This is a genomic window from Caballeronia eucalypticola, assembly GCF_047608185.1.
Classification (GTDB): domain Bacteria; phylum Pseudomonadota; class Gammaproteobacteria; order Burkholderiales; family Burkholderiaceae; genus Caballeronia.
The window spans coordinates 173,015-230,685 of sequence record NZ_JBLKRU010000009.1; the positions used below are offsets into that span (position 1 = coordinate 173,015).

Genomic DNA, 57,671 nt, shown 5'->3' on the forward strand with positions numbered 1-57,671 from the left:
CACTGTTGCAGATGCCATTGTTCCTCATATTCGAAATTCCTAATTTGCTTCCAGTTAGCGCGACAGCTTTTTCGTGCCAGTGCCCGTACGCATCAACAGTTCCAGAGTCGCCTCAAGACGAATTACGCGCTCGGTCAGCCCCTCGATCTTTAGCTGTTGCTCCTTCACCGTTCCGGCCAGCGACACCACCTTGTCATTCATTTTGATTACGGTCGTGAGCGCATCCCACACCTTGTCGGTCACACCCATTACCCCTTACCTCCCATCATTGCAGCGATGCGCTTGTTCGACTCCGCGACAAATGACAACGCATCATCGAGTGCGTCATTCGCTTCCTGCGAGGACGCGTTCACGCGCCAGATCAGCGCGTTGATATCCTCCTCATCGTCTGACGGAGTGAAGCCCTGCGCCGCTTGGCGCATCAACTCACTCACGTTGAGCCCGAGACGCTTGGCGGTGCTCGCAATCGCACGTTTCTGAACCGGCGTCACTTGGACGACAATGCGTTCCGTTGCAGCAGCCATTCTTATTCCCTATGTACATGACCATGATATGTACATCATAGACTGATTCTGCAGTTGGTCAAGCTCTTTGCACCTCGCATCAACCGAGCTGCTCGATGCCAGTAACGTTCGAAACAAAGTCCTTCGCCATAGACACCAACGCAAACGGCCCGCTTCCGCGGGCCGCCCTCACACTTTTACACTTTCAAACGCTAACCCTCAATCCATCGCCTTAATCCGCCGCCCTCAGTTTCGCTACCTCAGCATCCGAAGGCTGGACACTCGCGCCATCGATGTACCTATAGTTCGTCATGATGCCCTTGCCGTCCTTCAACGCCGTCGTGCCGACATACGCGCCCATCGTCGACTGGTTGTCCTGCGCGCGATACATGATAGGACCAAACGGCGTCTCAACCTTCAGGCCCTTGAACGCCGCCGCAAGTTTGTCGGGATCGGTCGACTTCGCCTTCTTCAAACCATCGGCGATCGACATCAAGGCCGAATAACCCACCACCGATCCCACCCGCGGATAGTCGTGATACTTGGTCTCATAGGCCGCGACGAACTTGCGGTTAGCCGGGGTATCGATCGAGTACCACGGATACCCCGTCACGATCCAGCCGACCGGCGCTTCGGACCCGAGCGGATCGAGGTATTCAGGCTCGCCTGTCAGCAACGACACCACCGGCCGGTCCTTGAACAAGCCACGCGTATTGCCCTCACGCACAAATTTTCCAAGGTCTGCCGCGAACTCAACATTAAAGATTGCATCGGGTTTTGCGTCCGCGAGCGCTTGCGTGACCGCGCCGGCATCCAGCTTGCCAAGCGGTGCCGCCTGATCCGCAACGAACTCGACGTCAGGCTGCGCCGCCTTCAGCAAACGCTTGAACGTCGCCACGGCCGACTGACCGTATTCGTAGTTCGGATAGACGACCGCCCAGCGTTTCTTGTGCAGCTTGGCGGCTTCGGGTACGAGCATCGCGACCTGCATATAGGTCGACGGACGCAGCCGATATGTGTACTTGTTGCCGTCCTCCCAGACGATCTTGTCCGTCAGCGGTTCAGCCGCGAGGAAGAAAACCTTGCGTTGCTTCGCATAGTCGGCGAGCGCCAATCCGGTGTTCGACAGGAAGCCCCCGAACAACAACGAGACCTGTTCGCCCGTGACCAGTTCCTGAGCCACGCGAACCGTATCGCCCGGATTGCCGTTGTCGTCGCGCGAGATGACTTCGAGCTTCTTGCCGTCGATACCACCCGCCGCGTTGACCTCGTCGAGCGCCATGTTCCAGCCATTCTTATACGGTCCAAGGAACGCAGGCTGCGCTTTATAACTGTTGATCTCGCCAATCTTGATGGTCTGGGCGGCAGCGCCGGCCGACACCAAAGCGGTGGCCAAGGGCGCAACCATGAAGGCGGTTAAGCGCAGCAACGATCCGACACGCGTGGTCATAGTTTTTCTCTCCGGATAAAGCGGCTAAGTTAAATGCTAAGTGACATGGCTAAGGCTGATTGAAGAATACCCTTGGTCGATCTTTACTTTTCCTGTTCGCGCTTAGACACTTAGATACGCTCGCCGCACCGCTTCGTCGCGGGCGAGTTCATCTATCGTGCCGCTAAACCGTATCTGCCCTTTTTCAAGCACGTAGGCGCGGTCGCTGACGAGTTCAGCGAAATGCATGTTCTGCTCGGACAACAGGATGGACAACCCTTCGCGCTTTAACTCAAGAATCATGTTCGCCATCTGCTCAACGATGATCGGCGCCACGCCTTCCGACGGCTCATCGAGCAGGACCAGCGTGGGGTTCCCCATCAGCGTACGCGACACGGTCAGCATTTGCTGCTCGCCGCCGCTCATCTGGCTGCCCGGACGATTCGGCATCTCGCCAAGATTCGGGAACAGGCGGAACAGCTTTTCTGGCGTCCAGCGGGGTGCATCGTCGCGCGGCGGCTGGCGGCCGGTATCGAGATTTTCCATGACGGTCAGATCGCCGAACACGCGCCGGTCTTCTGGCACGAAGCCCATGCCGAGCCGCGCAATACGATACGGCGGCAACTTCGCTATGTCGTGCCCGCAAAAATTGATCGCTCCTTGCCGCGATGGCAACATGCCCATCAGCGCTTTCATCGTGGTCGATTTGCCCGCGCCGTTGCGGCCCATCAGCGCAACGACTTCGCCGCGGCCCACTTCGAGTTCAACGTCGTACAGGATCTGCGCGCGGCCATAGAACGCGTTCAGACCGGAGACTTTAAGCATGCTCTTGTCTTGAGTCGATGTGTTCATCAGGCGACTCCGTCTGCCGAAAGTGGCGAAAGCGATGCGCGCGGCGTGAATGATTTCCCCGTGCCGAAATACACTTCGCGCACACGCGGATCGTTGCGGACGGTTTCCGCATCGCCCTCGCCAATCAGCTTGCCGCGAGCGAGCACGATCAGTTTGTCGGCGTAGGCAAACACTACATCCATGCTGTGCTCGGTGAACAGCACGCCGAGCTTGTGATCAACCACCAGTTGCTTGGTCAGCGCCATCAAGTCGTTGCGTTCCTTCGGCGCCATGCCCGCGGTCGGTTCATCCATCAGCAACAGCTTCGGCTTATTGGCGAGCGCAATGGCCAGCTCGACGCGCTTTACATCGCCATAAGCCAGCACGCCGCACGCGCGTTTTGCATGCGCCGCCATGCCGACTTGTTCGAGCAACGCGATGGCTTCATCGGCGTGAATAGACGACGCTGGCTTCCATAAGTTGAATAGCTGGTGGTCCCGCGAAACGAGCGCCATCTGCACGTTTTCGATCACGGTCATCGAGTTGAACGTGGCGGCAATCTGGAAGGTGCGGCCAACGCCGAGTCGCCAGATATCGCGCGGACGCTTGCCCGCAATCTCGTGGCCGTCGAACAGGATGGAGCCGGAACTCGGCCTCAATTGCCCGTTGAGCATGTTGAAGCAGGTCGACTTGCCCGCGCCGTTCGGACCAATCAACGCGAGCAACTGGCCCGCGTTCAGGTCGAAGGAAACATCGTCAACCGCTTTGACGCCGCCGAACGATTTCGCAAGATGGGAGACGCGTAGAAGGGTCACAGGGCCTCCTTGGCAGATTGCGAAGCGGGCTGTGAGGCAGACTGTGAAGCGGGCGGAGAAGCCACGCCGCCATCGGAATTTTTATGCGATCCAAACTTGTCCCGTACGAACCCCACAATCCCCTGCGGGAACGCGATCACCAGCACGAGGATGGCCGCACCGAGCAGCGCCTCCCAGTAGTCCGTCTGACGCGCGACCGTATCCTGAAGCCACGTGAAAACGGCCGCGCCGACGATCGGGCCGGTGAGCGTCTGCAAGCCGCCCAGGAGCACCATCACGAGGCCGTCGACCGAGCGCCCGACGCTGATCACTTCCGGCGAGATCGATCCCTTGGAGAACGCAAACAACGATCCCGCGAGGCCGCAGAACAATGACGCGATGATGAACGCCACCCACTGCACACGCTTTACGTCGATACCAATTGCTTCGGCACGCAGCGTTGAATCACGCGAGGCGCGCATGGCATAACCGAGCGGCGAGAACAACATGCGTCTCAAGAGCCAGACGCCCAGGACCGCGAATACCAGGGTCACGTAGTAATACGCCACCGTCGAGCTAAGCCAGGTTGATGGCCACAAGTTGAGAATGCCGTTGCTGCCGCCGGTCACCGCGTCCCACTGGAACACGATCGACCAGACGATCTGCGCAAAGGCCAACGTCAACATCGCGAGATAGACGCCCGACAGACGCACGCAAAACCATCCGAACACGATCGCCCCGACACCCGCAAGCAAAGGGCCGAGCACGAGCGCCGCTTCCATGGGCAAGTTCAGGACTTTCAGGAATAACGCCGCGCCATAAGCACCCAAACCGAAATACGCGGCATGGCCGAACGAATGCATGCCGCCCGGACCCATGATGAAATGCAGGCTCGTTGCAAACAGGACCGCGATCAGGATCTCGACAAGCAACACGGGCATGTAGGGAAACACGCCCGAAAGTAGCGGCGCGAGCACAAGCACGGCGAGTACGACGCCGGCGAATATCTTCAGGCGGGTATCGGCGAGACGCAGCGGTGTTTCCGCGACCGCCATGGTTCGAACCGCCGCTTGCGCGCGACCGAGCAAGCCCCACGGCCGCACGACCAGCACAATCGCCATCACCACGAACTCGGCCACCAGCGTGAACTTGCTCAGCGAAAACACCACGCCGCCAATGGTTACATCGCCCAGGCCAATGCATAGCGCCTTTATCTCCGCGATCAACAATGCTGCGACGAACGCGCCGGGAATCGAGCCCATTCCGCCGACCACCACGACGACGAACGCATTGCCGATCGTATCGATATCAAGCGACAGGTTCGCCGACATGCGCGGCACCTGCAGCGCGCCACCAAGACCCGCGAGAAATGCGCCGATAAAAAACACGCCCGTAAATAACCAGGCCTGATTGATACCGAGCGCGCCGAGCATTTCGCGGTCACCGGTCGCCGCACGCACGAGCGTGCCCCAGCGTGTTTTAGTCAGACCGAACCAGAGGATGGCAAGCACTACGGGACCGATCACGATCAACGCAATGTCATAGGTAGGCAGCGCGTGGCCGAGCAAATTCACTGCGCCGCCGAGCAGCGGAGCGCGCGGTCCGAACAGGTCTTCCGGGCCCCAGATATATAAGGCGGCGTCGCGAAAAATCAGCACTAGCGCAAAGGTCGCCAGCAGATGGAATAACTCGGGCGCCTGATAAATGCGCCGGAGCACAATGACCTCAACCAGTGCACCGAGCACGGCAACAATGAGCGCTGCTGCCAGCATCGAAAGCCAGAAACCCGCGACGGTCGAACCAAAGCGGCTAGCGATGCTATAGGCCACATACACGCCAAGCATATAGAACGAGCCGTGCGCGAAGTTGACGATTCGCGTCACGCCGAAGATCAACGACAAACCGGACGCGACCAGAAACATGGCGCAGGCGTCCGCTAGTCCGTTGATGAGTTGCACAGCCAGATTCGAAAGCATCGACGCCTCTATAGCTCGGGATTCATCAAGGTGTTCACGCCGGCAAGGCTGCTTTTTTCAAGCGCCGTCTCTGCCCGGCGATACAAATGTACACACTCTAATTCTAGTCTTCTATGCAATCACCATGCCCACTTTATAGCTAGAGACTTGTACTAGGTACGACTGCGTTTGACCCTTGTTTTATCAGGTCTTTATAGCTGACGCCAAGCTGACAGTCGGGCAGGGACGCTCATTGTGTTGCACCTTATAAAATCAGCGTACACGCCATAATCTCTTTTCCGGTGCGACGGTCCCGCTATTGGTGCAATGCGAAGAAGCAGCGAATAGAGTGCACCAGACGAAGCGACTAATTAATAAGCGTAGCCGTCGAATACGAATCGCGCTTAATCGGCATCGGGCGCGCTAAGCTTGCGCAGCAAATACAGCACGGCCACGCGCTCCGCTTCGTTGAGCTCACTCATGGTCAGCTCGCTGATATGCAAGGCGGTGGGCGTGATCTGTTCGACCAGACTTTCACCCGCCCGCGTCAGTTGCACCTTCACCTTCCTGCGGTCGTCCGGATTGGTTTGCAGCTCAATGAGTTCACGTACCCTCAGACGCTCAATTATGCCGCGTACCGTGGCCGCATCTATTGCGGTGGCCTTGCCCAGGTCGCTCATTGAAGACGGCCCGAGCCTTCGGCTGGCGCTCAATACCGCAAACTGCACGGCGGTCAGTTGAGGGTCGTCGATGGTCTGGCTGAAGATGGCGAGATGACGCTGATAAGCCTTGCGCAGAAGATGCCCGATCTGCTCCGACACCTCATAGCGGGACACGGCGTCCTGCGCAGCTTGCGATGAACCGGAAAGAAGCTTCGAAGGCGCCATGATAGTTCGAATATCGGTAAGGGTGGAATGGTGGCGGGCGCTCGCACGCAGCGGGTGGCGCCATTGCCAAATGGTGCCGGCGCCACATTTTGCTGGCCGCTAATGCACGTGCTTTCGAATCCGCGCCGACGCCTGAGCCAGGTCCTTCCACGCCGCTTCATTCGGTGCGAACGTCGCGCGGATATAGGACACGAGATCGGCTATCTGACGGTCATCGAACGAATCCTTGAAACCCGGCATGTAACCAAGCGCGTCGGTTGCGGGGGCATCGATGCCATTTTGGATCACGTTCAGCAGGTTATCGGGTGTGGCTTCGCTCACGCTGGTGTTCAGCGAGAGCAGCGGACGCACCCCGAAGTTGCCAACACCGCCGGTCGCGGCATGACAGACGGCGCAAGCGCCCTCAAAGATCCGCCGCCCGCTATCGAGTCCTTGCAAGGTCACGGCATCCGCTGCGGCGGCATGCGCGGGTTTCGATAACGTCGTTTCGACCGGTTGCGGTTGCAGTTGCGGTTGCGGCGACAGCGACGCCACGTAGTGCGCCATCGCGCGCACGTCCTCTTCCGGCAACGTCGACAAGCTCGCGACAACCGGCGCCATTGGGCCGGCTGCAACGCCATGCTCATGCGAAAAACCGGTCTTGAGATAGTCATACAGCGCCTGCTCGGTCCACTGCACCGGCGCTTTCGAATTGGCGACAAGCGACGGCGCCACCCAGCCTTCCGCGCTGCCGCCCGTCAGATATAAACGGCCGCCCTTTTCAGCGCCGAATGCATTGCGCGGCGAATGGCACGCGCTGCAATGCCCGGCGCCATCGACGAGATAAGCGCCGCGATTCCATATCGCCGAACGCGTCGGGTCGGGCTTGAACTCGCCCTGCTTCAGATAGAGCGCATTCCATCCCGCGACCAGCGCGCGCTGATTCAACGGAAACGGCAAGCGTGTGACCGGCGGCGCATTGTCGACCGCCGGCTGCGACATCAGGTATGCGTAAAGCGCAGTCATGTCCGCCTCGCTCATCTTCGTGAACGCGGTGTACGGGAACGCGGGATAGAGATGATGCCCGTCGCGTGAAATGCCCTGGCGCATGGCCCGGTCGAATGCGGCGAACGACCAGTTGCCGATGCCCGTCTTCGGATCGGGCGTCAGGTTGGTCGTGTAGACCATGCCAAAAGGTGTCTCGAGACCGAGGCCGCCGGCGTTCACCGCGCCGCCGGGTGCGGTATGGCAGACCGCACAATCCCCGAACTCGGCAATCTGCCGACCGCGAGCGATGGTGGCGTCCGACCATGTCGATGCAGCGGGTCGCGCGATAGGGTCAATCGACGCTCGCAGGGGCCACAGCGTGCAAGCCAGCCCGATGAGGCTGCCAACACCGCCGGCAGCGAGCGCGGTCCACAGCGAGCGTTTTGCGCGTCGTGGCGGGTTGCTGATCGTGCCAACTGTACCGGTGGAATCCTTCCCAAGCGCCGCAAGCACACGCTCCGGCGTGAACGGCGGCGCTCGGAAACGCACGCCAGTTGCGTCGTAAAGTGCATTGGCAATAGCCGCTGCAGCCGGGGAGACATCTATTTCCAGGCGATCGCCGGCAGTGGCCTGCGCAGCGAGTTCGCCAGACGCCGCCGATGCCGATGCCGGTGCAAGTTCGTGCGATACAGCCTGCGTGCCCGGCGTCTCGTCGTGTGACGGCCGTGCCGTAAGTTGTAGACCGAGAGCACGGGAGGCCGCAGCAGCGATCTGCCGGGCTGGAACGCCATTCAACCTGCCGATGCGGCGCCGTCCGCTTGCCCGCCCCGCTACCACCCGTTTGAGCGCGACGTCGCCGGTCAGGCGGTTTACATCGAGATCGACGATCCACGCCGAGTAGTCGGGCGTCCGGTTGGGGTTATCGATGGATGACGGGTTGTGTTCGTCGAACGCGAAACCGCGGCCGTGAGCGACTGCGTTGCCAGCGCGGCGCGTCTTGCGATTCTGATGATCGGCGTTCCACGCTGCCCGCTGCGCCACCGTGTCGATCAACTCCCGCGCGCCGCCATGCTCAACCGGGTCGAGATGATCGAGACGAAACGAAACCGGATCGCGATGATTGTCGCGTGCGATTTCATCGACGAACGACTCGCGTGCAAAGGTATGCGCCGAGCGAGGAATCAGCGTGGCGGGATCGTCGACAAGCGACGTCGCACGCGGTAAAGCATAAGGACCCGGATGTTGTGCGACTGCTTCGCCGCCCGTTAAGCCCGGCGTTCGCGCCATATAGCGCCAGTCGAGCAGCGCGCCCTCGCCGTCCAGCGACGCAGCGACAGAAACCGCTGCCTCCTTGACGTGAGACACCGCCACGTAACCGCCGACGCACATCGACCGGCCGGTTTCCGCCATCAAGACAACCGCAGCGAGCGCGGCATGCGTGGCGATTAGCGGATCGGTGTGGTCATCGTTTGCATCGTTCGCATTGAGGGAGTGCAACGCAAAGCGCTCGGGCGGCAGGCCCGTGACAGCAGCTAGATTCGCCCGAAGATCGACAATGTCGGGGGCATTGGTCCAGACTGCGATGCTACCGGCGTCGTCACACGCAATGGCCTCGCACGCCACCAATCTGTGCGCCGGAATCGGCCATGTGTAATGCGCTTCCTGCTGCAAGCCCGAATGTTGCACGGGCAGAGAGCCAGAATCAGCGGCATGCTGCGAACGAGCCGATAACACCAGTTGGCAAGCAGCATCGCGCGCTTGCTCGAAACGCTCAGCCACGAACGCGGCCACATTTCCCGCGACCACCCAGCGCACGCCCGCTTCAACGCTCAACTGTTGCGCAGACGCGAGCAACGCAGCGTCGGCTTCTGCCAGCACGCACGCGTGAAGCATCGACTCGGGCATCAGCACGGGTCCGCCAGAACTGCCTTCGTGCACGGCGTCCATTACGTCGGGTCCATTACAGGGCGTCCATTACATGAGTCCAATGAGTCAACGTTTTTGTTCGCGTTTCAAATACTCGGCCGCGCGATGCACCGCCTGCATGATCTCAATGTGCGTGCCGCAACGGCACAAGTTGAAGCGCAGCGCGTCGCGGATATGGTCGTCATCGGGTTCGGGATTGCGATCGAGCAGCGCCTTCGTGCTCATGATCATGCCGTTGAGGCAATAGCCGCATTGCGCCGCTTGTTCATCGATAAAAGCCCGCTGGATCGGATGCAGCGCATCCAGCGTTCCAAGCCCTTCCAGCGTGAGCGTCTCACGTCCAATAGCTGCCGCAACCGGCACGACGCATGAGCGCGCCGGACCACCATCCAGCAACACCGTGCACGCACCGCACTGGCCGAGACCGCAACCGTACTTCGGACCGTTCAGTTCGAAGTCGTTGCGCAGCACGTACAGCAAGGGGGTGTCGCGGGTCACGTCGACCGTGCGAGTGCTGCCGTTGACGGTCAGCGTCAACGGTCCGGAAACGGATGCGGCGGAAGCAGAGACGCTCATCTTCTAGTCATCGAATCAAGACCGCCTGCGGCAATGCGTTCGGGCATTGCCGCGGCAGCCGGGTCGAAATATCAAGCGGCAGCAGGTGTTGCCTGCTTGGCCGACGGCGACTTCAGGGGCTCGTTGAACACGTCGTAAGCGAACACCCATGCCGGATCTTCGTTCGTGCGCAGCCACGTGTTGTTATGCGAGACCAGTTGCACCTTCGACGCACGCTCCGCCCGATTCGCTTCGTACAGCGCAAACGCGCCGGCGTAATCGGTCGTCCCTACTTCGTCCAGGCAGCGCGTCAGCATGGCTGCATCTTCAATCGCCATGGCCGCGCCCTGCGCCATGTGCGGTTTCATCGGATGGCATGCGTCGCCGAGCAGCACCAGGCGGCCGCGGCTCCACAACGGCAGCGGATCGCGTTCCAGCAGCGGCCACTTCGTGACTTCAGGCGTGGCGTCGATCAGCTTCTGCACCGACGGATGATAGCCCGCGAACGCCTCGCGCATTTCGTCGCGGCTGCTGGGCGCAACAGACTGCCCTGCCGGCCACTCAGCCTGCGGAACGCCAGTCACGTAATAGATTTCATCGCGCTTGGACGTCACGTAATACACCATCATGTGACGATCTTCCGACCACCACTTTACACACAGATCGAAAGGATCGGAGCCCAGCAACGACGCCGGAAATACCGCGCGATGCGCAACATAACCCGTGTAACGCGGCGGTTCCGCGCCGAGCAAATGGTCGCGGATCTTCGAGTTCACGCCGTCCGCGCCAATCACGATATCCGCGCTCTCGACGCTGCCGTCGGCAAACGTCAGCCGCACTTCGTTGTCCACTTCTTCAATCTTGCTCAGGCACTTATTGAACTCGATGGTGCCAGGCGCGACCGCACCGGTCATCAGTTCATGAAAGTCACCGCGGTGCACCGTCAGATACGACGCGCCATATTCTTTCAGCGCGAACTCGCCCAGCGGAATCTGCGCGATGGCTTCGCCCGTTTTCCAGTCGCGGCTGTACCAGTAGTCCGGGTGCGAACCCATGACGTTCAGCGCGTCTTCGCAATCCATGCGGCGCATGATCTTCATCACATTGGGACCGAGATGGATCCCCGCGCCGAGGCGCGAAAATGCGGGAGCCTGCTCGTACAGGCGAACCGAATAACCGGCGCGCTGCATCAGCGCCGCTGCTGCTGTTCCGCCAAGGCCCGCGCCAACGATCGCGATACGGGGTTTGCTCATGATGATCTCTCCATGTCTGGCGCTCGCCGATGTCGTTCAGCCGAGCCTGTTAAATGAACCTATATCGAGTGTACACATTGAATTTTTTTGAGTAAAGAAAATTTGCATTGCGTCGATGCAGGTGCGATTTATCCCTTTATTTGTGCAATTTATAAGGGTTTTCACCAATCCAAAGCATGCGTGCACCATTAAAAAATGTTTTCTGAATCTTGTTAAATTCCAATGTGTACACTAGACTTTATCGAATCAAATTACCCCAGCATTTGCCGGACCCATAACGCCGCCGCGGGCGGCCCGAAGACACACGGAGTCGACTAGATGACCAAGACCTTTCGCATCGGCCAGATCGTGCCGAGTTCGAACACGACGATGGAAACCGAAATCCCGGCCATGCTGCTTGCCCGCCAGAGCATTCGCCCGGAGCGCTTCACGTTCCATTCCAGCCGCATGCGCATGAAGAAAGTGGTCAAGGAGGAACTCGCCGCCATGGACGCGGAATCGGACCGCTGCGCGCTGGAACTCAGCGACGCGCGCGTGAACGTGCTCGGTTATGCGTGCCTCGTTGCAATCATGGCGATGGGACATGGCTATCACCGTGTGTCGCAGAAGCGTCTGCACGAGCGTACTGTCGAGAACGGCGGCGCTGCGCCGGTGATCACCAGCGCGGGCGCGCTTGTCGAAGCATTGAAGGTGATTGGGGCAAAACGCATCGTGGTGGTCGCGCCTTATATGAAGCCGCTGACGGAGCTCGTTGTGGACTACATCCGCAACGAGGGTTTTGAAGTCGTCGCCTACCGGGCGCTGGAGATTCCCGACAACCTGGACGTAGGCCGCCACGACCCGCGCCTGCTGCCGGACATCGTGAAAACCCTGCCTTACCAGGATGTCGATGCCATCGTCTTGTCCGCCTGCGTGCAAATGCCGTCGCTCGCTGCAGTGCCGCAAGTCGAGGCAATGACGGGCAAGCCGGTCATTACCGCAGCCATTGCCACGACTTACGCCATGCTGCGCGAGCTGGATCTGGAACGCGTGGTGCCGGGCGCGGGCGCGCTGCTGTCCGGTGCATATTAAGCGTACTCCTGATCGTACTTACTGATAGCTTTCGACCCATTCACGGACTCCGCGATGACCTCAACTTTTCTCTACGGCGCGAACGTCAACGCCAACGGCATTCGCCAGCATTACTTGCGCTACGGCGGCACGGAGGGCGTGCGTGCCGGCCGTCCCGCCGTGATCGTGATTCCGGGCATTACCAGCCCCGCCGTCACGTGGGGGTTTGTCGGCGAGACGCTTGGCCGGCAGTTCGACACCTACGTCCTCGATGTGCGCGGCCGCGGTTTGTCCGAAGCATCGCCAACGCTCGACTACAGCCTCGACGCGCAAGCCGCCGATGTCATCGCGCTGGCTAATTCGCTCGGCCTCGAACACTATGCGCTGGTCGGCCACTCGATGGGCGCGCGCATCGCGGTCCGTGCGGCACGCAGCGCGCCGAAGGGCCTGACGCGCACGGTGCTGATCGATCCGCCCGTGTCGGGACCGGGCCGCCGCGCGTATCCGTCGAAGTTGCCGTGGTATGTGGATTCGATTCGCCTGGCTGTGAAAGGCATCGACGCCGACGGCATGCGCGCTTTCTGCCCGACGTGGACGGAAGAACAATTGCGTGTGCGTGCGCAGTGGCTGCATACCTGCGATGAACGCGGCATGCTGACATCGTTCGAAGGCTTTCATACCGACGACATCCACGCCGACCTGCCGCTGCTTCGCGTGCCTTCGCTGCTGATCACGGCCGCACGCGGCGACGTCGTACTCGATGAAGACGTGCAGGAAATGCAGACGCTTTGCCCCGGACTGCTGCATACCCGCGTGCCGGATGCCGGCCACATGATTCCGTGGGACAACGAAGCGGGCTTCTACGAAGCCTTCGGCGATTTCCTCGGCGCGAAGCTCGTCTAAATTCAGCGCAACACGAACCGACACTGACACTCATTCTTCAGGAGTCAACATGCCAATCAGCGACTACGAAATGATTGCCGCGTGGAAGCAGGTACTGACGTTGTCGAAGCTGCAGGCCGGCCAGACCGTCACCATCCTCACCAGCGCGTCCACGCATCCGCAAACGCTTTCAAGCGCACTGATCGCCACGCAGTCGATGGGCGCGATCGTCAACCGCCTCGACCTGCTGCCGGTGAACGGCGAAAAGGCGTTGAGCCGCGACTCGCTCGCGTATCTCGGCACCACGCCTCTTACCGGCAACCTGGCCGCTATCGCCGCGTTGAAGGCAAGCGATCTCGTGCTCGACCTGATGACCTTGTTGTTCTCGCCCGAGCAGCACGAGATCCTGGCCACCGGCACGAAGATCCTGCTCGCGGTCGAACCGCCCGAGGTGCTCGCGCGACTCGTGCCGACCGAAGCCGATCGCATCCGCGTACGGGCAGCGGCCGAGCGGATCAAGGCATCGCGTGAAATGCGCGTGAAGTCGAAAGCGGGGACGGAACTCGTATGTCCGCTGGGCGAGTTTCCCGCTATCTCCGAGTACGGTTTCGTCGATGAACCCGGCCGTTGGGATCACTGGCCAAGCGGTTTTGTGCTGACGTTCCCGAACGAGGGTCAAGCGAGCGGCCAGATCGTGATCGATCGCGGCGACATCCTGCTGCCGCAGAAAAAGTACGTGAACGATCCGATCACGCTGACGGTGGAAAACGGTTACGCCACGCGTATCGATGGCGGCGTCGACGCGGATTTGCTAAGCGACTACATGGCCTCGTTCAACGATCCCGAAGGTTACGCAATCTCGCATATCGGCTGGGGTTTGCAACCGCGTGCGCGCTGGTCGACGCTTGGCCTGTACGACCGCGAGGCGACCATCGGCATGGATGCCCGCGCGTTCGAAGGCAACTTCCTGTTTTCGCTTGGACCGAACAACGAAGCCGGCGGCAAGCGCACGACCACATGTCATATCGACATCCCGCTGCGCCATTGCGACGTGATGCTCGACGGCGACGCCGTGGTCCGCGACGGCGTGGTAATGGACCGATAGAACCTGACCCTTGGAGCATTCTGAATGAGCGACATCCAGAGCCACGCCGAATCGGGCGTGTACAAACAGCAGGGATTCGGCACGCCGTTGCCGGTGCAAGGCAATGTCGGCTTGCTGATTGTCGACTTCGTGGTCGGCTTCGCTGACCCCAAGACTTTCGGCGGCGGCAACATTGCGCCGGCAATTGAACGTACGGTGCATCTGCTGGCCGCCGCGCGCCGGCATGGCTGGCCTGTTGCGCATAGTCGTATTGTGTACGCGGCCGACGGCAGCGACGACAACGTGTTTTCGCTGAAAGTGCCGGGCATGGCGACGCTGACCGAAGACCATCCGAACAGCGCAATCGTGCCTGAATTGACGCCGGCACGGGGCGAGTTGGTCGTACGCAAGACCGTGCCCTCCGCGTTCTTCGGCACGCAACTCGCGCCGTGGTTATCGCAGCGCGCGGTGCAAACGTTGATCGTGGCCGGTGCAGTGACGAGCGGATGCGTGCGCGCAAGCGTGGTCGATGCGATGTCGCATGGTTTCCGTCCGCTGGTTATTTCCGATTGCGTGGGCGACCGGGCAATCGGTCCACACGATGCAAATCTCTTCGACATGCAGCAGAAATATGCCGCGGTAATGACGCTCGATGAAGCGCTTTCGAGTATCGAAAAACGTCACGCCTGAGCACTCGATCATTCGCTTTTAATCACTCTGCATAACGCGCAAGCGTCCTCCGGGTTCAGCCCGCGGGACGCTTCATCACGTCCCGCGATAAATCATAACTCATTGATTTACATAGTCTTTTCTCATAAAATTCTTGCTTTCCTGATTTTGGCCTCGTAACTTTGTAAGTAACGCGACCACCGATTTTCCAGGAGACACGACTTGTCGACCCCATAGCATGAGTGCCGGTCTGATTACCTTCGGTATCTGCATGCTGGCGGGTTGCCTCTTGGTGTTGGCGATGCCGAAGCGTATTGTTAATCGTTGAGCGGGTTTGCACAAAATGAGCGGTATCTTCAGGAACCATCATGCCTACTGCAGCAGCGCTCACCCGAGGTGAACTGCTTGCGCGCAACGGCTGCCTGACCATCGTCAGGCAGCCGCTCGCGCCGGTCAAACCCGCGCCTGGTCAACCGGGCAGCGGGTCTTCCTACGTCCAGGATTCGCCGGAAATTTTCGTCGCAATACTGGACGATGGCCGCATCCTGGCGTTCAACGGCCACGTCGATCTTGGCACGGGCATCCGCACGTCGCTTGCGCAAATCGTGGCCGAGGAACTCGACGTGGCCGCCCCGCGCGTCCAGATGATCCTCGGTAATTCCTCCCTGGCGCCGAACCAAGGGCCAACCATCGCGAGCGCGACGATCCAGATATCCGCCGTGCCGCTCAGGTTTGCCGCGGCGCAAGCGCGGCTCGTGTTGATCGGGCTGGCGGCAGAGCGCTGGGGGGGCGATTCCGCTAGCCTTGCCACCGACGATGGGTATGTCATCGCGCCCGACAAGACCCGTATCAGCTTTGGCGAGTTGCTCCAGGGGCAACGGATCTCGCTGCCCATCGATTCATCGGTCATGGTGAAGGACCCGTCGACTTATCGGGTTATCGGACGGCCAACGCCGCGCGTCGATCTGCCTGCTAAAGCCACCGGCACGCTGACCTTCGTACACGACATGCGTGTGCCCGGCATGCTGCATGGGCGCGTCGTGCGGCCACCGTATGCCGGTCACGATTGCGGCGCGTTCGTCGGCAAGACGCTGATCGATGTGGACCGTGCATCGGTCGATACGCTGCCGGGTGTGCGCGGCGTGGTTGTTATCGGCGACTTCGTTGGCGTGGTGGCAGAGCGAGAGGAACAGGCGATCCGCGCAGCGCGCGCACTGCGCGTTCGGTGGCGTCCGCTGCCGCCGCTGCAGTCCCTGGATCACCCCGCGGAGGCGATAGCCGAGGCTCCGGCCCAGCGGCGCCTGCTGCTGGAGGAAGGGGACGTAGAAAGCGTACAGGGACAACCCGGAACGACCACGCTGACACGCAGCTATGTCTGGCCGTATCAGATGCATGGCTCGATCGGGCCGTCCTGCGCGCTCGCGGACTACCAGGACGGACGCATCACGATATGGTCGGGGACGCAGAATCCGCAGACCTTGCGCTACGACTTGTCGCGTCTGGTCGAGCGGGATGAAGCCGATATCGATATCGTCCGCATGGAGGCTTCCGGCTGCTATGGCCGCAATTGCGCCGACGATGTTGCGGGCGACGCGCTCCTGCTTTCACGCGCGATGGGCCAGCCGGTGCGGGTCCAGCTATCGCGTGCTGACGAACATCAGTGGGAGCCCAAGGGCACGGCGCAAGTCGTCGATGTCACCGGCACGGTGTCCCGCACAGGCGACACGCTGGGCTATACGTTCGCCTCGCGTTATCCATCGAACGATGCGCCGCTGCTCGCGCTTCTGCTCACCGGCGTGACGCCGGCCGAGCCGCGCGTCTTTGAAATGGGCGACCGGACCGCGGTGACGCCCTACACCTTCGCGCATCGCCGTTTTGTCTGCCACGACCTGGCGCCGCTGGTTCGGGCGTCGTGGTTCAGAGGGGTGTCGGCGCTACCGAACTCCTTCGCCCATGATGTGTTCGTTGATGAACTCGCTTATGAGACCGGCGCCGATCCTCTGGCTTTCCGCTTGCGTCATCTGAAAGATGAGCGTGCTGCGGCATTGCTTGAAGCAGTCGCTGAGCGCGCAGGCTGGCAAGCGCGTGCCGGACGCCGTGCAGTTCCATTTAACGATACCGGCGAGCGCGTGCTTCAGGGACGCGGCGTGGCGTATGCGCGATATGTGCATAGCCGCTTCCCCGGTTTCGGTGCGGCCTGGTCGGCGTGGATCGTCGATCTGGAGGTCGATACAGTCAGCGGAGAAATCCGCATCAAGCGAGTGACGGTCGGTCAGGATACGGGCACCGTGATCAATCCCGACGGCGTGCGCCATCAGATCCACGGCAACGTGATCCAGACGTTGAGCCGCACGTTGAAAGAGCGTGTGCGCTTTACCGATGGTCTGGTTGCAAGCAAGGAATGGGGCAGCTATCCGATCCTGACGTTCCCCGAGCTGCCGCCGGTGGATGTGGTAATGGTGGACCGGCAAGGCGAACCGCCGCTCGGTGCCGGCGAGTCCGCTTCGCTTCCCGGGGCGCCCGCTATTTCCAATGCGTTATTCGATGCAACCGGCGTGCGGTTCCGCGAACCGCCCTTCACGCCAGATGCTGTCAGGGCCACGCTGCAAGCGTTTAGAACAATGGCGCCCGCCGGGCATTGATGAGCGGGAAGTGACAGACGTGCAAGCTCAGTTATCTTCGGCCCGCGTCATGCTGCGCAGCAGATACACGATGGCAACGCGCTCGGCCGGGTTCAACGCCCCATAAGTCTGCTCGCTTACCTGCCTTGCAAAAGGCACCGTCTGGTCGATCAACGCCAGGCCTTCGGGTGTGGTGCGCACCAGCAGCTTGCGGCCATCAAGCGGATCGGGCGCGACCACGATCAGCGAACGCGCTTTCAAACGCTCTACAACGCCACGGATAGTCGCCTGGTCGATTGCTGTCGCCTTCACGATGTCGTTGAGCGAGCAGGACTGCTGCTCCTTGACCGCGCACAGCGTGACGAATTGCGCCGCAGTGAGATCGGAATCGGGTATGGCCGCCTGGAAAATGGCAACGTGGCGCTGATAGGCGCGCCGCAGCAAGTGGCCGATCTGCTCGGAGAAGTGATACTCCTCGCTGGCAGGAACGGCTGGAGGGGGAGAAGGCTTTTTGGACATGGGAAGAATTGTAGGGTACACGTTCTATTATGCTTCGATTACGGTGACACACCGCTTTCTTCTGTCCTGCCGTGAATCTCTTTTTATCATAGACGGCGTAGCGTGGGCAGGCCGCTTCGCGCAAGCAAATTAACGAGTCACAGCGGCTCATGGAACAACTGAAGAGGAATCAAGAAACCCTCCCCTTGAGCGCGGGATCAAGCACCGCCGCCAGCTTTTCAAACGCCGGCTGTATCTCCTCTTCCGGCACGCATCCGTACCCGATCAACAAACCCGACATGCCCTCCCCCGGCCGCAAGAAATAACCCGACAGCGGCCGCACCACAATATTGACTGCAAGCGCTGCTTTCGCCACTTCGCGATCATCCACGCCATCGGGCAAACGCAGCACGAGATGCAGCCCGGCATCGCCGCCGACAATCTGCAACGCGTCGCCGTAACGCTTCCTGATCGTATCGAGCAAGATCTGGCGACGCTGCCCGTAGATCCCGCGCATTCGCCGGATATGCGACGTGAAATGCCCCTCGGCGATGAACTCGGCCAGCACCGCTTGCTGCAACAACTGCCCCTCGCGATACAACTCCGCCGAAGCCGTCGCGAAGCTCGTCGACAATCCCTCCGGCACCACGATGTAACCAATCCGCAGCCCGGGAAATAATGTCTTGCCGAAGCTGCCGACGTAGATCACCTGGCCCGATGTATCGAGTCCTTGCAGCGACGCAAGCGGCCGGCTGCCGTATCGAAACTCGCTGTCGTAGTCGTCCTCGATGATCCAGCAGCCGTTTTGCCGCGCGAATTCCAGCAGCATGCGCCGCCGCGCGAGGCTCATCACCATGCCCAGCGGGTATTGATGCGACGGCGTGACCAGCATCAGCTTGGGCGGATCGGCGAGATCATCCGCTGAAGGATTGATGCCCTCTGCATCGACGTGAATGGCCTTGAGCGATAGCCCCGACACCTGCAACACGCTACGCACGCCCCAATAGCAAGGGTCTTCGGTCCAGATGACATCGCCGGAATCGGACAACAGACGCACGGCAAGATCGATGGACTGGTGAATCCCCGTCGTCACGATAATTTGCTCCGGCGTACAGCGTACCGAACGCGAGGTCCGCAAATAATCGGCGAGCACCTGACGTAGCTTGGGCAAACCGCCGCCGGGCGCATAGGTCAGCAGATCCGGCGGCAAACGGCGCCAGTATTTCGATTGCAAGCGGCTCCAGACAGCGGCTGGAAACTTCGATACGTCGGGCACGCCGGGCATGAACGCGCCGCCCTGCCGCTGCGACACACCGGCGCCCTGCAACAACCGCGCGCCGCGCGCGGACAACACGCGCGGTTCCGTCGGCGCCGCGTCGCGCACCGACGGGTCCGCCCCCACGATCTCATCGGGCGCGCTGTCCGAGACAAACGTGCCCTGACCGGTCGCCGACCACACGTAGCCTTCCAGCGCGAGTTGCTCGTACACCTGCGTGACCGTATTGCGGCCGAGGCCCAGCTCGCTTGCGAGCAAACGGGACGACGGCACCTTCGTCCCCGCCGGCAATTCCCGCGACAGGATGGCCTGCTGCAACAAGCCATATAACTGCCGATAAATCGGCAGCCCGCTCGTTCGTTCGATCCGCTGAGCCAGCCAGTCGGACAACATGCTTGCTCGCATCGCGGACATCGAAGAAATGGCTCCTATAAAAACACGGAAATGGCTCTGATTGAAAGAGCCAAATCTTACTATAGTCGATGCATTGCCTAAAAACCCGCCCAGGAGATATACCGTGAGCCAGAACCTGAAGAACGCCGACCTTAAAGCCCGCAAGGACGCAGCGACGCCACGCGGTGTCGGCGTGATGTGCGATTTCTACGCTGAACGTGCCGAGAACGCTGAACTGTGGGACGTAGAAGGCCGGCGTTTTATCGACTTCGCGGCGGGCATCGCGGTATGCAACACGGGACATCGGCACCCGAAGATTGTCGCCGCCATGCGCGCGCAACTTGAGCGCTTCACGCACACGGCGTATCAGATCGTCCCTTACGAATCGTATGTTTCGCTCGCCGAGAAAATCATCGCGCGCGCACCCGGCGACCATGCAAAGAAGGCCGCGTTCTTCACGACCGGCGCGGAAGCCGTCGAGAACGCAATCAAGATTGCGCGCGCCGCGACGGGCCGGCCGGGCGTGATTGCATTCAGCGGCGGGTTCCACGGCCGCACGTTCATGGGCATGGCGCTTACGGGCAAGGTTGCGCCGTACAAGATCGGCTTCGGGCCGTTCCCGTCGGATGTATTCCACGCTCCGTTCCCGAACCCGGTTCGCGGCATCACGACCGAGGATTCGTTGCGCGCGATCGAGCACCTTTTCGCGGCGGATATTGAAGCCAAGCGCGTGGCCGCGATCATCTTCGAACCGGTGCAGGGCGAAGGCGGTTTCTATCAGGCGCCGGCGGAATTCGTGCGTGCGCTGCGCAAGATCTGCGATACGCACGGCATCCTGCTGATCGCCGATGAAGTGCAAACCGGCTTCGCGCGCACAGGAAAGATGTTCGCGATGCAGCACTACGACGTGGTGCCGGATCTGATGACCATCGCCAAGAGTCTCGCGGGCGGCATGCCGCTGTCGGGCGTTGTCGGCCGTGCCGATGTGATGGACTCCGTAGCACCTGGCGGCCTGGGCGGCACGTACGCGGGCAATCCGATGGCGGTCGCGTCGGCGCATGCGGTGCTTGAGATCATCGATGAAGAGAAGCTCTGTGAGCGTGCCGCGCAACTCGGCGACAAGCTGAAAGCGCGGCTGTCATCGCTGAAGGCTGACGTACCCCGGATCGCCGATGTGCGCGGCCCCGGCGGCATGATCGCCGTCGAATTCTGCAAGCCCGGCACCACCGAAGCCGATGCCGCTTTCGCCAAGCGCGTGCAGACCTTGGCGCTTGAGCGCGGCCTGCTTTTGCTGATCTGCGGCGTGCATAGCAACGTGATCCGGTTCCTGTTTCCGCTGACCATCCAGGACACCGTGTTCGATGAAGCGCTTGCCATTCTCGAACGCGTCCTGACGGAAGAAGTGGGGGTGGCGGCATGAGCACGCAAGGTTTGTCGATGCAATTGAAAGACCCGGCGCTGCTGCGTCACGAAGCGTTCATCAATGGTGAGTGGCAAGACGCCGAGGACTCGGCGACCTTCGACGTCATCGATCCCGCAACCGGTCAGTCACTCGGTCATGTGCCGAAGATGGGTGCAGCGGAAACGCGTCGTGCTATTGATGCGGCGAACGCCGCCTTGCCGCTCTGGCGCAAGAAGACCGCGAAAGAACGCGCCGTCGTTCTACGCCGCTGGTACGACTTGATGTTGGAAAACGCCGACGATCTCGCGATGATCCTCACGCGCGAACAAGGCAAGCCGCTCGCCGAAGCCCGGGGTGAGATTGTGTACGCTGCATCGTTCATCGAGTGGTTCGCTGAGGAAGGCAAACGCGTCGCGGGTGACACGCTGGCGTCGCCGGCCGCCGATAAACGTATCGTGGTCACCAAGGAACCGATCGGCGTCTGCGCAGCGATTACGCCGTGGAATTTCCCGAGCGCGATGATTACGCGCAAGGTCGGCCCGGCGCTGGCGGCGGGCTGTTCGATCGTCGTGAAACCCGCTGAAGCAACGCCGTTTTCGGCATTCGCCATGGCCGTGCTCGCCGAGCGTGCAGGGTTGCCCAAGGGTGTGCTGAACATCGTGACGGGGGACCCGAAGGCGATTGGCGCCGAGCTGACCAGCAATCCGATTGTGAGGAAGTTGTCGTTCACGGGATCGACTCAGGTCGGCCGCTTGCTGATGGCGCAAAGCGCGCCGACGGTCAAGAAGGTGTCGCTGGAACTGGGCGGCAATGCACCGTTCATTGTTTTCGACGATGCCGATATTGATGCCGCAGTCGAAGGCGCGATTGCATCGAAGTATCGCAACAGCGGGCAGACGTGCGTGTGCACGAACCGCTTTTATGTTCACGACCGGGTCTATGACGAATTCGCCGCGAAGCTGGGCGCGGCCGTGGTGAAGCTGCCGGTGGGCAATGGATTGGAGAGTGGCGTATTGCTCGGGCCGCTGATTAACGATGCGGCAGTTCAGAAGGTCGAGTCGCACATTCATGACGCGCTGGATAAAGGCGCCAAGGTGGTCGTTGGCGGCAAGCGGCACGCGCTTGGATTCGGCTTCTTCGAACCGACCGTGTTGTCAGGCGTGACGTCGGAGATGAAGATCGCCAGGGAAGAAACGTTCGGGCCGCTCGCACCTTTGTTCCGGTTTTCTTCCGACGAAGAAGTGATACGGATGGCTAACGATACCGAGTTTGGGTTAGCCGCGTATTTTTATAGCCGCGATATCGGGCGAGTGTGGCGCGTGGCCGAGGCGCTGGAATATGGCATGGTCGGGATTAATACCGGGCTGATTTCCAACGAGGTCGCGCCGTTTGGCGGGGTTAAACAGTCTGGCCTCGGGCGCGAGGGGTCGCGGTATGGAATCGATGACTATCTGGTGATCAAGTATTTGTGTATGGCGGTGTGAGGAACGTTCGAACTTGGGTTTGCGCCTTACGCATCACGTACCAATGGCCGTTGTAGCGTGTTAGTTCCTTTTCATCCGGTCGTGTCTCTCATGGTCGAAACAGAAGATGCGAAAATAGGAATCCGCGTTAGCACCTGCCCGTCCGTGAGCAACTTATCACCGGCAAGTCTGCAAGGGATAGGAGCGCCGCCACGGGATCGCCTAAGCCATCAGGTGGCGCGGTGATTGCGGCAAGACCATGGCATGGGCCAGGGAGGGGCGCAGTGTTCCACTGCGCCCCTCCCTCTCCGAACACCGATACCCGCACGCTTCGCCATCAGCGACTGAACCTGCCCAGGTTCGCCCCCTTACCCGCGGATAGCGACCCATTGATCAGCAAGCGACCACCGGCCCGGGCGTGTTGCTAACACCGCCCCATTCAAACCTCAACCGTAACCCGCTCCACGCTTTCTACCGCCAACGCCGTGCCGAACGCCGCATGCAGCAGCGCCGCATGCGCAGCGCCCGCATCCAGGACGATCAGGTTCTCCGCAAAAGCCTTCTCCAGCGAAAGGCCGCCCTCGATCACGGCCTCCATTGCCGTTTCCGTCGCAATAAAGACCACGTCCCGATCCTCCTGATTTTTCGCCGTCACATCAGGCGGCTCTGGATTGCAGTCGGGATCGAATCCGGTCTCCGTCGCGTGGAAAAATCCCCAAGTTCCTACTTCAATCAGTAGAACATAGAAATCCGGTAGCGCCATCAACTGACTCACAGGCATGGACGACTCGAGCCGACGTTGCAACGCCTTCAATGTATCAATGGCCGCCACGCGCAATTTCACATTGGCCAGCGGACCATCGAAAACCTTTTCCGGCAACACGCCCGCATCGATCGCCTCCCGGGTCGCGACCGCCACAGTAAGCGATCCAGGATGATCCACGTTAAATTCAATCTTTAGGTCACAGATAGAGCACATTCTCTCAATTCCTTTGCAAGCGTCGCATGAGCCTAATGGATCTCAAGGTGTGACAATGTTGAACCAGAAGTCGAAGTTATCCAGCCAGGAAACAAACTCTCCCAGCTTCTGCGTGTTGCCAGTTATCTTCGCCTTGCCCGCAATAATCTGCTTCTGCATGGTCGCGACACCCATCATCACGTCGTTGAGATCGGACCGCGACATGGTCACGGATGCATCGGCCGTATCCGAGGTCTTGCCCTTCGAATAGTGCAGCGCTGAATTTTCAACGCCGACCAGATAATTTTCTTTCGTGTCCGTCATGATGAAATTGAACGAGATCGTTTTGCCCGCCGCCCGGTCCGCATTCAAGCGGACACCCTGGTAATCCAGGAACATTTCCAGCGGCATCGCCTTGATCGTGTCAGGACTTTGCGAACTGCCGAACGGAACCTTATGCACGCCATTACGCAGTTCCATTGCGCCCGTGAGATAGAAATTGCGCCAACTTGAGGCTTCCGACTGGTAGCCGAGCTGCTCATAGGCATCAGCCAGCATGTGCTTGGCAGAAACGTTTTTCGGATCGGCAAATACAACGTGGTTCACCACTTCTGCAACCCAGCGATACTCACCTTTGTCGTAGTATTTCTGCGCCTTCTGCATGACGGCATCTGCACCACCCATGAACTCGACATAACGCGTGCCGTTTTCAACCGGCGGCAATCTATGCAGATTTGCCGGCACACCATCGAAAAAGCCCAGACGCAGGTTGTATTGCGCAACCACATCGTGGAAAACTGTGCCGTAATAGCTGCGGCAGTACCATTGCTTTGCCAGGGTGTCAGGCAACCGCAGCATTTCCCCGATCTCAAGCGGCGTGTAGCCAGTATTCGCGAGGCGCATGGTCTGGTCATGCAAATACCGGTACATGTCGCGCTGCGCCTTCAGGAAAGCAATGATCCGGTCATTTCCCCAGGTCGGCCAGTAATGCGAAGCGAACAGGACTTGCATGTCGCTGCCAAACATATCAATGGCTGCCTGAAGGTACTTCGACCACAACAACGCATCCCGGACCTTTGCACCACGCAACGTATAAAGGTTGTGCAGCGTATGAGTCGCATCTTCAGCAGCGCAAAAGGCCTTGTATTTCGGAATGTAGAACATGAACTCAGAGGGCGCTTCGGATTCCGGCGCCATGATGACCTTCATCTCAACGCCGTCCATTGTCAGCGTCTGCCCCGTCCCGGTCGCAAAATCGGTCGGCACCAACAGCGTGATTGCGCCAATGGACGTGGTTTTACCCAATCCCGCGTCAACTACGCCATCCACGCCCCGTGGCAGCAAATTGCCGTACATGTACGCCGCCCGCCGGCTCATTGCGTTCCCCGCGATGACGTTCTCGCCCACGGCGGCCTCAGTAAATCCCTCCGGCGCGTAAATCTTTATCTTGCCCGACTTTAAATCGGCTTCATCGACAATACCTCGAATTCCACCGTAATGATCCGCATGACTATGCGTATAAATAACGTGTGTAATCGGCCGGTCGCCGAGATGCCGCACCACCAATTGTTTCCACACTACAGCCGATACATCCGCCGTCATCAATGGATCAATGACAATCCAGCCGGTATCCCCGCGGATAATACTCATCACTGAAAGGTCATACCCCCGGACCTGCCAGATCCCGTCAACCACTTCGAACAAGCCGTGGTTCATGTTCAGCTTGGCATTTCGCCAGAGACTGGGATTGACCGAATCAGGTGCATTATTTTCCGGACCCCCGGTAATAAAATCAAACTGCCCCAAATCCCAGGCCGCGCCGCCCTTCGAACTCGGAATAACCCCGGGGCTCGGCAGCGTGCCAATCAGTCCACGACTCGCATCCTGAAAATCCTGTGTGTCATTGAAAGCTAATTCATGCGCATACACAGCATTCGCTTCCAGAGTGGCCTTGGTTGGCGGCTTGGAACCTATACCCGTGGGCTTGGCAGGCGGCGTACCTTGCGCCAACGCATCTCCGGCTACCGCACCAAGACCCGATGCAACGCCGACGGTGACAGCGCCAACGCCTCTAAGAAACTCTCTGCGTTTTGTCGAGGAAGACGGGATTTTTTCATCAGACATGGGCAATTACCTCCAGGATTCGAATTATTCTAAAAAGCAGATAAGGTCATGGAAACGCGCGGTCAACGCATCCCTGCAGCGGCTCCTTTCAATCTCATTCAGCTGCAATGTTTCGCATGCGCTCATTCGCCTGAAAACCTTTCAAGTCAGCTACATATTTCAATCATCGACACAGTAATGTAAATGCTGTCCAAGGACGATTGAAAAACTGCTCCCAGGCGTCATTAAGCCACCTCAACCAATATCGGGTTTCATAGCGTTTGAGATAACGTTGCTGAAAATTTTTTCCGCTTGATATTAATCGCCAGTTCGCCTATAGCGCGAGGCGATTACTGATTCAAGTGAAATAGTCGGCTTGTTCGTGATGATTAAATTGGTCAAACCATCATGCGGTTTCGTGCAGTGCCGCAGTCGGATATCCGCTGCTTTGATGGGCTGTCCCTACCCGCCGCTTCCCAGACTAGCCGCTATCTAAAGCATTTTTGATCATTTGCATTTCACATGCTAGTCGCGCAAGAATGCGTTTTATGCATTCATCGATCTAGACGATCGGACCCCGCGCACCCATGGAAATCCGTCAACTGGAAGCGTTTGCCGCTGTCATGTCGGCCGGGAGCGTCACGGCCGCCGGGCGTTTGCTCGGGCGCTCGCAACCCGCGGTAACCCGTTCGATCCAGGAACTCGAAGCCGAGATCGGCTACCCGCTGTTCCAGCGCTTCGGGCCGCGCGTCGCGCCCACACGCGAGGCGTCCGAGCTCTACCAGGACGTCGAACGCACGCTGGCAAGCCTGCGCCAGGTGAAATCGCGCGCCGAGCAGATCGCACGGCAAGCGCCCCCTCCGCTCACCATTGCCGCCACATCGGCGCTTGCCGCCGGACTCGTGCCTCGCGCGCTAGCTTTGCTCAACAAAGACCATCCGCTCGAATCCGTAAACTTGCGCAGCGCCGCCCCCGAACAAGTCGTCGATGCCGTGCTCAATGGCATCGTCGATATGGGGGTCTCAAGCCTGCCGCTCGAACATCGCGGCGTGCTGGTTCACTGGATTGGCGAAGCTGCGTGCGTTGCGGCCGTGCATGCTGACGATCCGCTCGCAAAGTCGCCGCGCATCGCATTGAGCGATTTTGCCAACCGTCGGCTCGTCACCATGCAGAACCCCTACCGCTTGCGCCCACGGCTCGATTCGGCATTCGCGCAAGCGGGCGTGCGCACGGCGGGCGTGATCGAAACCAACTCGTCGCTGAACGCGCTCGGCGCAGTGCGTGCAGGGCTCGGGCTCGCCGTGCTGGAGCCGGTGACCGCACTTGGATTGCCCGTCGATGGCGTGGTGATCCGTCCGCTGGATATCCGCATCGCGTTCCTGTTCGGCGTCATCACGCCGGAGTTCCGGCCGCCCAGTGCAGCGACCCTCGCCGCGGCGCAAGCACTGGCGCAAGCTGCCGCCGAGATCCTGCCCGACTTCGTCCTCCACGACGCAAACCAGCACGGCGCGATTCTTCAAGCGCTTTACGGCGAGCCCGACGACATCCTCAATCCGACCGAAGAGCCCGCCACGTGAGCCTCGACAAAAACGCTTCAGCGACAACCCTTACTGGCCTCGCGGCGCTCGAAGCGCGCCTTGCGGAAGACCTGTCACTGCTCGAATTGCCCGCGCGCGAATGGGTGCCGGGCAAGACGCACAACGGCAGCGAAGTGCTGGACGTGGCGATTATCGGCGGTGGCATGGCGGGGCTGGCTGCATCGGCCGCACTGAAGTTGCTGGGCGTGCGAGCGCAAGTTTTTGACCGCTCGCCGCAGGGACTGGAAGGCCCGTGGGCCACGACCGCGCGCATGGAAACGCTACGCTCACCGAAGCAATTGACCGGTCCCGCTTTAGGCTTGCCCGCGCTGACGTTCCGCGCATGGTTCGAAGCGCAATTCGGCATTGATGCATGGCAAGCGCTCGATAAAATCGACCGCCTGCAATGGATGCAATATCTGGTCTGGTATCGCCGCGTGCTCGCACTCGATGTCCGCAACGGACACACTATTGAAGCCGTGACGCCGCGCGCCGATGGTCTCGTCGTACTGAGCGTGCGGACGGCAGATCGACGCTTCGATGTCTATGCGCGACGCGTCGTGCTTGCTACCGGGCGGGACGGATTGGGTGGGCCGGCGTTGCCGGGGTTTATCGAAGGATTGCCGCGTGATCGTTGGGCGCATTCGTCCGATACCACCGACTACAGCACACTCGCCGGCAAGCGAGTGGCCGTGGTCGGCGGAGGTTCGTCGGCCATGGACAGCGCCGCCACGGCGCTCGAAGCGGGCGCGGCCAGTGTCGATTTGCTGATTAGACGAGCAGACCTCCCACGCGTGAACAAGGGTAAGGGGGCCGGCAATCCGGGACTGACGCATGGTCATCAAACCCTGCCCGATGAGTGGAAATGGAAAATCCGCCACTACATCAATACCGTTCAGGTTCCTCCGCCGCGTGGCAGTACGTTGCGGGTATCGCGTCATCCGAATGCGCGCTTTAATCTTGGATGCCCGGTGTTATCGGTTGAGAATACGGAGAATAGTCTCTCAATCCAGACACCCAAAGGCACCTTCGCGGCTGACTTTCTCGTGGTCTCCACCGGCTTCAAAGTCGACTGGTCCGCGCGTCCGGAATTCGCCGCGTTTGCTCCCTATATCCGCACATGGGCCGACCGCTACACGCCGCCGCCCGGCGATGAAGACAGCGAATTATCCGACTCGCCCGATGTCGGACCCGGGTTTGAATTCCTCGAGAAGTCGCCGGGCGTTTGCCCCGGATTGTCGCGCATTCACTGTTTCTGCTATCCCGCGTCGCTCTCTCAAGGCGCCGTTTCGGGTGACATTCCCGCGATCAGCACAGGCGCGAAACGTCTTGCGCAGGGAATAGCAAGCTTGTTGTACAGCGAAGACGTGGAGCAGCATTACGCGGCACTGGAAGCGTACGCCGAGCCGGAACTTTACGGCGACGAATGGCAGCCGGCCGAAGCACCGCCCCAGTTTGCGGAGGACCAATGAGCGGCTGGCTCATTCGTCAAATCGCGCAGGCGGCATTCGTCGTGCTGCTGATGACGCTGATTGTGTTCATCGGTCTGCATGCGATCGGCAATCCGATTGATATTCTCATTGGACAGGACGTCGATCAGGTCGACCGCGCGCGCATCATTGCTCACCTGGGCCTCGATCAGCCGCTCTGGAAACAATATCTGGCGTTTCTTGCGGGCGCCATGCACGGCGATCTCGGCAACAGTTTCGTTTATAACGAACCCGCGATCCGCCTGATCCTGCAGCGTCTTCCAGCGACGTTGGAACTCGCTGTTTCGGCGTTGCTGCTCGCTTTGGTGATTGGTATTCCGCTAGGCTTGTTCGCGGGATTGCACCCACGCAATCCGCTCTCGAAGATGCTGATGACAGGCAGTATTGTCGGCTTCTCGCTGCCGACTTTCTGGGTGGGCCTGATGCTCATCATGTTGTTCAGCGTGAAGCTCGGCTGGCTGCCTGCCAGTGGACGCGGCGCGACCGCGAGTCTGTTCGGCGTGCAATGGTCGTGGCTCACGCTCGACGGCTTGCGTCACCTGATCCTGCCCGCGCTGAATCTCTCGCTCTTCAAGATATCGCTTGTATTGCGCCTGACGAGTGCGGGCGTGCGCGAAGTCATGCCGATGGAACACGTGCGTTTTGCCCGCGCCAAGGGCCTGTCGCCCACACGCGTGGTGCTCGTTCACATCCTGCGCAATACGCTGATTCCACTTGTCACGGTGATCGGCCTCGAGTTCGGTTCGACCATCGCGTTCGCAGTCGTGACCGAGACCGTGTTCTCGTGGCCGGGCGCCGGCAAGCTGATCCTCGACAGCATCAACGCGCTCGATCGTCCAGTGATCCTGTCGTACCTGATCGTGGTCGTCTGCATGTTCGTCTCGCTGAATCTGTTCGTCGATATCCTCTACAAGTTTCTCGATCCGCGCGTGCGGCTGGAGGGCACGCGATGAGCACGGCTCCGCTGGTTCCCAAAACGGAAACGCCCGTGCGCGGCGCGCTCAAACGCCGTCGGTCGCCGTGGCGTCAACTCATCGCTGACTTCGGACGTTCTCCCGTCGCAATGGCGGCGTTGATCGTCGCGATACTGCTGATGCTCGCGGCCATTTTTGCGCCGCTGATCACGCCGCAGAATCCTTACGACCTCTTGCAACTCGATGTCCTCGATGCCCGACTTCCCCCCGGTTCGATGAACGGCGCCGGCACGCACGCGTACTGGCTCGGCACCGACGGCCAGGGCCGCGACCTGTATTCCGCCATGCTCTACGGTCTGCGCCTGAGCTTATCCGTGGGCCTCGGCTCGGCGGTGATAGCGGGGGTAGCAGGCACCGTGTTCGGCCTCATCGCGGCTTACGCCGGCGGCAAGGTCGACAGCCTCATCATGCGGCTCGTGGACTTGCTGCTGGCTTTCCCATCCATCCTCGTCGCCATGATGCTGCTCGCGTTCCTCGGCAAGAGCGTGACGAATGTCGTGCTCACGCTGGTGCTGATCGAGTGGGCGTATTACGCACGCACTGCGCGAGCGCAAGCACTGGTCGAAGCACGGCGCGAATATGTTGAAGCCGCGCGTAGTCTCGCGATTCCGAACTGGCGCATCGTGCTCGTTCATATCCTGCCGAATTGCCTGCCGCCGTTGATCGTGGTCGGCACGCTGCAGGTCGCGCGTGCGATCACCCTGGAAGCAACGCTGTCGTTCCTCGGCCTTGGCGTGCCAATCACCGAACCTTCGCTCGGGCTGCTAATTGCCAACGGTTACCAGACCATGCTCTCGGGCGAATACTGGACCAGCGTGTATCCGGGGCTCGCGCTGCTGGCCATGCTGGTATCGATCAACATGGTGGGCGACCGTCTGCGTGAATTGCTCAATCCGAGGTTCGTGAAATGAGCGACGCTGCCCTTCATGATTTTCATACCGCGGATAACACGCTCGAAGTCCGCCATCTGCGAACCCGCTTCTTCACGCGCGAAGGCGAATTGCCGGCTGTTGAGGACGTTTCGCTCACGCTCGCGCGCGGTCGCGTGCTGGGTCTCGTCGGCGAATCGGGATCGGGGAAATCGGTGACGGGTTTCTCGATCATGGGACTCATCGACGCCCCCGGCCGCGTGGTCGGTGGCGAGATATTGTTCAAGGGCAAGAACCTTGTCGGCTTGCCCGAAGCGGACATGCAGCGCCTGCGCGGCAGCCGCATTGCGATGGTGTTCCAGGACCCCATGTCCACGCTGAATCCCGTGCAGCGCGTGGATGCGCAGATGATCGAAGCGGTGCGAGCGCATCGCGATGTAAGCCGAACCGCCGCGCGAGAACAGGCGAGCGAAGCGCTGGCGGCCATGGGTATTGCCAGTCCCGACGAACGCCTGCGTGCGTATCCGCATCAGTTGTCGGGCGGCATGCGTCAGCGTGTGGCAATCGCGATTGCGATGCTGCACAAGCCGGACCTCATCATTGCCGATGAACCCACGACCGCGCTCGATGTCACCATCCAGGCGCAGATTTTGTCCGAGGTGCAGACGCTCGTGCGCACGCAAGGCACGTCGCTGATCTGGATCACGCACGACTTGTCCGTGGTCGCAGGTCTCGCCGATGACATCGCCGTGATGTATGCGGGCCGCATCGTTGAGCAGGGCACCGTTGACGCGGTGCTCGACCATCCGCAGCATCCGTACACTGCCGGTCTGATCGACAGCTTGCCGAGTCTCAACACGCGCGGCAAACGGCTCACGCAGATTGCGGGCATCACACCCGATCTGCGCTCATTGCCGCCGGGCTGTGCATTCGCCGCGCGCTGCACGCGGGCCACGGCGGTCTGCTCGACACCTCCGGTACTTGGACCGTCGCCTGCCGCGCAAGCGTCCGAGCATGGCACGCATCTCGTGCGCTGCTTTCATCCCGGCAGGCGTTCCGATGTCCGCGTGGAGACCACGACATGAGCGAGATCAAAGCACGCGCGCTCATTGAACTGCGGGACGTCAGCCAGCGCTTTGGCGAACGCGATGAGAACGCCGCGACACGCTGGCTGCGCGAGCGAAACATACTCGCGGCGCAAGCGGTGACGCGAGCCGTCGACCATGTCGATCTTGCGATCACACCGGGCGAAGTGGTCGGTCTGGTCGGTGAATCCGGCTGCGGGAAATCGACGCTCGGCCGCATTGTCTCGGGCCTCATTGCGCCAACAGAAGGCGATGTGCTCGTGGACGGACAAGACCGCGCGGCCATGTCGCCAACCGAATCGCGCGCCGCGCGGCTGGCGATCCAGATGATCTTCCAGGACCCGTATTCGAGCCTGAATCCGCGAAGGCGTATTCGCGATATCGTGGGAGAAGCACCGCTCATTCACGGCATGGCCGACCGCGTCGATCTGGACGACTACGTAGCGGCGCAGTTAAAACGCGCAGGCCTCGATCCGTCGCTTGCCGACCGATATCCGCATGAGTTCAGCGGCGGTCAGCGGCAACGCATTGGCATTGCGCGAGCGCTCGCGGTCAACCCGTCCATGCTCGTCTGTGATGAAGCGGTCGCCGCGCTGGATGTATCGATACAAGCGCAGATCCTGAATCTCTTCATGGACCTGCGCGAGCAGCTCAATCTTACGTACCTGTTCATCAGTCACGACCTGGGCGTGGTCGAGCAGTTGTCGGATCGCGTGGTGATCATGTATCTCGGGCGCGTGGTGGAAAGCGCACCCGTGGAAGAAATATTCCGTCATCCGAATCATCCTTATACGCAGACCTTGCTGGCGGAGATTCCACGTATAGATGCACGAAAAAAGCACTTCACCGCGATTCGCGGCGAGATGCCAAGCCCGCTCGCGCCGCCATCGGGCTGCCATTTTCATCCACGCTGTCCGCACGCGATGCCGCGTTGCAAGACCGAAGTGCCGCAGTTGCGCGGCATCGCTATCGAGCATGTCAGCGCGTGTCATCTTAACGACGCCCACTAAATTTCAAAACACACCTAAGAAAAAGGAATTGCATCGTGAACCGCTTGATCCTTTCCACGCTGGCCGCCACGCTCGCCAGCGCCGCATTGTTCAGCACGGGCGCGTCGGCGCAGACGCTCAACGTTGCGTTCGCCGATCCGCTCTCGTCGCTCGATCCGCAACTGAACAACTATGCGGGCGACCGCTCCGTCGACCTGCACTTCTGGGATCTGCTGGTCGAGAATCACAACAACGTGCTCGCGCCCGGCCTTGCGACAAGCTGGAAATCGGCCGGCAACGACACATGGGAATTCAAGCTGCGCCATGATGTCAAGTGGCAGGACGGTACGCCATTCACCGCGGACGACGTGATCTTTTCGTATCAGCGAGCCCGCAATGTGCCGGGGACGATCGCCACGTTCGCGGGATATCTGCGAACCATCGCGTCCGTTACTGCACCCGATCCATACACGCTCATCATCAAGACCAGTTCGCCGACGCCGGACCTGCCGCTGAACCTGACATCGGTTCATATTGTGAGTAAACATATAGGCGAAAAGTCGACGACGGAGGACTACAATTCCGGCCGCGCAATGATCGGCTCAGGGCCCTACAAGTTCGTTTCGTATACGCCCGGAGATCGCGTAGTGATGGCGCGTAACGATGCTTATTGGGGCGTCAAGCCGATCTGGGACAAGGTGAACTACCGCTACGTAAGCAACGCCGCAGCTCGCACGGCGGCCCTGCTGTCGGGTGACGTAGATATGATCGACAAGGTCTCCGTCTCCGACCTGCCGCGTCTCAAACAGTCGCCAAAGGTATCCGTGTTCGCCTATCCGGGCTTGCGTGTGTTGATACTGCAACCGAGTTTCCGTGAAGGACCGAGCTCGTACATTACGGACAATGCCGGTAAGCCATTAGCCAAGAACCCGCTGCTCGATGTGCGCGTGCGCCGCGCGTTGTCGCTCGCAATCAATCGCCCTGCCATCACCGACCGCATCCTGCAAGGCGCGGCAACGGTCGCCAACCAGTGGATGCCGGCCAAGACCTTCGGCTATAACCCGGACGTGAAGGACATTCCCAACGACCCGGCCCAGGCAAAGAAACTGTTGGCCGAAGCGGGCTTTCCGGATGGCTTCCAACTGACGCTCAGCGTGCCTAACGATCGTTATCCGCAAGCACCTGAAACAGCACAGGCCGTGGCGCAATTCTGGACGCGCATTGGCGTGAAGACGAAAGTCGAAGTGATGCCGTGGGCCAGTTACGCCAGCCGCGCGAACAAGAACGAGTTTGCGATGAGCATGATTGCCTGGGGCAACGGCACGGGCGAAGCGAGCTATGCGCTCGTCAACATTCTGGGCACCGTCGATGCGAAAAAGGGCATTGGTTCATCGAACTGGGGCCGCTATAGCAGCCCGGCCGTTGACCACGCTCTCGACGCTGCCACCGCCGAGTTCGATGCCACCAAACGCGAAGCCATCTTGCGTCAGTCGGTGAAGGTCGTGAGTGACGACGTGGGCATCATTCCGCTCTTTCACTACGAGAACATCTGGGCCGCGAAGAAAGGCCTGAACGTAACGCCGATAGTAAGCGACCGGACGACCGCGATGATGGTTACGCGCAGCGGCAATTGAGGCCAACATGATCGATATCACGGCGACACCCGGCGATGATCTGATCGATATCGCCCGGCGCATTGCAGTGAGCGGCGCGCGCGCAGGCTCATTGCTGACGCTTCGCACACAGACCGTGCGCGGCGCAGGCGCGGTCTGGACCAGCCGCGCGATCTTTCGAGCGGATGACCACGGCGTCATCGACCTTGCCCGGGATGCGCCGGTTGAAGGCGACTACAGCGGTGTATCGGCGATGGGGCTCATCTGGTCGCAGGTTCCGGTCGTTGCAGGCAACCGCGAGGTGTTTCCCGCCGATGTCTCGGACGCGTTATCGACCTGCATTGAAGTGATCGATGAACGCGGACAGGTGTTGAGCGCGACGCTGCTCATCCAGCGGCTGATGGCGCCCGGTGTGGAACGGCGCGACATGCGCGTTGACGGCTGTGTGGGCACGGTGTTCCTGCCGGCAACACCTGGGCCTCACCCGGCGGTGCTCGTGCTGAACGGATCGGGTGGTGGCATCAATGAACCGCGCGGCGCGCTTTACGCATCGCGCGGATACGCGGCCCTCGCACTCGGTTACTTCAAGACGCCGGGGCTGTCCGACTACATCTCCAATACGCCGCTCGAATACTTTCGCCGCGCGCTCGACTGGATCGCGCGCGAGTTGCAACCGGCCTCTGGCTTCATTGCAGTGAGCGGGCAATCGCGCGGTGGTGAACTCGCGTTACTGCTCGGCGCGACGTATCCGGATCGTGTCAAGGCAGTGATTGGTTATGTGCCCGGCGCGGTCATTCATAGCGCGCAGAACGCCGCCGATCCCGTAACCGGTCGCGAAGGTCCGACCTGGCTGCTCGACGGCAAGCCCCTGCCGCACTTGTGGGAAAACAACCGCACGGCCAGCTGGAAACCTTTCGACGATGGCCCGCCGCCGCATCGCCACGAACGCGCAATCCGGACGGCATTACTCGACCACGAAGCGGTGGAGCGGGCGCGGATTCACGTCGAAAAGACCGATGGCCCGGTGTTGCTGCTCTCCGCTACCGACGACGGTTCGTGGCCCTCCTCCGACTATTCACGCATGATCGTGGATCGGCTCGAACGGGAGAAGCATGCGTACCCGGTGCGTCATCTCGACTTCGATAACGCCGGCCACGCAATCGTTTTTCCGTACGTGCCGACCACGCAACTTGTCTATGCGCATCCCGTGTCCGGACGCATCAGCACGGGCGGCGGCGAGCCGGCGGCGAACGCACGCGCCGATGAATCATCGTGGCGCGAAGTGCTGGCTTTTCTCGGCGCAGCCGTCAATTCTCGCGCATCACAAGGCGCCCACAATTCTTTGAGGCAGGAGCAACCATGACAGACACCTACGACCTCAGCACCGATATTGTCGACCGGATTGCGGGCATCACACCCGGATCAGCGGCTTACCTAACGCGACATAAACGCGACAAGGTCGCCGCCGCCACGCAGCGCAGCTACGACGCTTTATTCGATCCCGCGCTGCCGGATCTGTCGCTGAGTGACCGCTTGCTTGTGGCGTTATATGCGTGCACGTTGTCGAATGCCCCTGCGTTAGCGACACATTATTCGGAACGGCTTGCTTCGATCAACGCGGACCGCGCCGTGATCGATCAGATCGCACAAGGGTCGATCGACGCTCAAGAACCTCGCTTGCGCGCGATGCTCATCTTCACGCGCACGCTGATCCAGTCACCCATAGACGGCGATAAAACCGCGCTCGAACAATTGCCCGCCGCCGGCATTCCGACACCCGCCGTGGTCGCGCTTGCGCAGCTAATCGCCTTTCTCTCATATCAGATTCGCCTGACGGCCGGTTTGCGCGCGCTGCAGGTCTTGAATGCAACGGAGGCAGCATGAGCCGGTTAATTGAAGCGCAGGGCTTCACGAATCGCGTGCTGGGATGGGACGCATGGCTGGACGTAGTAGCGCTCGCCGATGCCTCCCCCGAGCAGATCACCGTGCTAGAAGAAAGTCATCCGAAGGCGAAGGAATCCGACTATTACCTGTTCCTCGTGCATCAGCCGGAAATCCTGCGTCAGCGCTCGGCGGCCTTCAACGCCATCATGTATGCGCCGGGCGGCTTGCCGCGTGCGGAGCGCGAGTTAGCATCAACAGTTGTTTCGCGGGTCAATGGCTGTGTGTATTGCGCGTCCGTGCATGCGCAGCGTTTTGAGCAGCTGGCGAAACGCGACGATGTGATTGAACAGGTTTTTAACGACCCGGCAACCGCTGGAACGTCGCCACGCGAGAAGGCGATCGTGCTGGCGTCCATCGACCTGACGCTGACGCCGGGTCAGGTTGAACCTGCACAGTTGCGGGCGCTGCGAGAGGTTGGTTTGAGCGACGACGAGATCCTCGACCTGATTCATTCCATCGCCATTTTCGCGTGGGCCAACCGCCTGATGCTCAACCTCGGCGAACCGGTTGGATGAACGGACCGGGTTTGACTGACTCCTCTGAATTGACGGCAGTGATCCTGGTATTCGACGCACCGGGATTTCTGCTGGGGTATCCTGCGGATATTCGTTAAGGCATAGACTTTGCTCTGTTTGAGCACTGTCTGCCCACGGCTTGGTGTCATTCCTAAAAGTGTGAGGCTTTTCCCACGGGGTCTCATGAAACAACATCGTCCGCATCCGCCGCGTCTTCTGCACGACCACTCTCATGTGGCCTGGCGTGACCTCTCGCTGACGTCCGCACCCTTCGCGTTATTTTTCATTGTCCTGATCGGCTTGATCGTGTGGCTGGCCGACCCGGCTCCTCCCAGAACCATCACGATCAGCGCGGGTCCTGAAGACAGCGCGCTCCTGCATACCGCCGACGAGTACAAGAAGATCCTGGCCCGCAATGGCGTGACCCTCAAAGTGCTTCAATCGGATGGATCGGTGCAGAACCTGCAACGACTGATGGACCCCAAGAGCCATGTCGATCTTGCGCTGGTTCAGGGCGGTGTATCGGATGCGGCGGCCAGGTCATCGCTTATGTCGCTTGGTAGCGTCTTTTACGTTCCTCTCGTGGTGTTTTATCGTGGCAAGGGGCTGACGCAGTTGTCGGACCTGGAGGGCAAGAGAATCGCGATAGGCCGCGAAGGCAGTGGCACCCGCCGGTTGTCGCTCAGCCTGCTCGAGGCCAACGGCATAGCCCCGGGCGGCGACACTCAACTCGTACCGCTCGACGGCATGGACGCGGCCAAGCAACTGGTGAGCGGCAACGTTGATGCTGCCATGCTCAACGGCGATTCGACCACGCGCGGATTGATGCTGAGGCTGCTGGGCATCCCGGGAATCTCCGTGATGGATTTCGCGGAAGCAAGCGCTTACACGCGGCTCTTTCCGTCTCTGGACGAAATCGACCTGCCGACCGGCGTGCTCGATCTCCGGCGCAAGATACCTCCGCAGACCTTGCATCTGATCGGCCCGACCGTCGAAATCCTCGCACGGCAAAACCTGCACCCGGCCATATCGGATCTGATCATCGAAGCGGCCCAGGAAGTCCACGGGATGCCGGGGCTGCTGCAAAACGCCGGGCAATTTCCCAGTCCGATCGCCCGCGAATACCCCATCAGCGAAGAGGCCACGCGCTACTACAAGTCGGGCAAGAGTTTCCTCTATCGCGTGCTGCCTTTCTGGCTCGCCAGCATTGCAGACCGGATACTGGTTCTGCTGCTGCCCGTCGCCGTGCTGCTGATTCCGGTCTTGCGGCTGATCCCTGCACTGTATGCGTGGCGCGTGAGATCGCGGATCTATCGGTATTACGGTGCGCTGATCGCCATCGAGCGCAGCGTGCTGGACAGCTCGACGGAGGAGGAGCGAAACGCGCTCGTGGCGGAACTCGATCAGATCGAAGAGTCTCTTAATACCGTGCGGATGCCACTCGCGCATGCCGATGCTTTTTACGTCCTTCGCGAACACATCGGGTTCGTGCGCGCGCATTTGAGCGAGGCGTCGCGTCAGAAAGCGCACGCGTAGGGTACGCGTAGGGTACGCGTTTCATTCCCGCAAAGGATGAGCAGCGGCCTCAGTCCGAGAACCGTCGGAGAACGAAGCACCCGCCCTAATACACAATTTCGGATTTAGAAATAGCGAATCGATATTGGCGCATGTCGCCCATGCCTGCCAATAATCCGATCGTGGAACTCCATGCATTGCGGTGCACGCAACAGCATGGGGCCGTTGCGGCCGTGCCCAAAACAGGCGCTCCCCACGAACCACGCAAACATCTTCAGTCTCCATGCCGGTGGACGTAGCGAGCGCCGTCCGTGCTCGCGCGCACCTGCTTCATAACAATGTCGGGGCGACCATGAGCGATACATCCACCACACCACCTGCTTACGAAGCCGAACACCGGCCCGACCGGTCCAGCAGCGGTCCCTTTAAGACTGAAGATTGGTGGGCCGTCTGGATCGGCCTGGCGATCATCGTGATCGCGTACTTACTGTTTGCTTCGGGCACGAGCATCAAGTGGCTGGCAGTCGCCCCCGCCAAGTGGTCGAGCGTCTCCCAGGCCTTGACGGACCTGGGACATCACCTCTCGAACTACATCGCACTCTTTATCGTCTTTGCCGTTCTGTTCGGCGTCGCAGTGGCCGCACTCGGGCAGCGGATAGCACTGTTCCTGCCGGGCTTTCTTGTAGTGTTCGTGGTGTCGACACTGATCTTTATCGCCGGCGCCTGGACCAGTTCATCGACATACAACCTCGAGCCGCCGTTGATCGCCCTCGCGCTCGGCTTGATTGTCTCGAACCTGACGCGGCTTCCTGCATGGCTCGTGCCTGCGTTGCGGGTCGAGTTTTATATCAAGGTGGGTATCGTGCTGCTCGGCGCAACGCTGCCCTTCACGCTGCTCGTGTGGGCGGGTCCTGTTGCGGTCGGGCAGGCGACCGTTGTATCGCTGGTCACCTTCTTCGTGATCTTCCTGGTCGGCCGTGCGCTCGGACTGGACAAGCGTTTTGCTGCCGTGCTCGGCGTGGGCGGTGCGGTGTGCGGCGTGTCGGCTGCCATCGCCATTGCGGGCGCAGTGCGAGCGAAGCGCGAACAAGCGTCGGTGGCCATCACGCTTGTGGTGGTCTGGGCCATCGTGATGGTGTTCGCGTTGCCATTCGTGTCGCGTGCGCTCGGATTGCCGACGGGTGTGGCCGGTGCGTGGATCGGGACATCGGAATTCGCAGATGCCGCCGGCATTGCCGCCGCACAGGCATACGGCGATCTGGCGAAGCATGCCGGCAGCGTGATCGCCGGTGCACCCGAGGCGTCGCTGCAAGCGTTCACGCTGATGAAGGTCGTCGGGCGCGACATCTGGATCGGCATCTGGGCATTCGTGCTCGCGATTGTCGCTACAACGCGCTGGGATCGCGACGAACCCGGCGCCGTGAAAACGCAGACGACCGCGCGCGAAATCTGGACGCGTTTTCCGAAGTTCGTGATCGGCTTCCTGATTGCTTCGGCGCTGGTTACGTGGATCGGCAGCCATTACACGCTGACCGAATACCGTAGCGTGGTGACGCCAGCCTTCGTCGCACCGATCACCGCCTTGCGCACGTGGGCGTTCACCTTCTGCTTCTTGAGCATCGGCTTGACCACACGACTCGGTAGTTTGTCCGCGACGGGCGCGAAGCCTTTCATTGCTTTCACGGCGGGCGTTGCTGTGAACGTGGTGATTGGCTACCTCCTCTCAGTGCATGTGTTCGGCGCGTACTGGGCCTCGCTTGGACAATGAACATGAACCATGCCGTCAAGCGTGATGACGCTGTTGCGAACCGCGCAGTGTGCGCGGCTTGCCGGCATTGCGAACAAGACCGTCATGAACTCGAAGCGATGATTCCCGGACTGACTTCGTTCAGTTCGGGATTCGGCGCAAGCGTGGGGGAGACGCGTCTTTGCCGACGCCACGATCAGTTGATATCGCCGGGCGATTCGTGCGTTGAATTCGAGGCAACTGCTTCATAGCAACGAATCAGGCGGCTTCAGGTCAGCGTATCTAGCGCCGTCGCTGTGAATGGACGAAGCTCACTTGAGCGCTCTTCCCTGGTCTTTGCCAGCCGCTGACTCGGAAAAATTCGAACAGCATCTGGCATCATCAGCATGCCTGATTAAATTCAAAGACTAATTTCCTATTGGATCGATCAGGAAAAGACCGGTCGCTTTTATGACGCGAGCGTAGGTTCAGCACCGGTTTTCTGAATACGCCAACGATGCGGCGTGACACCTTCCCATTGATTGAAACTACGAGAAAATGAATTCAACTCCTCGAAGCCCAGGAACCAAGCTATCTCGCCAAGATCCAGGTTGGTATTCGCCAGCAATCGATGAGCGACGCGCTGCCTCACCGCGTCAAGCCGTTCCTGATAGTAGGTTCCATTCTGAGCAAGTCGCCGCTGCAGCGTTCGCGGACTGACGGCGAGTTCCGCCGCAAGCGTTTCAACGCTTGGCCGCTGTCCACGCAGTCCGCGAAGAAGCGCCGCGTCGACTTGTCCATCGAACGATTCGTGCTTTGAGATAGACGCAAGCTCCGCATCCAGTCCAGGCACTAGTTCATGAACCAGGCTCTCGTCATGCGTGATGAATGGCGTCTTCATATCGGTCGATGAAAAGACGAGCGCGTCTATAGGTGCATCGAATCTTATGTCGCATTTGAAATGACGTGCAAGGCGTTTTTGCCCCTTCGTCCGACGGGCCAGCTCTATGCGCTTCGGCGTAATCGCCCCACCGGAAGCCCGTCCTGCCAACTTGACGGTGGATGCAAAAATAGCGTCAACAAGCAGATCCGGTGCAGATGCATCCGCAAGAAGCCAGTGAAACGTAACGGCAGCTTCGCCCTCAGTCACGTCCACCCGGACATCCTCCGGGCAGGTGAGACGCTTGTAACGGGAGAGTTTCCTGAACGCATCCGATAGGTCCCGCGAATGCAGCGCGCACAGGGACGCCAAATCGAGTTTGCCTTCAAACGCCTCACTGCCAATGCGAATACCAATCTCCTCGTCCGCACTCACCTCTCCGATTGCCGCCCATACCGCGAAAAAACGCTGTGTATCGAGGTGAAGAACCGCAACCGACGACGTCGGCTGTGGCACGCGGGCTATCTCGAGCACGCGGGCAACATCGATCCCAAGGGCGTCAAGGCGGGCCAGAAGCGCTACGCTAAGCGGCACTGTGTCGGACTGAACGCGCACATTGGGTTTCGTCGCCATTTACGCCGCCCGCTCCTGAGTTAAGCCAATCTTTTTCAACAACGAAACGAGCGCCTCGATGTCCGCGTCGTCCGCATCGGTTGACAGACTTAAGTCCTTCCACTGCGCGTCACCCGCAGCTTGAGCCTTATTGACCATGCTGGCAATCATCACTGCATCTGTTCCCAACAGCAGCCGCAGCGGGGGTGTTTCAAGACCCGCGATCTTCAAGATTGCAAGCGCAGCTTTCTTCGGGTCGCCGATCGGCTTGACGAGTTCACGAAACGCCAGGAAGGCACCAATGGATTCACGATAAGCCTCTCCTGGCTGGACCACCGACATCGACGAGCCGGCCCAGTCCGTACGGAAGCCGCCAGGTTCCACGATCGTGACCTTGATCCCAAGCGGTCCGACTTCTTTTGCGAGGACTTCGGAATATCCCTCCACTGCCCACTTTGCAGACTGATAAGCGGCAAGACCGGGTGAGCCAGCACGACCGCCAATAGAGGAAATCTGCAGGATGTGGCCCGCTCCCTGACCGCGCATGACGGGGATCGCGGCGCGCGTGACATTCGCCACGCCAAAGAAGTTCGTCTCGATCTGTGCCCGGAAGTCATCGTCATCGCCCTCCTCGATCGAAGCGACATTCCCGTAACCGGCGTTGTTGACCAGCACATCGAGCCGCCCGAAAGCATCGACCGCCTCCTTGATTGCTGCCCGGGCCGAGACCGGATCGGTTACATCTAACGATACTGCCCGCACCTTGTCGCCGTATTGTTCGACAAGCGGTGCGAGATCTGCCGGATTCCGTGCGGTCGCAACGAGACGATGTCCAGCGGCAAGCACCGCTTCCGCCAATGCACGGCCGAGGCCACGTGAACTTCCTGTGATGAGCCAGACTGAAGACATGCGATGAACTCCTGTGAGATGAACCTTGCAGCCGAAGTGGATGCGATGGACAAATCTTAGGAGCGTTGCGAGCAGATCTCTAATCCGATTGCGCCAACTTTGAGGGCGCCGGTCGGGTAAGAAGGCTGAACGGGGCAAGCACACATGACAGCGTTCCACATGGCGCAATCGGGTTAGGAACCCAAGCCGGATCCTCTTAAGGTTCGTCCAGGCCTCTGTCGGCAACACGCAGACAGGGCAGTGGCAGAACTCATCGTATGGTTGGCAGTATTCGCCGTAAGTGCGGCGTTGTCGTGCTCAAGACGGGATCGCATACTAAGTTTCAACCAAGCGATCGCATTGCTATCAGTCGACAGGATGCATGGAGCTTTTGCCTCGACTCAAGCAACGCTAACCCTCTCAGGATCTATCGTGAACAAATTAACCACTGCATTTGGTGCGCCGGTCGCAGATAACCAGAACATAAAAACAGCGGGACCGCGTGGTCCTGCATTACTCGATGACGTATGGTTCCTCGAAAAACTGGCGCATTTTGACCGAGAGGTCATTCCCGAACGGCGCATGCACGCCAAGGGATCCGGTGCGTTTGGTACCTTCACCATCACGCATGACATCACCCGATACACCAAGGCCAGTATTTTTTCAGAAGTCGGAAAGACGACCGAAATGTTCACGCGTTTCTCGACGGTAGCGGGAGAACGGGGCGCGGCCGACGCGGAGCGCGACATTCGCGGCTTCTCCATGAAGTTCTACACGGAACAAGGCAACTGGGATCTTGTTGGAAACAACACTCCCGTGTTTTTCCTGCGCGATCCGTTGAAGTTTCCCGATCTGAATCACGCGATCAAGCGCGACCCTCGCACCGGCTTGCGCAGCGCGGAAAACAATTGGGACTTTTGGACACAGCTTCCCGAAGCGCTGCATCAGGTCACCATAGTAATGAGCGATCGCGGTCTGCCAAAAACCTTCCGGCATATGCACGGTTTCGGCAGTCACACCTACAGCTTCATCAACGCAGCGAACGAACGCTTCTGGGTAAAGTTCCATTTTCGGACGCAGCAAGGCATTGCGAACCTGACCGATGCAGAAGCTGAAGCTGCCGCAGGACGCGATCGTGAGACGCACCATCGCGATCTGTATGAATCAATCGAACGCGGCGATTTTCCGAGGTGGACGCTGTCGATCCAGATCATGCCGGAAAAAGATGCAGCCAGTTACCATCTCAATCCGTTCGATCTGACAAAGGTCTGGCCCAAGAGCGATTACCCACTGATCGATGTCGGCGTGATGGAGTTGAACCGCAATCCGGAAAATCATTTCGCCGACGTTGAACAAGCCGCCTTTTCGCCGGCCAATGTGGTTCCAGGCATCAGCTTCTCACCCGACAAAATGCTTCAAGGACGACTCTTCGCCTACGGGGATGCTCAACGCTACCGCCTGAGCGTCAATTACCATCAAATACCCGTGAATGCGCCGCGCGGCGCCCGTTACGTCCACAGCTATCACCGTGATGGCGTGATGCGTGTCGATGCGAATATGGGCGGCGCCACGCCCTATGAGCCAAACACTCGCGGCGAGTGGCAGGAGCAACCCGATTTCCGTGAGCCTCCGCTGGCGCTTGAGGGCGCGGCTGACCACTGGAATCACCGCGTCGATGACGACTACTACTCTCAGCCTGGCAATTTATTCCGCAGCATGACCGCGGAACAACAACAGGCGCTGTTCGACAATACCGCGCGCGCGATGAAAGGCGTGTCGGCACCTGTCCAGCAACTCCATATCGAGCATTGCAAAATGGCCGACCCGAAATATGGTGAGGGCGTAGCTAAAGCAATCGAAGCGCTGGAAAAGCGGTTGTCCTGAACCACCTCGTTTGCCGGCTTGTCGCATCTGAGTCATTCGAAGTTGATGCGACTCGCCTCGGCCTCCACTTCCCGATACTTCGCGAACTTCGACATCTGTCCGATCCCCGGGTTGAAACAGTTGCAAGGGTCGAGCTTTTGATAGAAGGCCGCAAGCTGGGGCTTCGCATGGTACAGATGACCAACGTTATGTTCCGCCGGATATTCTGCACCCCGGCGGTCCAGCAGCGTCCACATCTTGTGTTCGACTTCGAGGCAGTCGTTGCCCTTCTTGACGATGTAATCCTGATGGAACACATGGCACAGGAAGTGGCCGTAATACAGCTTGATAGAGATCGTCTCTTCAATATCGGGCGGCAGCGTCTCGATCCAGTCGCGATCGTTGCGGCGCAGTGCAACGTCGAGTGCAACGATGTTCTCCACTTCCCGGCTGTGCACGGCGCGATAGCGGACCGCGGCGCCGGCGGCAGCAAAGCGATGCAAGAACGCTTTGTTGCCCTCTCCCTCGGTGCATTCGAAATAACCGCCCGTCGCGCTTTCGCTTTGGAAATAGCTTGAGAGAAAAGCGCACGTTTCTTCGACACTTTCTGCCGTCACCTTAAGCATCAGGTGATGCTCGTACTTGTCACGGTACTGTTTCATGCGCGGCGGCAGATGGCTTGGAAACAGCCGGCTCGCAGCCTGCATGACGCGATCGGTGAAATGCGAAGGAAAAAAGCCGAGGCGATCGAACAGCGCATCGAAACGGCTTTTTAGGCCGAACAGCGCAGGCAGCCGCGACGTGCCAAGATAATTGATTGCAAGAAAGGTATCTTTGCCGTACTCCTCAGCAATATTAAAGGCGTCACGATGAAGGTATTCCCCCGAGATCGGCAGGTGTTTGAATTCGTGTAACGCGTGACGGCGGATCTCGGTGAGCTCGTCGGGCCGGTTGGTGCCGATATAAAAAACCTTCGCGTTCTGCTCGATCGGAAACGTGTCGAGCCGTACCGCGAACACCATCACCTTGCCGGCCGAGCCTGACGCTTCATGGAGACGCTGTGGGTCTGCATTGAAGCGCGCGGGGGTATCGGCATCGATCTCGCGCACGTGAGTCGCGTAGCCGTGGTCCGATCCAGCGCCTGCATCGTGCCGGATATCGGCTTCCGAAAACTCGCCGCGCTCAAGCCGGCCAAGGATGCTGTCGGGCGTTTCGCCGAGATCGATTCCCAGATGATTGACGAGGCTGAGCCGGCCTGCCGCATCGACCTGCGCGAATACGGCCATTTCCGTATACGCCGGGCCGCGATGCACCAATGCACCGCCCGAGTTGTTGCAGACACCGCCGAATACTGACGCGCCTATACAGCTTGAGCCAATCACCGAATGCGGCTCGCGGCCAAGGGGCTTCAGCATTCTTTCCAGCTGGTCGAGCGTGGCCCCGGGAAGGCAGACGACCTGCTCGCCGTCGTTGATCACGTACACCTTCTTCATGCGGCTCGTGCTGACGATCACGATGTCCCGATCATAGTCGTCGCCATCGGGTGTCGAACCACCCGTGAGCCCCGTGTTCGACGCTTGCGTGATGACAATCACATTCGTCGCGATGCACGCCTGCAGCACCTTCCATTGTTCGACAATCGTGCCGGGACATACCACCGCGAGCGCCTTGCCTGCGCCAAACCGAAAACCCGTCCGGTAGCGGCGGGTTGCGCTGTCATCCGTCAGGGTGTGCTTCTCGCCGACGATGTTGCGAAGATCCGCAATCAACCTATGGGCCGAGTCGGCCGGAAGAGTGGCCAGGGGTGCGCGCGTTGCTGACATCGAAATCTCCTGAGGAAAAATTTAAGCGTGACGCGCAGCCACTTCGTCTAGCCGCTTAGCGTGCGGCCTCTTGGCGCATCAGGTTGAAGCAAAGGTTAAAATCAGGCGGGTCATTAGTCCAATATCTTGAAGATGCTTTTTGGAGACGAAAAAAATATGGAATTTCGTCAGTTGCGTTACTTCCTCGCCGTGGCCGAGCACCTGCATTTCACCGATGCTGCCGCGCATCTGGGAATTGCCCAGCCTCCCTTGAGCCAGCAGATCCTGAAGCTCGAACGGGAGATCGGCACACCGCTCTTTGTCAGGCATCCACGCCGCGTGGAATTGACCGAAGCCGGACGGCTCTTTCGCGAGAGCGCGCGGCGCATTGTCGAGGACGCGCAGCAGGCATTCGTTGAAGTACAGAACGCGGGACGTGGAGAGACGGGACGTCTATCGCTCGGTTTCGCGGGTTCTACTGTGTTTCATCCCAAGGTCGCGGCAACGATGCAGAAGTATCGGCATGCCTATGAGCACGTCGCGATCAGTTGTGAGGAGAGCAATAGCTCGCTGTTGCTCGACCGGGTCGCCGAGCGGCAAATCGACGCCGCCCTGGTGCGCATGCCGTTGAACTGCCGGGATCTGATCGTCGAACCGCTTGTCGATGAAGACATGTTGGCGGTGCTGCCGGCGAATCACCGCTTGAACCGGCGACGGCACGTTGATCTGGCAAACCTTGCGGACGATCCGTTCATTCTCTTTCCGCGGCCGATCGGGCCGGATCTATACGACTCGATCATCAGTGCATGCCGCGAAGCCGGATTCGCGCCCTCGATAGGAATGGAGTCGCCGCAGATATCGTCGGCGGCGAATCTGGTTGCGGCGGGATTCGGCGTTGCCGTGGTTCCCGCGTCGATCCGGCAGATCCAGGTTGAAGGCGTGTCGTATCACGCGCTGCAGGGGAAGCCGCTTTCGACCGGTATCGCGTTGATCCATCGGTCGCGCGAAAAGTCACCGACAGTGCTGAACTTTGTGAAGATTTTGCGGCAGCAGCGAGCGGTCCGCTGACTGCTGAACGCGCAAGCCAAGGCCGCTCTTGAAGTTCAACGGACAAGAGCGGGATCGATCTCGTTGCGTGTGAGGCCAAATTTTGCCATGCGATCGCGATGGTCTGGCGAGCCCAGATATAGACGAACTTGTTCGTTCACCGCATTCAGCAGAGCGCTATTTTTCTTGCTAAACGAGAACGCTCCGAGCGGGAGATTTCGCTGCGCGCCGTTCGTTCCCGGCGCGTGCTCGACTGCATCAAGCACCGAACCGCCGATACGGTCCGCGAGAATGCGATTTCCCAACGCGGTGCTCGCATACGCATCGATTGCCCCCGAGCGAACCGCTTCAATAGCATCGGCTTGGTGCTCGAAGATGGTTATCTGGTCATCCCTTACGCCTGACGCTCTCGCTGAATCGTGTTGGACCTGACCGGCAATGATGCCGAGGCGCGCATCATCGCGTTTAGCGAGTGACGCATAACTGGTGAGCGCTTTCGGATTTCCGGCCTTAACCAGGAAACCGTCTCCGATCGACCATACGGGCAAGCTGAATGCGACTAGCCTGGCCCGTTCAGGTGTAACGAAAAGCGGAACGTTCATATCCCAGCGCCCGGCTTCGACGCCAGGAAGCAGTTCGCTGAAGGTAGTCAGGTGATGTTCGATCCGGGTGACTCCGATCGCGCGAAGCACTGTACCCGCCAGATCAATGTCAGCACCGGTAGCATGATCCGCTTCCGTCCAGCCGAACGGCGGTTCTTCGATGTACGCAATCGTTATCTTCATTGCCATGTCTCGCAAAACGTCGTCATAAAACTTCATGCGTGAACCAACGAATAAAACAATGTCCCGATCGAGCGGCATTCGTGATCTGATACAACTGCAAAAATGCCAAATCCTTTTTAACTCAGCCACGGGTGGCTTCGTTAGAATCTGCTTTCGATGCTTATATTCGCCTATAACCGGAGACAAACATGCCAGGATTACTTCCCGATGTCGACCGCGAGGGACTTCTCGAATATTCAGTCGTTTATACCGACCGATCAATCAATCACATGTCGCAGCTCTTTCAAGGAGTCATGCGCGATATTTCCGGTTCCCTGAAAAAGGTCTACAACGCGACGTCGGCCGTTGTGGTCCCCGGCAGCGGAACATTCGGCATGGAAGCCGTTGCGCGGCAGTTCGCGACGAACAAGAAGTGTCTGATCATCCGCAACGGCTGGTTCAGTTTTCGATGGTCGCAGATTTTCGACATGGGCGGCATTCCGTCTGAATCGATCGTGCTGAAGGCGCGTCCGGTCGCACAAGGGAGACAGGCTGCCTATGCACCGCCGCCAGTCGAAGATGTGGTCGCGGCGATCAAGGAAAACAAGCCGGATCTGGTCTTTGCGCCGCACGTTGAAACCGCATCCGGGATCATGCTGCCGGACGCTTATTTGCGCGCGGTGGGCGACGCTGTGCATGCCGTCGGCGGCATGTTGGTACTGGATTGCATTGCCTCCGGCACGGTCTGGGTCGACATGAAGGAGTGCGGCGTTGACGTCCTGCTCAGCGCGCCGCAAAAGGGATGGAGCGCGTCGCCGTGCTGCGGGCTGGTCATGCTTAGTCCGCTCGCTCGCGAAAGAATCGACGGCACGACTAGCACTAGTTTCGCTTGCGATCTTCGCAAATGGCTGCAGATCATGGAAGCGTACGAGAACGGCGGGTTCGCGTATCACGCCACGATGCCCACCGACGGTCTCGCTATCCTGCGTGACATCATGAAAGAAACCGAGACATACGGCTTCGATAAAGTCAGAGCGGAGCAGCTCGAACTCGGCAAGCGCGTTCGCTCACTTCTTGCTGACAAGGGTTTTAAGAGCGTGGCGGCTGAGGGATTCGAGGCCCCGGGCGTTGTGGTCAGCTACACGGACGATGACGGAATCCGATCCGGCAAGAAGTTCGCCGATGCCGGCTTGCAGATCGCGCCCGGCGTTCCGCTGCAATGCGACGAGCCCGAAGATTTCAAGACCTTCCGCATCGGATTATTCGGCTTGGACAAACTGCAAGACGTTGGAGGTGCGGTGGCGAGGCTCGCGAAGGCGGTGGATCGGATTGTTTAGGGCGGTTTGGAGGATGGGCGTGGCGCTCGTCCTCGCGATGCTTTGGCGGGGGGGGGTGGAACGGGGTGGGCAGCTATGTGTAATGTCGGGCTTAAAGGACGGTGGCGAGGTCGTCCCAGTTCGCGAATGGCAGCTTCGGAGGCATTGGTTGAACGGGCGCGATTGTTAAAAAGACTCACTCAATTTCATACCGGCGGACATTCGTAGCAGCGCGACCACCAGGTATCGCAAACGTCCGATCCACACGCCGGGCAGACGCGCCTTTTCTGGCCGCTCATTGACGGAACGGTACCGGTTACATCGACGCCCAACTACCCTCCGCCGCTACCATAAACCGCCTCTAAAACCATCAAGCAACCGCAACCGCCCAGCACCCTCACCCCATCTGACTATCGCTATACGCCGCCAAAAATTCATCTGACGCAACCAGATCAGCCAACTTACGCAGCGTGGCCGCGGAATCGGCGCCTAACACTGCCTCGACCCGCTCATTCACTGCCGACCAGTGCCCCGCCGCCTCACCAAGCCGCGCGTCACCAACGGCCGTCAATGCCGCGCGCTTGGTACGCCCGTCCTGCTCATCGGGCTGCAGCATCACCAGACCATCGCGTACCAAAGGCCGGAGCGCGTGCGTCAAAGCGGATATCTGAATGGCGAGTTTGCCCGCCAGATCCTGAAGCGTGGGCGCCTGAGCATCATTAGCGCTTCCCCACCGATGGATCTCAGCCAGCAAGCCAAGCTGTGTCGCCTTCAATCCAGTAGGAGCAAGCGCATCGTCGTACAGGTTGCCCAATCGCCGCGCGGCCCGCCGCAGCGCGGTGTTTGTACATACGAGGTCTTCATAGCTAACGGGGACTTCGCTGCGGACGGAAGCCGGTCCGGTTCGTTTCTTCATATCGTTTGACGTCATTTCCATGACGCAAGTAAGGATGAGCAGAAAATCATTGACACGCACCTAGTATAAACCCATATACTTGAGCCCTCAATTAATTTAGTTGAGCACTCAATTTAATGACTTGGAGAAATGCAATGGCCGCTAGCAACAAAACCGCTGTGGTAACTGGCGCATCGTCTGGCATTGGCGCGGTATACGCCGATCGTCTGGCTGCACGCGGCTATGATCTCATCCTGGTCGCACGACGTGCAGACCGCTTGTTGGCACTATCAGAAAAGCTGTCGGCATCTCACGGCGTCAAGGTCCAGACACTGGTCGCCGACCTTGCTGACGAAGCCGATCTTGCCAAGGTCGAAAACGTGCTGGCTAACGACGCTAGCGTGCGCTTGCTGGTCAACAACGCCGGCCTTGCGCACTTTAGCCCCCTTGCGCAAGCGTCGGTCAGCAACTCGATGGCGCAAGTCGCGCTCAACATCACAGCGCTAACGCAGCTGACGCACGCCGTTCTGCCCAGTTTTCTCACCCGCAATGAAGGCGACATCATCAACGTTGCCTCGGCGTTGTCGGTGCACTCTTTGCCATTCAGCGCTGTCTATAGCGGCACCAAAGCCTATGTGGTGGCGTTCAGCCGAGGGCTTCAGGCCGAACTGGCGGAGACGGGCGTCAGGCTGCAGATCGTACTGCCATCCGCGACGGCAACGGAGATCTGGGATCTGGCCGGTGTACCTCTGTCCACGCTTAATCAGGATAACGTAATGAGTGCTGAGAACATGGTCGACGCCGCGCTGGTCGGCTTCGACCGGAGTGAAAAACTCACGTGGCCGTCGGTAGCCGATGAAAGCCTGTGGGAGAAGTATGACGCGGCCCGCGCTGCTCTATTTGCTGCTACTCAGACCGGTAAGCCAGCACCTCGCTACCAGGCAGCGTGATGCGACCGTCTGGTTAAGCCGGTAATCTTTAAGAGACGGGGAATACGCTGTTGTCTTGTTCTTTTCCCGGACATCGGCGGCCAAAAAATGACCTTGCACGCATTAGACTTCGCTGCGCTTGAGCAAATAGTCGAGCCCACCCACGCGATACCACCGATATCCGTAAGGCTCGAGAACAACGCTATGGCGGCCATCATCTCCGACTTGGCTGTGGTCGTCGGATAGAAGGTTGACGAGCATGTCCTCGTCGGGATTCGTACAGCCCGACCTGAATTTCACGGTGCACGCCTCGGCGCTGAAGTTGTGCAGGCACAAGACCGAATTGTTGCGCCAGTCGTAGCGCAACGCGAGGACCTCGTTGCGGGAAGCACGCAGAACCGCGAAGTCGCCCCAACTGATTTCGGGGACTTCGCGGCGCATGCGGATCAGGCGCTCCGTCCAGTTCAGGAACGAGTTGGGATCGCGCCGCTGATCGGCCACGTTGACCCGTTCGTAACCGTAAGGACCACCCGAGATGACTCTTGCAACGGGCCGCGCGTGCTTGGTAAAGCCTCCGTGGGGCTCGCTGGACCATTGCATCGGCGTGCGGGCGCATTCACGTTCCGGCAAGCGCAGATCGTCGCCCATGCCAATCTCATCGCCGTATCGGAAGACGGGGGTGCCCGGCAGCGTCAGCATCAAACTGTAAGCAAGCTCAAGACGACGGCGGTCGCCGGACAGCATGGGCGCAATCCTTCTGCGGATGCCCCTGTCGTATAGCTGCATATCCGGATCCGGCCCAAAGGCCGCGAATACCGTGGCGCGTTGCTCAGGCGTCAGGCGGCCTAGATCGAGTTCATCGTGGTTGCGCAAGAACACGCCCCATTGCGCCGTTGCGGGGCGCGGCCTGGTCGCCAGCAACGCCTTCTTCAGCGGCGCCGTATCCGCGCTCGCCAGCGTGTAGAACGTATTCTGGTTGACCTGGAAATTGAACATCATCTGAAGACGCTCGCCGTCATCGCCGAAATACTCCAGGTCGGTATCAGGCAACACATTCGCCTCCGCCAGGATGATCGCGTCGCCCTTGCGCCACTGCAGGAATTCGCGGAAAGTGCGCAGCATGTTGTACTGCTCGACTGGCTTCGTCACCTTGACCCCCTTCGTCGATATCACGAAGGGCACTGCGTCCATCCGGAAACCCGACACGCCAAGTTGAATCCAGAAACCCATCACCTTCAATATTTCCGCCTGGACATGCGGGTTGGCCGTATTCAAGTCCGGTTGAAAATCGTAGAAACGATGGAAGTACCAAAGCGCCGCTCGCTTGTCGTAAGTCCACGTCGATTTCTGAACACCCGGAAACACGATTCCATCCTTGGCGTTGCGTGGTTTCTTCTCGGACCATACATACCAGTCGCGATATTTCGAGTCAGGATCGCTACGTGCTTCGCGGAACCATGCGTGCTGATCGGACGTGTGGTTGACCACGAGATCGATCATGACTCGCAAGCCGCGTTGATGGCACGCATGCGCGAACTCGGCGAAATCGCCCAGCGTGCCGTAGCGGGGATCGACGTTGTAATAGTCGGAGATGTCGTAGCCGGCATCGAGGCCGGGCGACGGCTGGAACGGCATCAGCCAGATAGTGGTAACGCCGAGGCCTTGCAGATAATCAAGGCGACGGATAAGGCCCTGGAAGTCACCCACGCCGTCGCCGTTTGCGTCCATGAACGTGCCTACCGAGAGGCAATAGACGATTGCATTCTTGTACCAAAGATCGTTTAGCATTTAAGCCTGCTCGTTGGGTCCAACCTGTGCGGTCATTCGAGGAACGAAATGTCAAAATTGGCGTGGTGGCAGCGAGGGGTGATCTATCAGGTCTATCCGCGATCCTTCCAGGATGAAAACGGCGACGGCATCGGCGATCTTGCGGGTATCACGGCGCGCCTGGAATACCTCGCCACGCTTGGCGTAGACGCCGTATGGATCTCGCCTGTCTATCCATCGCCCATGGTCGACTTCGGTTACGACGTCGCCGACTATTGCGCGATCGCGCCTGTGTTCGGGACGCTCGGCGACTTTGACCGGCTCGTCGCACATGCGCACGAATTGGGCCTGAAGGTCTTGCTCGACTTCGTTCCCAATCATTCCTCCGACAAACATCCGTGGTTCACCGAGAGTCGATCATCACGCGATAACGCGAAGCGCGATTGGTACCTATGGCGCGATCCCGCGCCCGATGGCGGGCCTCCCAACAACTGGCTGAGCCGCATGGGCGGCTCAGCGTGGGAATGGGACGCCCTAACGGGCCAATATTACTATCACGCGTTCCTGCGCGAACAGCCCGATCTCAACTGGCGCAATGCCGACGTACGCAAAGAAATGGACGACGTGTTGCGGTTCTGGCTGGATCGGGGCGTCGATGGTTTTCGCGTCGATGTACTTTGGCTGCTCATCAAGGATGCCCTCTTCCGCGACAATCCGCCGAACCCCGAGTTCAAGGCGGGCGAGCCCGATCATCATCGGCAACTGCAAACCTATACGGAAGATCAGCCTGAAGTTCATGACATCGTCCGGTCGATGCGCGCGACGCTCGACGAATACGGTGAACGTGTGTTGGTTGGCGAGATTTATTTGCCCGTGCCTCAGCTTGTCAGCTACTACGGACCGAACGGCGACGGCGCGAACATGCCGTTCAACTTTCAGCTGATCGGCGCGCCCTGGAACGCGGCGGAGATTGCGCGGATCGTGTCCGACTACGACCATGCGCTGCCTTTGCATGCATGGCCAAACTGGGTGCTCGGCAATCACGACAACCCGCGTGTCGCGACACGCATCGGCGCGCGCCAGGCGCGAGTCGCGGCAATGTTGCTGCTTACGCTACGCGGCACGCCTACGCTCTATTACGGCGATGAAATCGGCATGACTAACGGGGTGATCCCGCCCGATCGCGTGCAGGATCCTGCCGAGTTGCGACAGCCTGGCATTGGTCAGGGTCGTGACCCTGAACGGACACCCATGCAATGGGATGGATCACCGAAAGCCGGGTTTTCGAGTGGTGTGCCGTGGTTGCCAGTTAGCGGTGGTGATAGCGTCAACGTCATTGATCAGGATCGCGCAACATCGTCGATGCTAACGTTTTATAAGCGCTTGCTAGCGTTGCGCAGAAGCGAGCCGGCCTTGGTGGAAGGAGCGATTGAAAGAGTCATGGCGGGCGCTAACGTATTGACCTATGAACGACACGTGGGCAGTGAACGGCTTTTCGTCGCGTTGAATATGGCCGGAACGGATGCATCGATTGAAATACCTCAAGGGACCGTGGTGCTGTCGACCATGGAAGGTCATGAGGGTAAACAGATCGCTGGAACCACCTTGCTCCTTGCCGGGGACGAAGGAGTAGTCATTCGTGTTTCGCAGGAAAGTTGAGCCCGCTTGGTTTGCGAGCGCGCGAAGATGTCGCTACCGCTATACACTGGCACCCTTGATCAATGTCGCCAATGCCATGCCTTCAGAACACCCTGCTGACGAGCCACACGCCAATACGTCACCCTTTAAACGCGAACCGGTACCCGACTTGCCTCGGAAACTGCCGACTGGGTCTAGCGGCATCGAACCTGCAGTCGCCACCGGATTTTGCGGGCTGATGCTTGATGGCGGCGCCTGGGCTTTCACACGTGACAAAAGCGGAGACTTCTTCCCCGCGCTCACTCCCATTTGCATGGTCGCAGGCGCGATTCTTACCACCATTAGCCTTGTGTTGTTCGGGCTCGTCTGGCTCAAGCATCGGCGCGCTTCGAACGCAAAATGACCTTGTTTGGCCGGTTCCAAAAGCTGTGACGCCGGAGTCGGAGCCACTGCGCTACTGAGAGCGCTTCGGCATCCTGATTATCTGCGGCGAATGGTAGCCTTACCGCTCATTCCGACCTAGATATCCCTGTAACGGGACGAACGCTTGGCAAAAAAGAATTTCGTCTAACCGCCGACCGACATGAAAGCCGGTGGGCGGATGACGAGCGTGAGCGAATCAAGATGCTCCGTGCATGTTTGCGCGTCGTAGGTTCTACACTCCCTCGACAAGAACAGCCCGATAGGTCGCGCCCTTGAAGCGATGCTGCACGACCGTTTGATATGCCGGGCTGTCATACCAGGCACGGGCAGAGGCGGTATCCGGGAATTCGATAATAACGACGCCCTCAGGCGCCGACCCTTCGAGCACCTGTTGCGGTCCGTAAGCGGCAAGAACCTTCAGCGGATGACCGGCAAAGGACGCGCCCACGTTGGCCTGGTAAGTGTCGAGTTCGGACTGGTCCTGTGTGCTTTCTCGCGTAAAAACGATATACGTGGCCATGCTTGTTGCTCCTGAAAAAATAGGTGAAGGGTCTAACACGCTGACTACACCGCTCAGTCTACTGAATTCCAGCGATTACGCCCGGTGCGCCGTGCAAATGCTTTCGCACCCGCACGCGCTTCAGATCAGGCTAAAGAAACCGCTCTTCCCTTCCTCAGGCAATCCACCCGCCATCGACCGTCAGACTTTCGCCGGTGGTGTAGCCTGCTTCCGGGCTCGCCAGATACGCTACTGCCGCCGCGATTTCTTCAGGCTTACCGAAGCGGCCGACGCTAGCGAGTTTGGTCATCGTGGCATGCGCTTCCGTTCCGGGCTGAGGAGCCAGTTCGGTGTCGATCGGGCCGGGCTGAACTGCATTGACCGTCACACCGAATTGCCCGAGTTCGCGCGAAAGACCGCGTGTGAAACCGCGAATGGCGAATTTCGACGCGATATAAAGCGTTACGCCCGGCAGCGGCGCAGCTTCACCGAAAGCGGAGCCCACATTAATGATGCGCCCCCAGCCCGTCTTGATCATGCGTTTCGCCGCGTCCTTCGCCAGTTCGATCGGCGCCCGCACATTCAGATTGAAGTGCGTGTCATAGGACGTATCCGACGACTCGAGGAACGGTCCGTATTCGACGGTGCCTGCATTGTTGACGAGGATGTCCAGCCGGCCTTCGAACTTCCCGCCGAAGACTCCATTCAACGAATCAGTCAGCGCCTTGACACCCTCGGGCTTTGCCAGATTGGCGCCGACTGCTTCGGCCTCCCCGCCCGCATCGCGGATCGCCTTGACGATGTTCGCTGCACGCTCCGGACTCGATGCGTAGTGGACGATCACCGATGCGCCGTCCCGTGCGAGACGGGTTGCGATAGCCGCGCCAATGCCGCGAGAAGCGCCGGTCACGAGTGCAAGTTTGCCTTTAAGAGCTTGGGTCATGATTACCTCGATAGTGTTTTGAAAGGTTCGCTCACATGCTTAGGCGAAGGCGCTAGCCGATTGCTGCATGTGCGCCAATGCAGTCGTGCACTGGTTGATGCGTATCGTCTGCTCGTGGCGGGACACGCGGTAGTCATGTGCGAGGAATAGCTGTTATCCGGGGAAGACGTCTTCTGCTGCTGACCTGAGCGCTTCAATGTGTGGCTATCGTGAGCGGGGCGCGTAACGCGCCGACCCGTTCGCCTTGCCGGTACGCAAGAGCCTCAATCACTCAAGGAGATTCGCGATGGCACTGCAAGACAGACTCGACGCTTTCAAGGCCAACTTCAAGGCTAAGGCCGGCAAGCCGCCGGAAATCCAGCTCATCATGGCGCGCGCGACTGCCGAACTGGCTGCGAGCGGTCAGGCTGGCCACGCCATCAAGGCCGGTGACCGAGCGCCGCAATTCACGCTGAAGGATCAGAACGCTAACGACGTCTCGTCGGCCGATCTGCTCACGCAGGGACCGCTTGTGGTGACCTTCTATCGTGGAGGTTGGTGTCCGTACGGCAACCTTGAACTTCAGGCGATCAACGAAGTGCTGCCGCGGATTCGCACCCATAACGCGAACGTGGTCGCTATCTCGCCGCAGACGCTGGTTAATCACCGCAAGTCGGTGCGCGAAAACAGGTTGAGCTTCCCGGTGCTGAGCGATGTCCGCGGCGAGATCAGCGCGGCATTCGGCCTGCGCTTCAGGCTGCCGGAGTACCTCGTCGATTTATACGAACTCCTGGGAAATAATCTCCCGTCGTTCAACGACGATGCCAGTTGGACCCTGCCTATGCCCGCGCGCTACATCATTGGGCAAGACGGTATCGTGCTGTACTCCGAAGTTAATCCGGACTATACGCGCCGCCCTGATCCGAGCGACATGTTCCCGGTCCTCGAAAAGGCCGCTACGAAGGCGTAAGAAAATTACCGGTCGAATTCAGTACCAGCACCCCCTTCACCCAGCAGATGCTCGACGAAAGCGACGAAAGCCCGCGCCTTGGTTGTCGCCATGCGGCCGGACGGAAAGACTGCCCAGACATCGATGGGCGGCAGCGTCCATTCGGTGAGAACGGCTTGCACGGTGCCATCGGCGAGTTCGGGGGAGAACATCCATTCCGACGCGACCGCCAGACCCACATGCCCCAGCACCGCAGTGCGCATGCCTTCTGCAGCGCTCACGCTTACCCGGCCTGAAACGACCACGGCGACCTGGGAGCCATCATCGCGGCTGAACGACCACGACTCGCCGCCGCCTCGCAGCGAATAAACGATCGCCTGGTGCCGGCTCAGTTCAGCAGGCGTCGTCGGAATGCCGGCTTCCGCAAAATAGCGCGGCGTTCCCACCACCAGTCGACGTCCACGCAGGATGCGCCGTGCAGTCATGGTCGAGTCATCGAGCGTCCCCATGCGAAGCGCGACATCGACGCCCTGTTCGAGCAAATCGATAGAGCGATCGTCGAGGATGATGTCGATACTGAGTTTTGGATGCTGGTCAAGAAAGGTCTTGAGCGCGGGCAAAACATGCAGCCGTGCGAACGTGACGGCCGCACCAATGCGCAAGCGCCCCGAAAGCCCGTCCG

Annotated in this window: 48 protein-coding genes and 1 pseudogene (1 of these 49 cut by a window edge); 25 read left to right on the plus strand and 24 right to left on the minus strand. The window is 59.8% G+C overall.

The genetic code is table 11. The features are described 5' to 3' along the window. Window positions 1–54: 54 nt before the first annotated feature. The 10 genes from ACMX25_RS13450 to ACMX25_RS13495 all read right to left on the minus strand — a co-directional run bounded on the left by ACMX25_RS13450 (window position 55) and on the right by ACMX25_RS13495 (window position 11,099). Window positions 55–249 carry a hypothetical protein gene (locus tag ACMX25_RS13450; RefSeq protein WP_414950431.1) on the minus strand — a complete coding sequence of 65 codons (195 nt, stop codon included), beginning with the start codon at window positions 247–249 and terminating at the stop codon, window positions 55–57. Then, on the minus strand, window positions 249–524 hold the full coding sequence (locus ACMX25_RS13455) for a plasmid mobilization protein (protein ID WP_414950432.1): 276 nt from the start codon (window positions 522–524) through the stop codon (window positions 249–251). The genes ACMX25_RS13450 and ACMX25_RS13455 overlap by 1 nt, the downstream gene beginning before the upstream one ends. A gap of 211 nt (window positions 525–735) precedes the next feature. Beyond that, window positions 736–1,953: an ABC transporter substrate-binding protein gene (locus ACMX25_RS13460; protein ID WP_414950433.1), complete on the minus strand. Its 1,218-nt coding sequence runs from the start codon at window positions 1,951–1,953 to the stop codon at window positions 736–738. 102 nt (window positions 1,954–2,055) lie between these two features. Then, complete coding sequence (locus ACMX25_RS13465) at window positions 2,056–2,784, minus strand: ABC transporter ATP-binding protein (protein WP_414950434.1); 729 nt, start codon at window positions 2,782–2,784, stop codon at window positions 2,056–2,058. After that, window positions 2,784–3,578 carry an ABC transporter ATP-binding protein gene (locus ACMX25_RS13470; protein WP_414950435.1) on the minus strand — a complete coding sequence of 265 codons (795 nt, stop codon included), beginning with the start codon at window positions 3,576–3,578 and terminating at the stop codon, window positions 2,784–2,786. Before ACMX25_RS13470 ends, ACMX25_RS13465 begins: the two co-directional genes overlap by 1 nt. Continuing rightward, window positions 3,575–5,533 carry an ABC transporter permease gene (locus ACMX25_RS13475; RefSeq protein ID WP_414950436.1) on the minus strand — a complete coding sequence of 653 codons (1,959 nt, stop codon included), beginning with the start codon at window positions 5,531–5,533 and terminating at the stop codon, window positions 3,575–3,577. Before ACMX25_RS13475 ends, ACMX25_RS13470 begins: the two co-directional genes overlap by 4 nt. Window positions 5,534–5,916: 383 nt before the next feature. Beyond that, window positions 5,917–6,399: a MarR family winged helix-turn-helix transcriptional regulator gene (locus tag ACMX25_RS13480; protein ID WP_414950437.1), complete on the minus strand. Its 483-nt coding sequence runs from the start codon at window positions 6,397–6,399 to the stop codon at window positions 5,917–5,919. Between the two features lie 99 nt (window positions 6,400–6,498). Beyond that, the gene (locus tag ACMX25_RS13485) at window positions 6,499–9,312 is read right to left on the minus strand and encodes a c-type cytochrome (RefSeq protein WP_414950438.1); all 2,814 of its coding nucleotides are present in this window, start codon (window positions 9,310–9,312) and stop codon (window positions 6,499–6,501) included. A 45-nt stretch (window positions 9,313–9,357) separates the two neighbouring features. Then, window positions 9,358–9,867, minus strand: coding sequence for a (2Fe-2S)-binding protein (locus ACMX25_RS13490; protein WP_414950439.1), 510 nt, complete (start codon window positions 9,865–9,867; stop codon window positions 9,358–9,360). 71 nt (window positions 9,868–9,938) lie between these two features. Further along, window positions 9,939–11,099, minus strand: coding sequence for an FAD-dependent monooxygenase (locus ACMX25_RS13495; protein ID WP_414950440.1), 1,161 nt, complete (start codon window positions 11,097–11,099; stop codon window positions 9,939–9,941). 318 nt (window positions 11,100–11,417) lie between these two features. On the opposite strand from ACMX25_RS13495, the gene ACMX25_RS13500 reads away from it, so the two are divergent. Genes ACMX25_RS13500 through ACMX25_RS13515 form a run of 4 tightly spaced genes read left to right on the plus strand, consistent with a single transcriptional unit; the run spans window position 11,418 to window position 14,805 of the window. Beyond that, on the plus strand, window positions 11,418–12,170 hold the full coding sequence (locus ACMX25_RS13500; protein WP_414950441.1) for a maleate cis-trans isomerase family protein: 753 nt from the start codon (window positions 11,418–11,420) through the stop codon (window positions 12,168–12,170). A gap of 54 nt (window positions 12,171–12,224) precedes the next feature. Then, a complete protein-coding gene (locus tag ACMX25_RS13505) occupies window positions 12,225–13,052 on the plus strand; it encodes an alpha/beta fold hydrolase (RefSeq protein WP_414950442.1) in 828 nt (275 codons plus the stop codon). Between the two features lie 49 nt (window positions 13,053–13,101). Further along, window positions 13,102–14,136, plus strand: a complete 1,035-nt coding sequence (locus ACMX25_RS13510) for a M29 family metallopeptidase (protein WP_414950443.1) — start codon at window positions 13,102–13,104, stop codon at window positions 14,134–14,136. 24 nt (window positions 14,137–14,160) lie between these two features. Continuing rightward, the gene (locus ACMX25_RS13515) at window positions 14,161–14,805 is read left to right on the plus strand and encodes an N-carbamoylsarcosine amidohydrolase (RefSeq protein WP_414950444.1); all 645 of its coding nucleotides are present in this window, start codon (window positions 14,161–14,163) and stop codon (window positions 14,803–14,805) included. A gap of 55 nt (window positions 14,806–14,860) precedes the next feature. On the opposite strand, the gene ACMX25_RS13520 is transcribed toward ACMX25_RS13515, so the two are convergent. Then, window positions 14,861–15,154, minus strand: a complete 294-nt coding sequence (locus tag ACMX25_RS13520) for a hypothetical protein (protein WP_414950445.1) — start codon at window positions 15,152–15,154, stop codon at window positions 14,861–14,863. On the opposite strand from ACMX25_RS13520, the gene ACMX25_RS13525 reads away from it, so the two are divergent. Continuing rightward, window positions 15,153–17,426 carry a xanthine dehydrogenase family protein molybdopterin-binding subunit gene (locus ACMX25_RS13525; protein ID WP_414950446.1) on the plus strand — a complete coding sequence of 758 codons (2,274 nt, stop codon included), beginning with the start codon at window positions 15,153–15,155 and terminating at the stop codon, window positions 17,424–17,426. The genes ACMX25_RS13520 and ACMX25_RS13525 overlap by 2 nt on opposite strands. Before the next feature lie 27 nt (window positions 17,427–17,453). On the opposite strand, the gene ACMX25_RS13530 is transcribed toward ACMX25_RS13525, so the two are convergent. Together ACMX25_RS13530 and pdxR are read right to left on the minus strand one after the other, a co-directional pair. After that, on the minus strand, window positions 17,454–17,924 hold the full coding sequence (locus ACMX25_RS13530; RefSeq protein ID WP_414950447.1) for a MarR family winged helix-turn-helix transcriptional regulator: 471 nt from the start codon (window positions 17,922–17,924) through the stop codon (window positions 17,454–17,456). Window positions 17,925–18,093: 169 nt separating this feature from the next. Further along, entirely contained in the window at window positions 18,094–19,584 is a 1,491-nt protein-coding gene (pdxR, locus tag ACMX25_RS13535) for a MocR-like pyridoxine biosynthesis transcription factor PdxR (RefSeq protein WP_414950487.1), read from the minus strand. A gap of 124 nt (window positions 19,585–19,708) precedes the next feature. On the opposite strand from pdxR, the gene gabT reads away from it, so the two are divergent. Both gabT and gabD read left to right on the plus strand, forming a co-directional pair. Beyond that, window positions 19,709–20,992: a 4-aminobutyrate--2-oxoglutarate transaminase gene (gabT, locus tag ACMX25_RS13540; protein ID WP_414950488.1), complete on the plus strand. Its 1,284-nt coding sequence runs from the start codon at window positions 19,709–19,711 to the stop codon at window positions 20,990–20,992. Next, window positions 20,989–22,458 (plus strand): NADP-dependent succinate-semialdehyde dehydrogenase, encoded by a 1,470-nt coding sequence (gene gabD, locus ACMX25_RS13545; protein WP_414950448.1) that lies wholly within the window; start codon window positions 20,989–20,991, stop codon window positions 22,456–22,458. The genes gabT and gabD overlap by 4 nt, the downstream gene beginning before the upstream one ends. A gap of 418 nt (window positions 22,459–22,876) precedes the next feature. On the opposite strand, the gene ACMX25_RS13550 is transcribed toward gabD, so the two are convergent. Together ACMX25_RS13550 and ACMX25_RS13555 are read right to left on the minus strand one after the other, a co-directional pair. Then, window positions 22,877–23,380 carry a hypothetical protein gene (locus tag ACMX25_RS13550; RefSeq protein ID WP_414950449.1) on the minus strand — a complete coding sequence of 168 codons (504 nt, stop codon included), beginning with the start codon at window positions 23,378–23,380 and terminating at the stop codon, window positions 22,877–22,879. Between the two features lie 78 nt (window positions 23,381–23,458). Continuing rightward, on the minus strand, window positions 23,459–25,519 hold the full coding sequence (locus ACMX25_RS13555; protein ID WP_414950450.1) for an alkyl/aryl-sulfatase: 2,061 nt from the start codon (window positions 25,517–25,519) through the stop codon (window positions 23,459–23,461). Window positions 25,520–26,085: 566 nt separating this feature from the next. On the opposite strand from ACMX25_RS13555, the gene ACMX25_RS13560 reads away from it, so the two are divergent. The 12 genes and pseudogenes from ACMX25_RS13560 (at window position 26,086) to ACMX25_RS13615 (ending at window position 40,067) form a co-directional block, all read left to right on the plus strand. Next, window positions 26,086–27,075 carry a LysR family transcriptional regulator gene (locus ACMX25_RS13560; protein ID WP_414950451.1) on the plus strand — a complete coding sequence of 330 codons (990 nt, stop codon included), beginning with the start codon at window positions 26,086–26,088 and terminating at the stop codon, window positions 27,073–27,075. Beyond that, window positions 27,072–28,547 carry an NAD(P)-binding domain-containing protein gene (locus ACMX25_RS13565; protein WP_414950452.1) on the plus strand — a complete coding sequence of 492 codons (1,476 nt, stop codon included), beginning with the start codon at window positions 27,072–27,074 and terminating at the stop codon, window positions 28,545–28,547. The genes ACMX25_RS13560 and ACMX25_RS13565 overlap by 4 nt, the downstream gene beginning before the upstream one ends. After that, window positions 28,544–29,518, plus strand: coding sequence for an ABC transporter permease (locus tag ACMX25_RS13570; protein ID WP_414950453.1), 975 nt, complete (start codon window positions 28,544–28,546; stop codon window positions 29,516–29,518). Before ACMX25_RS13565 ends, ACMX25_RS13570 begins: the two co-directional genes overlap by 4 nt. Next, on the plus strand, window positions 29,515–30,450 hold the full coding sequence (locus tag ACMX25_RS13575) for an ABC transporter permease (protein WP_414950454.1): 936 nt from the start codon (window positions 29,515–29,517) through the stop codon (window positions 30,448–30,450). Before ACMX25_RS13570 ends, ACMX25_RS13575 begins: the two co-directional genes overlap by 4 nt. Then, window positions 30,447–31,493: an ABC transporter ATP-binding protein gene (locus ACMX25_RS13580; RefSeq protein WP_414950455.1), complete on the plus strand. Its 1,047-nt coding sequence runs from the start codon at window positions 30,447–30,449 to the stop codon at window positions 31,491–31,493. The genes ACMX25_RS13575 and ACMX25_RS13580 overlap by 4 nt, the downstream gene beginning before the upstream one ends. Continuing rightward, complete coding sequence (locus ACMX25_RS13585; protein WP_414950456.1) at window positions 31,490–32,503, plus strand: ABC transporter ATP-binding protein; 1,014 nt, start codon at window positions 31,490–31,492, stop codon at window positions 32,501–32,503. Before ACMX25_RS13580 ends, ACMX25_RS13585 begins: the two co-directional genes overlap by 4 nt. A 35-nt stretch (window positions 32,504–32,538) precedes the next feature. Further along, on the plus strand, window positions 32,539–34,116 hold the full coding sequence (locus ACMX25_RS13590; protein ID WP_414950457.1) for an ABC transporter substrate-binding protein: 1,578 nt from the start codon (window positions 32,539–32,541) through the stop codon (window positions 34,114–34,116). A gap of 7 nt (window positions 34,117–34,123) precedes the next feature. After that, a pseudogene (locus ACMX25_RS13595) lies at window positions 34,124–35,979 on the plus strand (acyl-CoA thioester hydrolase/BAAT C-terminal domain-containing protein). Then, the gene (locus tag ACMX25_RS13600; protein ID WP_414950458.1) at window positions 35,976–36,554 is read left to right on the plus strand and encodes a peroxidase-related enzyme; all 579 of its coding nucleotides are present in this window, start codon (window positions 35,976–35,978) and stop codon (window positions 36,552–36,554) included. Before ACMX25_RS13595 ends, ACMX25_RS13600 begins: the two are co-directional and overlap by 4 nt. Window positions 36,555–36,737: 183 nt before the next feature. After that, window positions 36,738–38,090 carry a TAXI family TRAP transporter solute-binding subunit gene (locus tag ACMX25_RS13605; RefSeq protein WP_414950459.1) on the plus strand — a complete coding sequence of 451 codons (1,353 nt, stop codon included), beginning with the start codon at window positions 36,738–36,740 and terminating at the stop codon, window positions 38,088–38,090. A gap of 331 nt (window positions 38,091–38,421) precedes the next feature. Then, a complete protein-coding gene (locus tag ACMX25_RS13610; protein WP_414950460.1) occupies window positions 38,422–39,837 on the plus strand; it encodes a YeiH family protein in 1,416 nt (471 codons plus the stop codon). Between the two features lie 2 nt (window positions 39,838–39,839). Next, complete coding sequence (locus ACMX25_RS13615) at window positions 39,840–40,067, plus strand: hypothetical protein (protein WP_414950461.1); 228 nt, start codon at window positions 39,840–39,842, stop codon at window positions 40,065–40,067. A 197-nt stretch (window positions 40,068–40,264) separates the two neighbouring features. Here the strand turns inward: ACMX25_RS13615 and ACMX25_RS13620 are convergent, their stop codons facing one another. Continuing rightward, window positions 40,265–41,308 carry an AraC family transcriptional regulator gene (locus tag ACMX25_RS13620; protein ID WP_414950462.1) on the minus strand — a complete coding sequence of 348 codons (1,044 nt, stop codon included), beginning with the start codon at window positions 41,306–41,308 and terminating at the stop codon, window positions 40,265–40,267. After that, window positions 41,309–42,196, minus strand: coding sequence for an oxidoreductase (locus ACMX25_RS13625; RefSeq protein ID WP_414950463.1), 888 nt, complete (start codon window positions 42,194–42,196; stop codon window positions 41,309–41,311). It abuts the gene before it with no gap. 357 nt (window positions 42,197–42,553) lie between these two features. Here ACMX25_RS13625 and ACMX25_RS13630 point away from each other — a divergent pair, with 357 nt between their 5' ends. Continuing rightward, the gene (locus ACMX25_RS13630; RefSeq protein WP_414950489.1) at window positions 42,554–44,059 is read left to right on the plus strand and encodes a catalase; all 1,506 of its coding nucleotides are present in this window, start codon (window positions 42,554–42,556) and stop codon (window positions 44,057–44,059) included. Window positions 44,060–44,091: 32 nt separating this feature from the next. Here the strand turns inward: ACMX25_RS13630 and dld are convergent, their stop codons facing one another. Then, window positions 44,092–45,861, minus strand: a complete 1,770-nt coding sequence (gene dld, locus ACMX25_RS13635) for a D-lactate dehydrogenase (protein WP_414950464.1) — start codon at window positions 45,859–45,861, stop codon at window positions 44,092–44,094. Between the two features lie 156 nt (window positions 45,862–46,017). On the opposite strand from dld, the gene ACMX25_RS13640 reads away from it, so the two are divergent. Next, entirely contained in the window at window positions 46,018–46,908 is an 891-nt protein-coding gene (locus ACMX25_RS13640; protein WP_414950465.1) for a LysR family transcriptional regulator, read from the plus strand. Between the two features lie 35 nt (window positions 46,909–46,943). On the opposite strand, the gene ACMX25_RS13645 is transcribed toward ACMX25_RS13640, so the two are convergent. Further along, entirely contained in the window at window positions 46,944–47,672 is a 729-nt protein-coding gene (locus ACMX25_RS13645) for a transporter substrate-binding domain-containing protein (protein ID WP_414950466.1), read from the minus strand. Between the two features lie 188 nt (window positions 47,673–47,860). Between ACMX25_RS13645 and ACMX25_RS13650 the strand changes: the two genes are divergently transcribed. Then, window positions 47,861–48,988 carry an aminotransferase class V-fold PLP-dependent enzyme gene (locus ACMX25_RS13650; protein ID WP_414950467.1) on the plus strand — a complete coding sequence of 376 codons (1,128 nt, stop codon included), beginning with the start codon at window positions 47,861–47,863 and terminating at the stop codon, window positions 48,986–48,988. Window positions 48,989–49,364: 376 nt separating this feature from the next. Here the strand turns inward: ACMX25_RS13650 and ACMX25_RS13655 are convergent, their stop codons facing one another. Beyond that, complete coding sequence (locus tag ACMX25_RS13655) at window positions 49,365–49,883, minus strand: MarR family winged helix-turn-helix transcriptional regulator (protein WP_414950468.1); 519 nt, start codon at window positions 49,881–49,883, stop codon at window positions 49,365–49,367. Window positions 49,884–50,017: 134 nt separating this feature from the next. Between ACMX25_RS13655 and ACMX25_RS13660 the strand changes: the two genes are divergently transcribed. Further along, window positions 50,018–50,812: an SDR family NAD(P)-dependent oxidoreductase gene (locus tag ACMX25_RS13660; protein ID WP_414950469.1), complete on the plus strand. Its 795-nt coding sequence runs from the start codon at window positions 50,018–50,020 to the stop codon at window positions 50,810–50,812. 102 nt (window positions 50,813–50,914) lie between these two features. Here ACMX25_RS13660 and ACMX25_RS13665 read toward each other — a convergent pair whose 3' ends face one another. Next, the gene (locus tag ACMX25_RS13665) at window positions 50,915–52,579 is read right to left on the minus strand and encodes an alpha-amylase family protein (protein WP_414950470.1); all 1,665 of its coding nucleotides are present in this window, start codon (window positions 52,577–52,579) and stop codon (window positions 50,915–50,917) included. A 48-nt stretch (window positions 52,580–52,627) separates the two neighbouring features. Here ACMX25_RS13665 and ACMX25_RS13670 point away from each other — a divergent pair, with 48 nt between their 5' ends. Then, entirely contained in the window at window positions 52,628–54,217 is a 1,590-nt protein-coding gene (locus tag ACMX25_RS13670) for an alpha-amylase family glycosyl hydrolase (RefSeq protein ID WP_414950471.1), read from the plus strand. A 634-nt stretch (window positions 54,218–54,851) separates the two neighbouring features. On the opposite strand, the gene ACMX25_RS13675 is transcribed toward ACMX25_RS13670, so the two are convergent. Both ACMX25_RS13675 and ACMX25_RS13680 read right to left on the minus strand, forming a co-directional pair. After that, window positions 54,852–55,139: a DUF1330 domain-containing protein gene (locus ACMX25_RS13675; RefSeq protein ID WP_414950472.1), complete on the minus strand. Its 288-nt coding sequence runs from the start codon at window positions 55,137–55,139 to the stop codon at window positions 54,852–54,854. A 154-nt stretch (window positions 55,140–55,293) separates the two neighbouring features. Continuing rightward, window positions 55,294–56,061: an SDR family NAD(P)-dependent oxidoreductase gene (locus tag ACMX25_RS13680; RefSeq protein ID WP_414950473.1), complete on the minus strand. Its 768-nt coding sequence runs from the start codon at window positions 56,059–56,061 to the stop codon at window positions 55,294–55,296. 286 nt (window positions 56,062–56,347) lie between these two features. Here ACMX25_RS13680 and ACMX25_RS13685 point away from each other — a divergent pair, with 286 nt between their 5' ends. After that, window positions 56,348–57,010, plus strand: coding sequence for a peroxiredoxin-like family protein (locus tag ACMX25_RS13685; RefSeq protein WP_414950474.1), 663 nt, complete (start codon window positions 56,348–56,350; stop codon window positions 57,008–57,010). Between the two features lie 5 nt (window positions 57,011–57,015). Here the strand turns inward: ACMX25_RS13685 and ACMX25_RS13690 are convergent, their stop codons facing one another. After that, window positions 57,016–57,671 carry the 3' portion of a LysR family transcriptional regulator gene (locus tag ACMX25_RS13690; RefSeq protein ID WP_414950475.1) on the minus strand. The gene runs 259 nt beyond the window's last position, so 656 of the gene's 915 nt are visible here — the last part of the coding sequence; its start codon lies off the right edge, out of view; it ends in the stop codon at window positions 57,016–57,018.

What these genes read in the sequence shown, in the direction of transcription:
- ACMX25_RS13450 (WP_414950431.1), bottom strand. Translation starts at nt 249, where the DNA reads ATGGGTGTGACCGACAAGGTGTGGGATGCGCTCACGACCGTAATCAAA.
- ACMX25_RS13455 (WP_414950432.1), bottom strand. Translation starts at nt 524, where the DNA reads ATGGCTGCTGCAACGGAACGCATTGTCGTCCAAGTGACGCCGGTTCAG.
- ACMX25_RS13460 (WP_414950433.1), bottom strand. Translation starts at nt 1,953, where the DNA reads ATGACCACGCGTGTCGGATCGTTGCTGCGCTTAACCGCCTTCATGGTT.
- ACMX25_RS13465 (WP_414950434.1), bottom strand. Translation starts at nt 2,784, where the DNA reads ATGAACACATCGACTCAAGACAAGAGCATGCTTAAAGTCTCCGGTCTG.
- ACMX25_RS13475 (WP_414950436.1), bottom strand. Translation starts at nt 5,533, where the DNA reads ATGCTTTCGAATCTGGCTGTGCAACTCATCAACGGACTAGCGGACGCC.
- ACMX25_RS13480 (WP_414950437.1), bottom strand. Translation starts at nt 6,399, where the DNA reads ATGGCGCCTTCGAAGCTTCTTTCCGGTTCATCGCAAGCTGCGCAGGAC.
- ACMX25_RS13485 (WP_414950438.1), bottom strand. Translation starts at nt 9,312, where the DNA reads ATGGACGCCGTGCACGAAGGCAGTTCTGGCGGACCCGTGCTGATGCCC.
- ACMX25_RS13490 (WP_414950439.1), bottom strand. Translation starts at nt 9,867, where the DNA reads ATGAGCGTCTCTGCTTCCGCCGCATCCGTTTCCGGACCGTTGACGCTG.
- ACMX25_RS13495 (WP_414950440.1), bottom strand. Translation starts at nt 11,099, where the DNA reads ATGAGCAAACCCCGTATCGCGATCGTTGGCGCGGGCCTTGGCGGAACA.
- ACMX25_RS13500 (WP_414950441.1), top strand. Translation starts at nt 11,418, where the DNA reads ATGACCAAGACCTTTCGCATCGGCCAGATCGTGCCGAGTTCGAACACG.
- ACMX25_RS13505 (WP_414950442.1), top strand. Translation starts at nt 12,225, where the DNA reads ATGACCTCAACTTTTCTCTACGGCGCGAACGTCAACGCCAACGGCATT.
- ACMX25_RS13510 (WP_414950443.1), top strand. Translation starts at nt 13,102, where the DNA reads ATGCCAATCAGCGACTACGAAATGATTGCCGCGTGGAAGCAGGTACTG.
- ACMX25_RS13515 (WP_414950444.1), top strand. Translation starts at nt 14,161, where the DNA reads ATGAGCGACATCCAGAGCCACGCCGAATCGGGCGTGTACAAACAGCAG.
- ACMX25_RS13525 (WP_414950446.1), top strand. Translation starts at nt 15,153, where the DNA reads ATGCCTACTGCAGCAGCGCTCACCCGAGGTGAACTGCTTGCGCGCAAC.
- ACMX25_RS13520 (WP_414950445.1), bottom strand. Translation starts at nt 15,154, where the DNA reads ATGATGGTTCCTGAAGATACCGCTCATTTTGTGCAAACCCGCTCAACG.
- ACMX25_RS13530 (WP_414950447.1), bottom strand. Translation starts at nt 17,924, where the DNA reads ATGTCCAAAAAGCCTTCTCCCCCTCCAGCCGTTCCTGCCAGCGAGGAG.
- pdxR (WP_414950487.1), bottom strand. Translation starts at nt 19,584, where the DNA reads ATGCGAGCAAGCATGTTGTCCGACTGGCTGGCTCAGCGGATCGAACGA.
- gabD (WP_414950448.1), top strand. Translation starts at nt 20,989, where the DNA reads ATGAGCACGCAAGGTTTGTCGATGCAATTGAAAGACCCGGCGCTGCTG.
- ACMX25_RS13555 (WP_414950450.1), bottom strand. Translation starts at nt 25,519, where the DNA reads ATGTCTGATGAAAAAATCCCGTCTTCCTCGACAAAACGCAGAGAGTTT.
- ACMX25_RS13560 (WP_414950451.1), top strand. Translation starts at nt 26,086, where the DNA reads ATGGAAATCCGTCAACTGGAAGCGTTTGCCGCTGTCATGTCGGCCGGG.
- ACMX25_RS13570 (WP_414950453.1), top strand. Translation starts at nt 28,544, where the DNA reads ATGAGCGGCTGGCTCATTCGTCAAATCGCGCAGGCGGCATTCGTCGTG.
- ACMX25_RS13575 (WP_414950454.1), top strand. Translation starts at nt 29,515, where the DNA reads ATGAGCACGGCTCCGCTGGTTCCCAAAACGGAAACGCCCGTGCGCGGC.
- ACMX25_RS13580 (WP_414950455.1), top strand. Translation starts at nt 30,447, where the DNA reads ATGAGCGACGCTGCCCTTCATGATTTTCATACCGCGGATAACACGCTC.
- ACMX25_RS13585 (WP_414950456.1), top strand. Translation starts at nt 31,490, where the DNA reads ATGAGCGAGATCAAAGCACGCGCGCTCATTGAACTGCGGGACGTCAGC.
- ACMX25_RS13600 (WP_414950458.1), top strand. Translation starts at nt 35,976, where the DNA reads ATGAGCCGGTTAATTGAAGCGCAGGGCTTCACGAATCGCGTGCTGGGA.
- ACMX25_RS13605 (WP_414950459.1), top strand. Translation starts at nt 36,738, where the DNA reads ATGAAACAACATCGTCCGCATCCGCCGCGTCTTCTGCACGACCACTCT.
- ACMX25_RS13610 (WP_414950460.1), top strand. Translation starts at nt 38,422, where the DNA reads ATGAGCGATACATCCACCACACCACCTGCTTACGAAGCCGAACACCGG.
- ACMX25_RS13615 (WP_414950461.1), top strand. Translation starts at nt 39,840, where the DNA reads ATGAACCATGCCGTCAAGCGTGATGACGCTGTTGCGAACCGCGCAGTG.
- ACMX25_RS13620 (WP_414950462.1), bottom strand. Translation starts at nt 41,308, where the DNA reads ATGGCGACGAAACCCAATGTGCGCGTTCAGTCCGACACAGTGCCGCTT.
- ACMX25_RS13625 (WP_414950463.1), bottom strand. Translation starts at nt 42,196, where the DNA reads ATGTCTTCAGTCTGGCTCATCACAGGAAGTTCACGTGGCCTCGGCCGT.
- ACMX25_RS13630 (WP_414950489.1), top strand. Translation starts at nt 42,554, where the DNA reads ATGCATGGAGCTTTTGCCTCGACTCAAGCAACGCTAACCCTCTCAGGA.
- dld (WP_414950464.1), bottom strand. Translation starts at nt 45,861, where the DNA reads ATGTCAGCAACGCGCGCACCCCTGGCCACTCTTCCGGCCGACTCGGCC.
- ACMX25_RS13640 (WP_414950465.1), top strand. Translation starts at nt 46,018, where the DNA reads ATGGAATTTCGTCAGTTGCGTTACTTCCTCGCCGTGGCCGAGCACCTG.
- ACMX25_RS13645 (WP_414950466.1), bottom strand. Translation starts at nt 47,672, where the DNA reads ATGAAGATAACGATTGCGTACATCGAAGAACCGCCGTTCGGCTGGACG.
- ACMX25_RS13650 (WP_414950467.1), top strand. Translation starts at nt 47,861, where the DNA reads ATGCCAGGATTACTTCCCGATGTCGACCGCGAGGGACTTCTCGAATAT.
- ACMX25_RS13655 (WP_414950468.1), bottom strand. Translation starts at nt 49,883, where the DNA reads ATGAAGAAACGAACCGGACCGGCTTCCGTCCGCAGCGAAGTCCCCGTT.
- ACMX25_RS13660 (WP_414950469.1), top strand. Translation starts at nt 50,018, where the DNA reads ATGGCCGCTAGCAACAAAACCGCTGTGGTAACTGGCGCATCGTCTGGC.
- ACMX25_RS13665 (WP_414950470.1), bottom strand. Translation starts at nt 52,579, where the DNA reads ATGCTAAACGATCTTTGGTACAAGAATGCAATCGTCTATTGCCTCTCG.
- ACMX25_RS13670 (WP_414950471.1), top strand. Translation starts at nt 52,628, where the DNA reads ATGTCAAAATTGGCGTGGTGGCAGCGAGGGGTGATCTATCAGGTCTAT.
- ACMX25_RS13675 (WP_414950472.1), bottom strand. Translation starts at nt 55,139, where the DNA reads ATGGCCACGTATATCGTTTTTACGCGAGAAAGCACACAGGACCAGTCC.
- ACMX25_RS13680 (WP_414950473.1), bottom strand. Translation starts at nt 56,061, where the DNA reads ATGACCCAAGCTCTTAAAGGCAAACTTGCACTCGTGACCGGCGCTTCT.
- ACMX25_RS13685 (WP_414950474.1), top strand. Translation starts at nt 56,348, where the DNA reads ATGGCACTGCAAGACAGACTCGACGCTTTCAAGGCCAACTTCAAGGCT.